Below are 56,421 nucleotides of genomic sequence, written 5' to 3' on the forward strand. Positions count from 1 at the left end.
AGTCACCAATACTTCTTTGCGCATCCAAGGAGAATCCCCAAATATGAGCATCGATATTATCCCATGTGAGGTAGTATTTGCTTGGATTGCTATTGCCCACATTGGAGCGATATGCATATATAAAATCATCAACATTGCTATAAAAGAGCTCCGCATTGATATGAGTCTGGTCAAAGGTCGCATCAATTCCTACATCAAACTCTTGATTTTTTGCCTCTTTGAGATCTGGATTGCCTCTGCGTGACCAGTTGCCGCGCATAAAACCTATAAAATAGAGTTCTTGTCCATCAGGTACACGCACACCTCTGCCATAACCAAAATATGTTGCGATATTCTCATCCCAGTGATAAGTCACTTTCATGTTGTATGATAGATCATTGAAGGTGCGTTTTTCGTGCCCTTTATAGTAGTTTTGAATAGCACCAATAGAAGCGATTGTTGGGTCTTTGAGATTTTTGGCTTTAATTGATGTATCATCGTAGCGAAGGCCTGCTTGGAGATCCCAATTATCAATATTCTTTCCAACTTTCAAAAAGAGAGCACTATTGAGAGTATGCACATCAGGAATACGTACCTGCTTTGGCTGCCATATAGGCTCTTTATAACATTTTCCATTCCATAGTCTCAAGGATGAGTCGATTCCTGCACTCCACACAGCACCCAAAGTATCAAAACTGTTGCGCAGTTTCAATCCTTTGACAACACTCTTGACATGGTGCGTTCTATACATCATAGGATTATTGGCGCTGTTACGAAATTCCGTTCCCATATTGTGCACAACAGAAGAGTAGTAACTACTCAGCTGCAGCTCTTTTGAGAATTGGCTTAAATTATTTATGGTGTATTTGCCATTGACCATGAGCGTCTTATCAAGCTGTGCATCCATTTGAAATGCTGGATAGAGAACATTGGTGGCTTTATCTGTATACATTGCCAAATCAAGGCGTTGATTGGATGTTGGTTTATAAAAACTCTTTATATGAACACTTGATCTTGTGTACGCGTCTATATCTTTATACTTCTCTTGGTATGCGTTTGGATCGTTTTTGCCAAGCTTCGCCCAGTTTTGTTCCACGAGTGTTTTGCCGCTCCCATCTTCATACTGCCCAGCATTCTCATAACTTACTCCAAAACTCACACCAGCCTTCTTATCAGCTGCACTTCCCTTAGCTTCAAATTTTTTATATGAAAAACTCCCTAACATTGCATCAAGCATTGTATGGAGACCAGGAGTCGGATCGGCACTCTGCACTACTACAGCACCACCCATACTTCCAAAATTTTCTACATCAAAAGGTCCTTTGACAACACTGATACTCTTTACATCAGTAATAGAAATATGCATAAGAGGTGGATCCATGCGATTGGGACATGCACCATATATTTTTGCACCATCTACTAAAATATTGATATCATCTCTTTTGAATCCGCGTAGCACGATATCGTTGCCAATAGCGCTAGCGCGCACCATATTGATAGAAGGAATGTAGTTTGCAAGTATTTGGGCAAGATCTTGTTGGCGCGAGAATTTTAACTCATCAGTATTGAGAGACTCAAGTGCTTGGGAAGTAATAGAGATCTTTTGGATAGTGAGTGAATCAGCAAGAAGGATACTACTAGCTAGAAAAAGGCCTAATGATACACGCATCGGACTTCCTTGTTATTTTTTGTAAATATAACAAGGAAGTGTTAAATGATTGTTAATCTTTATGAGAGCATTTGGCAAGCTCAATATTTTTAATTGATTCAAGTCTACCCAAAAGCTGATTGAGCTCTTGGATATTCTTTTGGCACTCTTCTTCAAGTTTTGCTTTTTTCTCTTTGACAACCTCTATCTGCTTATCGATATCTTCAATACTTAACTTGCAGTTTTTGGCCATTTCCTCCTCTTTTTGCAAAACCCATTCGGTCATCTTTTTCAAAAACTCTAGCATCTTTTCTCCTTATTTTGTAAGATTAAATCGCGAAACTCTTTGAAAATATAGCGACTATCGTGTGGACCTGGTGAGGCCTCGGGGTGATGCTGCACACTAAAGACCGGCCCATCTTTATAAAAAACACCCTCAATAGTTCCATCAAAAAGATTTTTGTGTGTGATGAGCGCCACTTTTTCTATACTATCTGGCACATTATAGTTGTGGTTTTGTGCCGTAATTTCTACTTTTTTACTCTCTTCGTTACGCACAGGGTGATTTCCACCGTGATGGCCAAATTTGAGCTTAAATGTCGGATAACCATGAGCAATAGAGAGGAGCTGGTGTCCAAGGCATATTCCAAACATCGGAATTTTTTCCTCTAAAAGTCTTTTGATATTTTCATGGACTTGCTTTAAAATCAATGGATCACCAGGGCCATTAGAGAGGAAAACACCATCTACTTTGCCCTCTTTATATTCTTGAATTATCTGCTCTACGCTAAAATCGTGAGGAATCACCTCAACTTCAAGTTCAGCTTCTACGAGGTTATTGAGAATATTGCGCTTGACACCAAAATCGTATACATAAATTTTGGCTTTTGGGGTCGGAGCATCTTTGTAACGAAAATTTTTGGCATCATATATGGCATAGGTATGTTTATACGGTTTTTTTGTAGAAACAGATTTAATATAATCTACCTCTTCTATTCTTGGAGCAGCAGCCAAAAGCTTTGCAAGCTCATCTTCATCACTAACTTCTGTTGAGGCAATCATCATACAAGCACCCTTGTCGCGGATGGTTTTTGTAAGATATCTTGTATCTATATCACATATACCCATTACATCAAATTCACGCAAGAGAGCCTCAAGCGACTTTTGTGCTCTAAAGTTAGAGTAGCGAGGCTGATACTGGCGCACTATGATACCCTTTGCCCAGGCACTACGGCTCTCAAAATCCTCATCATTTACGCCCACATTCCCTATTTCTGGCATCGTAAATGTGACAAACTGCCCTGCATAGCTTGGATCTGTAACAATCTCTTGATAGCCAGTCATTGAGGTGTTGAAGACTATTTCTCCTGTCTTTGTCCCTTCGGCTCCAAAGCTGTGCCCTTCAAGCATAATTCCATGCTCAAGATAGATCCAGACCTTTTTCATAGAAGCATTCCTCTCTTTTTGAGCTCATCTTCAAACATTCTTGTATAAACAAGTTCAAACTCTTCAGTACCTGGAATGAGCTTTTTTTTGTAGTGACTGATCTTTTCTAGTACAATATCTTCAACCTCATCATAGCTTTTTATATATTTTTCGATTGCATCATAGATGATATTTTTGATGCGGTTGTCTGCTACAGTATAGTTGATAAGATCCTCATCATAGAGTTTTTTGAAAATTTTATGGGCTATATCGTTATATTTTTCTTCATAATTAAGAATCACACCATACTCAGGCGCTAGTTTCTTTTTGATAAGCCAAAAGAGCTGCTTGGAATCAGCCATATTAAACTCGATCTCATCCTCATTCTCTTCCATAATCTCTTTGACTCTCTCATCCAAAGCCGCCTCTTTTTTGAGCTCTTGTTCAAGAACCTCTTGTGCTGCACGCACTACAGGCTCCACGCCTTGCGTAAACGTTACCATATTGCTATTGAGCAGATCGATTGCTATTTTGTTGGCCACATATGGCGCATGAGGAAGTCGCAAACGCATAAAAACTCCTTAATTTTTTACTATAGTATCTTCTCTATCTGGACTTGTAGAAATGATGGCTATCTTTGTCTGGGTAAGCTCTTCGAGAGCCTCAATATACTGTTTTGCTTCGACTGGGAGATCATCCCATTTTCTAACCCCCTTCACACTCTCCCAACCATCAAACTCTATATAGATAGGTGTTACATTCTCCAAATCACTAGGAACATAATCGATGCGATCACCTTCATACTCATATGCAGATGCTACTTTTATCTTCTCAAATCCATCGAGTACATCGAGTTTCATAATTGCCATCTCATCACAGCCATTGATGCGGCTCGCATACTTTGCAGCTACCGCATCGAACCATCCACACCTGCGTGGACGCCCTGTAGTAGTGCCAAACTCATGGCCCTGCTGGCGCAGTTTATCTCCCTCTAGTCCAAACTCTTCAGTAGGAAAAGGACCATTTCCAACACGGGTACAGTAAGCTTTGGCTATACCAATCACTTTACCGATATCTTTGGGTGACAAACCTAGACCGGTGCAAGCCCCTGCTGCAATTGTATTAGAACTTGTTACATACGGATATGTGCCGTGATCGATATCGAGCATTGTCCCTTGTGCACCTTCGAGCAAAATTTTGTGCTCACCAAGCTCCAAAATATCCCACAAGTAGTTTGTGGCATCTATCACATAAGGCATGAGTGCATCACGATAAAACTCTAGTTCTTTACGTAGCTGCTCACTATCTGGCTTTTCGACGCCCAATGCTTTAAAGTATGGCTCATTGATAGCAAAATACTCCTCTATTTTTGCTTGAAGCTTTTTGGTATCTTTGAGCTCACCCACACGGTGCCCTTGGCGTGAGACTTTATCTGCATAGGCTGGTCCAATGCCTCTACCTGTAGTGCCTATCGCTTTTTTGCCACGCATGCGCTCTTTTGCCTGGTCGATTTGCGCATGGTATGAAAAGATGAGATGGGCTTTGTCGCTAATAAGAAGCCTTCCATCAAGATCATCAAACTGCTTCATCTCCTCTATCAAAGCCTCAGGACTCACTACTACACCATTTCCGATTATATTAACCGCTTTAGGATTGAGAATACCAGAAGGAATAAGATGTAATGCTATCTTTTTACCACCTACGACGATAGTATGACCGGCATTGTGTCCACCCTGATAGCGACATACAATATTATACTCTTGGGCAAGAAGATCAACGATTTTTCCTTTTCCCTCATCACCCCACTGAATTCCTACTATCAAATCTGCTGCCATTATTCACCTTTTTCCATCAAAGCTATTAACTGGTCTGTATAGATTGCAAAACCGCTCGCCATTATCTCTTGGGTCTCATAATCGCCACCGGTTGCGATTGTATTGTTATGAATAAAAAATCGAAAAAAGAGATCTTTGTAGTAGCGCATATTAGCATAATAGAGTGGCGCTATTATTGTGTTATCGTAGTTAATAAACTGTGCCAACTCTTTAATTTTCATAAGTTCTACTTCTATCTCTTGTGGCAAAATACCCACTAAATCATCAATCTCTTCCACACTTTGAAGCTCAAGAAGCGGCTCCATCCAGCTATGCTCACATGCTAAGAGTCTATCTAGATCGAGCTCTTTAAAGATCTCAATATCGATCCCATATTTTTGTGACAAAATTTTAGGGATCTTTATGTTTGAGAGTTGCAAAATTGGAGTAATACCAAGTTGAGCGAGAATCTCTAGGACGATTTTGAGATTTTCACCGCTTCTTTTACCTTCCAGCACTTCAGCACCTATCTGGTAAAACTCTTGTGTAGGGTAGCGAAACACAGGCTGTATATAGAACCAACGCTTATGCTTGGTACTACGCCCCAGCCTATTTGTGATGAGGCGCACTACATCAACAGTGCTATCAGCTCTTATTGTGAGTTTTCTATTCTTCTCATCCCCAAGACGAATAAGTTCTGTCTCATCTTCGAGAATTTTATGCTGATGGTATGAAAAGTAGGGAGTGACAATCTCTTCAAACCCATACTTATAGAGTACTTCACTCGCTCTTTGCTCTATTGCTCTTTTAAGACGCGCACTTCCATTGAAATAGAGCCGTGCACCTTTTGGAATTTCGTGTTGATAAATCATGCTATTCCTCGAAAAAATAGATCTCATTGAATATTTTGTTGGCTTCGCCTGTATATGTGCGTCTGCCAATATCATCCAGCGCTTTTTCTATGGCATTGACCACCCATGCAGCCTCATTTGGCTCGATTATTCCCATATGGTTGATGCGAAAGAGCTTCTCTTTGAGATGCTCTTGTCCACCTGCGATATTGACGCCATAGCGGTTTTTGAGAATTTGACGAATCTTGGGCGCATCATCATCGATGATAGCTGTCATGGCATTTGCTGGCTTTTTGGGATAGATTTTAAGACCCAAAGCCTCTAAAGCTACGCGTGTTGCAGTAGCACGCCTGTCTGTTTGATCATATATTTCATCAATCCCTATCTCTTGAAGGAGGATTGTTAGGATCTCTTTAAGACCGATGACAAGTGTTGTCGCTGCAGTATATGCAGTAGTACCTTCACGCTGCTTTTTGAGCTCACTCGCTAAATTGAAATAAAATCCTTCGCCATCGCCAATTTTGCGGATTGCATGGCTGCTAAGACCTACCATCGCAAGACCTGGAGGAAGCATGAGAGCCTTTTGACTACCCGTAATCAACGCATCGATGTTTGTCACTTCAATCGGCTCTACCCCAACTGCTGTTATACCATCTGCTACTACACTGATCTCTGGATTGATCGCCTTTATTGCAGCTGCTATATCTTCAACAGGATGGCGTAGTCCACCGCTACTTTCACAAATCTGTATAAAAAATGCATCGATATCTTTATGCTCTTCTAGAGCCTTTTGCACATCTGCAACAATTGCTGGAGTATCCCACTCATAGCGCAGTTCTACAACCTCTTTGCCAAATGCTTGTGCAATCTTGACAAAACGTTCACCAAATTTTCCAGCATTGACAATGAGCGCTTTTTTCTCACACAGATTTGTCACACACGCTTCCATAGCTCCTGTTCCAGTGGAAGCGAGCACTACCGCATCTTCCATCTTCAAGAGTTCTATGAGAAGCTTGCGTGCTTGCAAAAAAATCTTTGTAAATTCTGGAGTTCTGTGATGAATTGTTGGAGTTGCCATAACTTGGCGAATACGCTCAGGTACGGGAGTTGGTCCAGGAGTAAAAAGGAGCATCGATAAATCCTTCTTTTAGAGGTTTTAATTAGTATAACAAAAGAAGGATTAAAAGGAGATTATAGGATGGCAAGCCAAAGCTTGCCAAGGATGGGGCAGGAAATGGAGTGTTATTTTATTGCAATTTTCTTAACGTTTTCTTTTTGCTCAACTTTTGGAATAGTGATTTTCAAAACACCATCTTCTACAGTCGCTTCAATCTTTTCTGTATCAGCATCTGCGGGGAGAGTGAATCTTCTCTCAAATTTTCCAAAGAAGCTCTCCACTCTTTTGTAGCCTTTATCCTCTTCCTCTTTTTTGAATTTACGCTCACCACTCACGATGAGCATGTTGTCTTTTACTTCGAGGTTGATATCCTCTTTTTTTACACCTGGCAAGTCAACTTCAACATAGTAGGCTTTCTCATCCTCTTTTTCGTTGACCGCAGGCATCCAAATACTTTCAGACTGTGCTGAAGATGGTACCATTTTATTTTCAAATTCAAGCATAGATGATATTTTTCTTTCAATATCGCGAAGCTCTTTGAAAGGATCGATAACTACTGGAATCATCTCTCACCTCCTTAACTTTATTTTGTGTAATTATATCATTTTAGTCTGTTATTGTCAAGTTTAGTAATGGTAAGGCAATAAACTAAGTATTATTGAGCGATTTATACTCAATAATACTTATAGGTAAAGACTATTCTATGTTTACTACTTTGATCCCATCACCGCCACATGCGATAAAACCAAATTTTCCATCTTGTGAAAATTGAAGATCTAAGGCTGGATAAGGTAGATAGATCGTTTTTACTAAACTTGGATTTTGTGGATCACTCACATCCCATACAGAGATTGTAGCAATAGTATTGAGCAGATAGAGTTTTTGCCCATCGGGAGAGAGCACTGGTTTGTACACCTCATAAAGCGTTGAAACATCTTGTATCTCTTGTGTTTGAAGATTTACGATAGAAAACTTGGATGCTCCCCAATATGAAATATACGCAAAATCCCCCTGCGAATCTATGCTAAAGCTTTTCATACCATGTGTTTGCACTCTTGTAAGAAGTTTTGGCTTTTGCGCATCTGCAAGATCATAAATACCAAGTCCCTTGCAGCTATCGCAAACATAGAGTCTTCCTTGCAATACTTGCACTTGATATACGCACCCTTTGATGTGGCGTAGTAGTTTGATTCTATTTTTATCCACTACATCTATGATATAAAGCCCCTTTTCTCCTGCTGCTAGATAGAGGGTTTTCTCATCAGGTGCAAGAGCAATATCTATAATCTCTGCATGATCGAGTCCAAGGTTGCATGCAATATCACCACTACTTAGGTCATAAAGAGTTACACCCTTTTTTCCATCTGCAATATATAAGAAATTGCTGCTTGCATCAAAAGCTACATCATACACATGTCCATATGTATGGAGAGTATAGAGAAACTCTGGAAAGTATGGATTTGCAATACTGAAAACTTGCACACCTTTTGCACCATCAGCTACATAGAGATAGTTTCCATCTCTCATCACATTCCAGCTAAAACCTGGAGTGTCATACCCACCAACAATATCACTAAACGCCTTTACTGTCTTATAAACAATAAAAGCTTGTCCATTTTCTATATTAAAGGTAAGATTTGGCAAAGCCCAACTGTTACCGACTTGTAAATAATCAAACTCATGTGTAATAGGATCTGCTCCCATGAGTTTATAAATGGTTCCTGCATTTTTGGATAAATATATCCATGAGAATCGTTTATCGCTATCTCTTGGAAAATCGATAAAAATAAAATAGCCCGATGGATCGCAATCACACAAATCTATATCATCAATTTCCTTAAAACCAAAAGCATTCTGCGGTGTAGGTTCAGTTCCTAGGAGACGATAATATTTATGCTCTTTAACGCTCTCATATACCCACTCATTATAGGATATATAGCCATCATTATTAAAATCATATGGATAAAAGAGTCCTTTTATGGCAAAAGATTTTGATGTTAGATAAGCTTTTAGATCATTAATATAATCACTTGAAGCAGTTGCGCCAAATAAAGAGAACCAAATACCCATAAAAACCAATATAACAATTTTTTTCATACTATCTCCTTTTCAATCTCTGTTCCTATCTGTTTGTAGAGATTATAATAATAAAGAACAAAAGCTTCTACCTCTATCTCTTTTGGGAGGAATCTCTTTCCCTCTTTTTTAATAAATCTATCTAAATATTTCTTTGAATTTTCTTTATTCAGATAAATTAAGATAAGATTTTTATACTCTCTTATATACCAACTCTTTAATTTTATATACTTCTCATAGCTAAAATCTACAGCAATATCTTGTTTAAGGAGAAAACTCCACAAGCAAAGAGACCCTGCAGATGCAAGAGCCCCTCAACATAGTATGGTTGCACCTCATCTACTTCCATCCAGCCAATGAGTGAGACTGCACGGGCTGCAATATCGTGTAAAAGATACTCCCATAATGTATCATCTTCAAATAAAAAATGCGCTATTAGTCCACCCGTTGTGGCCTTAAACTCTTCTGCATTTTTAAACATTCCCGATCTATTCATGAGCATCTCGCTGCTCTCATCCATCCATAGAATATGTCCATACTCATGCCCGATAGTAGAGATATCATAGATTTTGTACCAGATTTGTGGCTCATCTAGAACTCTGCGTATCTTTTTTACTAGCTCTTTGCCAAAAATTTTTGTAGTGATTTTCATAGGTGGCTTTGCTTTGAGTGAGGAGAGAATCATATCGGGATAGGCGAAGATCTTTTTTCCATGCTCTTTGCTCACTACCTCATCGTTTGGTACTACCTGAGCACTAAAGAGTCCATTAAACTCACTTCCATAGAAGCTAAAAGGTCTTCCCACATAGAGCTGCGTTTTTTGGAGATTTTGCAATGTACTCTCATAAACAGATGGAGCTTTCACACCAAGCTCATCGTAGAGCTTGCGAAACATCAGCTCCATCTTTTTGCTGTGATCTTTTTTGGGATATTTTGGATTTTCTATACGTACATCCCACTCTAGTGCCACAGCTTTGCGGTAGCGATCCTCATAGTATTCAAGGGGATGACCAATTTGCACAGGTGAAGTAATTTGCATCCAAGCTCTATCCACATCTGCCCATTTTGCTATAAGCCTATCTGGATCCTCTTCTTTTAATGCCTCTTTAATTTTTTTAAAATAGTATCTCCACTCGTTTTCTAGATGAAATACTTCATCTTCTAAATCTCCAAGCTCTTGGATAACCTCATCGATTTTTTGAAGAGCCAAATCTACCTCTTCTTTGAAGGCTTGGGCATAAGAGAGCCTATGAAAATTCCCCTCCTCATCAATTTTTAGCACACTATAACTGCGATCTGCAGGCTCTCCACTATGCCCTCTATCAAAGAGTTGTTTCTCATTCAACATATAAAAAATCTTCTCTTCATCCCCATTGAAAAATTCAAAGAGCTCTCGATTGATTCCATATATAATTTGCGCCATCCAGCTTGTATGCCAAGAGCTAAAAACCTCTCCAATGCTATGTGCATGGCGCAAAATTGCTCTATAAAAGGGAGTGAGAAGCTGTGCTTTTTCTATTTTTTCTATTCTTTTTTGAAAAAGAGAAAGATAGTAATTACTCACCCATACATACGCTTTTTCGCGAACTTTTATCTGTTCATCCTCACTCAAATCTCTTATGACTTGCAAGAGCGCATCTTCTCTTAAATTTACCAAACGGGTAATTGCTGCAAGCATTGTCTCTTCGTTTACTTCTAAGCTAAGATATTCCAAAAACTCCTCTATAATATAGTAGCGCTCCTCCATTTTTGGATCAAAGAGTGAGCGGCACGAGTGCAAAAGATCATAGAATTTTTGCAACTCTTCTTGCTCATCTTGAAGCATCTGATACACGTGATGAAGATCTTTACAAAATTTTTCTCTCATTGCAATCTTTCCAACACTATTTTAGCTAGCTTTAAAGCCTTTGCACGATGGCTTATCTGCCTTTTAATTTCACTATCAAGCTCACCAAGAGTCTTCTCATATCCTTGGGGAATAAACATTGGATCATACCCAAAACCTTTATCTCCTCTTGCTTCATCTATCACATCTCCCCACATCCAACCATGCACTGTAAAGATGCCATCTTTTGAAGCTATAGCAATTGCTGCTGTGTAGTATGCAGGTGTGCGTTTGATCTCTTTTTCTTTGAGCTTGTTTATCAGTTTTTGGAGATTATCTTTATCACTCGCACCCTCTTTGGCATAGCGAGCACTATAGATACCAGGCTCTCCTCCTAAAGCTGGTACACTGATACCACTATCATCAGCTATGACTATTGCACTAGGGTTTTGCAAAGCATCATAGATGGTTTTTGCTTTGATAATGGCATTCTCTTTAAAACTCTTACCATTTTCAATGATATCCAAATCCCCTAAAAGCTCTTGATAAGGCACAACATCTGTACCTAGAAGCTCTCGAATCTCTTTGATTTTGCCCCGATTACTAGAAGCAAGCACTACTTGCATAATAGACCTTTATTTAAAAATTTGGAGTATAATTGGCCTAAATTTTACCACAAAGGAGGGGTATTGAAAGCCATTGTCAAAAAGGTTTTACCACTTAGTCTCATAGTAGCGCTAAGATTTTTTGGTCTCTTTATAGTTCTAGCAGTTCTTTCGCAATATGCATTGCAACTGCCAGGATCAAATGCATTTTTGGCTGGTGTAGCTGTAGGTGGATACGCACTGACACAAGCCCTGTTGCAAGTACCTTACGGAGTTTTAAGTGATAAGATAGGAAGAAAAAAGACTATCCTTATAGGGCTTCTCATTTTTGCAGCAGGATCGGTGCTCTGTGCTGTAGCTGATAATATCTGGGTGCTGCTCCTTGGTCGTTTCTTGCAAGGTGCTGGGGCTATCGGAAGTGTTGTTACTGCAATGATTGCTGACTTTGTCCGCGAAGATGAGCGCGCTCACGCTATGGCTGTTATGGGGATGGTGATAGCTCTTAGTTTTGCAGCTGCTATGATTATCGGCCCAATCATTGGAGGTCTCTACAGTGTCAAAGCACTCTTTTGGCTCACTGCAATTTTGGCTATTATGGCTTTAGCCATTCTTTTTACAGCAGTACCAGAACCTCCAAAAATTGTACACCACTACAGCGAAGAGGAAGCAAAAATCAAGCATGTTTTCAAAGATAAAGACCTTGTGCGCATGTATATAACATTCCTCTTCCACTCGTCTACCATGGCAATTGCCTTCTTCCTCATTCCAATTCTTATGAAGCAAAAGTTTGGTATGGGTCCAGAACATTACTGGAAGGTCTATTTACCGGCAGTAATCTTTGGAATTATCTCTATGGGGCCGGCTGCAGTCTTTGGTGAGAAGTACCACAAAGGTAAAGAGGTTTTTATTGTCTCAATTCTGTTCATTGCCGCTGCTTTTGCTCTCATGGGCTTTAGCTACTCATTTATACTCTTTACCATCGGTGCAGTCTTCTTCTTTATCGGTTTTAATATGTTTGAGCCTCTTTTGCAAAGCTTTGTGAGCAAATTTGCAAAAGTACACCAAAAAGGAGCTGCACTTGGTGTCGCCAATACATTTGCTTATATTGGGATCTTTCTAGGTGGTGCAATTGGGGGTCTACTCTATCAATATGGACACGAAAAAGCCGTGGCAATTTTTGTGCTTTTAGTTTGTATTGTCTGGATATATTGGATAGCAGGAATGCGTAATCCTGGAGTAAGAGCAAATCTCTTTTTGGATTTTGATAACTACGATAAAGAGAAACTCCCGGGGCTCAAAGTCATGGATGGTGTGACTGATTTTTACATCAATGAATCAGAGAAGATTATCGTTGTCAAGTATGACAGTGAAAAACTTGATGAAAAGACGATCAAAGATTTTTTGAAAAAAGAGTAGCCTAGAGGCTGCTCTTTTTTTGTGCTCTTTTTTGTTTTGTATCTTGCAAATCATAGAGCATCTCTACGCTATTATAGAGATCTTCATAGCGCTCCAATCCCACATGCGCAGTAGCAAATCGCCCTTTGCGATCAAAAAGAAGCATATAAGGAATGGATCCACTCCAATTTGTAAGCATGGAGATATACTCAACAAACGCTCTATTCTCTTTTGATGAGAGATAGTCAGCTACCGGATAGGTCACACCAATTTTTTGCAGCCTTTGCATATCATACAGATCCAATGGCTCTTGTACATGGATTCCTATGATTTGCACCTTCTTCGCTTGTGCTTTTTGCAGTTTCACAAGCCTTGGTATCATAATCTGACACGGAGGACAGCGTTTGCCAAAAAAGTCGAGGATAATCACTTTATTTGGATACTCCTTGACCTTTATTCCCTCATCGTTGACGGTTATATGAATTGTTTTATTTGTAATAGTTGTAAGTGTAAAACTCTTTACATCTGTCTGTGCTGCAAAGAGTGAAACAAGAAAAAAGGTTAAAAGCAAGATTTTCTTCATACATTCTCCTTCTATTGATTAATGAGCCAAACTGCTACGCGCTCTCCCGGCTCTTTGTCTTTTTCTTGGGGCTTTGTAACCACAAGTCCTCTATCATCTCCTAGCATATTAGTCAAAATTGCACTGCTTCCCTCTTTATTCCCTGCAAAATCGACAAAATACTCCCCTCCTTCAATTGTGACACGGCAAGGAGTGAACTCGGTTTTTTTGCTCTTTTTGCGAAATCGCTCTTTAAGCGTAGCCATAACGATTTTTGGTTTGTACTCGGTACCTTGGAGGCGATAAAGAAGTGGCAGAGCATAGAGCATGAACGTCACTGTGCTCGAATATGCAAATCCAGGCAGTCCTACGATAAACTTCTCACCCTTTTTCGCTACCATCACATGCTGCCCAGGCTTGATCACCACACCTTTAAAAGCCACATCCGCCCCAAGAGTGTCGCGGATAACATCTTTGACATAATCGTAGTCTCCTACGCTCACTCCTCCTGTTGTTACTACCATATCAGCACTTTCAAGAGCCTCTATGAGACCTTTGGTGATAGATTCTCTATCATCCTTGATAGCACCAAGTTGAATAGGCTTAGCATGGTGGAGTTTTACCAAAGATTCTATGGTGTAGTTGTTGGAGCTGCGAATCTGTGCACTGTTTGTCTGGGCTTGTCCAATCTCAAGCACTTCGCTTCCCGTTGCTACAATCGCAACTTTTGGCTTTTGATACACTTTTGGCATCACGACATTGAGGCTCGCCATTACTCCCACTTCTGCAAAACCTATCTTGCTCCCCTTTTGAATTAAAACTTCACCTTTTTTGTAATTTTCACCAATAGGTCTGACGCTAAACCCTCTCTTCACAGGCTCTTTAATAATGATATCATCACCCTCTACTTCCACATTTTCGATAGGAATGAGCGTATCGGCTCCTGGAGGCATAAGTGAACCAGTAAAGGTCTTGATAGCCTCTCCTTTTGCTACTGCACTTTTTACTTCACTCCCTGCTGGAGTAGCACCAACTACTTTGAGCCTACCCAGCTCCTGATCTACATAGCGCACAGCATAGCCATCCATTGCTGCAGTAGGTGCTGTAGGATTATCGCTATCGGCTATAATATCTTGAGCTAAATAGTAGCCGAGGGCATCTGTGACAAAGAGCTTTTGTACTCCTACCGGTTTGACCTCTAATGAATTGAGAATCTGCATAGAATCTTCGAAACTTATCATCTACACATCCTTATCTTTTGTGTGCTATTATACAATACAAGCATACGTAAAAAGGGTAAATGATGGAACTCAATTGCGCCGATGCAGTTACAAGCGAAGATCGACAGATTGCTTCAAATATAGAGAGTGTTGATCTTGCCATCCAATTTGCACCCACTACAACTCTTACACTCTATTCCAAAGAAGATTTCAATCTCTCAGACATCATTTTGCTCCTTCACAATTTTGATATCGCAGTCAAAGACAATATCACCGCTCAAATAGGTGATATTTATATTAATAAAATGGTCATACTTGCTCCTTCTAAAGAGCTTGAAAAAAATCAAAAGATTTTCAAAGAGATATTTTTGCAAGCAATATCTGGCAAAATCTTACACAAATGCTCCCTCTATGCCCTTGCTATCAGTGAAGGGATAGGACTTGAGCAGATCATATTTTTGCGTGCTATGGTTAAATATATGGGTCAGCTTGTTGGCGGCAAAAAAGAGGAGAGTATCGTCAAACTTCTCAAAATCCATCACCCTTTTGCAAAACTTTTGTGTGAAAACTTTTTTAGCAAAAAAAGTAGCGAATCAATGACGCAGTATCTTGAGGGAGTCGAAAATTTTGAAGAGTATAAACTTTTGCATCTACTCAGCGAAGTGGTTCGCAATATCACTCGATCAAACTTTTCTATGCAAAAAGAGACAAAATCGTTCAAATTTGCGGTTGATCGCTTCAAACATCTCCTCGATGATCTCAATCCAAATATCGAAATCTTTGTATACCACAAGGATTTTTTAGGAGTGCATCTGCGTATAGATAAAGTAAGTAGAGGTGGTATTCGCTGGAGCGATAGGGAGGATTTTCGCCAAGAGATCAAATCTTTGATGGTAACACAAGAGATGAAAAATGCCATCATTGTACCTGCTGGCGGAAAAGGAGGCATCTATATCGAAAAGAGTGTCGATAAGGCTACTTTTACCCACTACTACTCCCTCTATATTGATGCAATGCTCGATCTCATCAACAAAAAGCCAACCAAAAAAGGAGACTTTTACTTTGTCGTAGCTGCTGATAAAGGTACTTCAGATATGAGCGATGTTGCCAACACCATTGCTATCAAAAAAGGCTACTGGCTGCGCGATGCATTTGCTAGCGGAGGAAGTACAGGCTATAACCATAAAAAACTCGGTGTCACAGCCCATGGTGCATGGATCAGCGCAGCCCACCACTTTATAAACCGCGGTATTGATATCTTCAAAGATCCACTTACAATAGTTGGTACAGGAAGCATGCGAGGAGATGTTTTTGGCAATGGCTTGCTCATCAATCCAAACGCCAAACTCCTTGGAGCAATAAGCTCCAAAGAGATCTTCATAGACCCAAATCCCGATCCTAAAATTGCATACGAAGAGCGCAAAAGACTCTTTGAAGAGCAAAAAAGCTGGGATGCATATGATCCCAAAAAAATTAGCAAAGGAGGAGGAGTTTTTAGTCGCAGCGCCAAAAAGATCACTCTCTCACCCCAAATCAAAAAACTCCTCGGTATAAAAAAAGAGTATCTCAGTGGCGAAGAGCTTGCAAAGAAGCTCCTTTGTGCAAAAGTGGATTTACTCTATATCGGAGGGATTGGAACATACGTCAAAGCAAGTGACGAGCTCAATATCTATATAGCAGACAAAGCCAATGAAAATGTGCGAGTAGATGCCAAAGATCTCAAAGCCTACGCCGTTTGTGAAGGCGGCAATCTAGGATTTACACAAAAAGCGAGAATCGAATATGCAAAAAAAGGCAAACATATTAATCTCGATAGCATCGATAATAGCGCAGGTGTAAATACAAGCGACTATGAGGTCAATACAAAAATCGTGCTCAACCAGGCTTTGGATGAGGGAAAAATCGATGAGGAGAGAAGAGTAGCAACGCTCAAGTCCCTCACCCAAGAGGTGCTTGCAAAAGTATTTGATACCAACTATCTCCAGCCTCTTGCAATCACACTCGATGCAAAACGCTCAGTGCTTTTGCAAGAAGAATTTCTCAAAACTATCGATATTGTGGAGAGAGAGGTGGAGTTTTTCAAACGCAAAGATTTTGCAATTCCAAGACCCAAAGAGATGTACCAAGTCATTGGGGCTGATGGTGCTATTGTACGACCCGTTCTTGGTATCTTACTCTCATTTTCAAAGATTTTTCTAAAAAACTTCATCCTCCATTCTCCACTTGGAGATGAGCCATTTTTTGAGCACTATCTCTATAAATATTTCCCCAAAAAGCTCTACCCATTCTTTGAAAAAGAGATACTCTCTCACCCACTACGCAAGCAGATAATTGCCACAATAGCTGCAAATATTATCATCAATAATGCTGGAGCTACGTTTGTCAGCGATTACGATGAGCTTGGAGACCAGCGCTTTACCATCAAAATCAAGGCATACCTCCTCCTCTACACTCTTCTTGGTATTACAAAAGTCAAAAAGGAGCTATATGAACAATCGTTCATGCTCAAAGAGAAGCTCTTTGATGCTCTTTTACAGATAGAAGACTCGGTGGCTTTTGCAGTACAGTGGGCGGTGCGCAATCATGAAGAGTTTAATCTCGAGCCTTTTCATATTCTTAATTACAAGCAAGAAATAGCAGCGTTTCTCAATTTGGAAAAAGATCACAGTGATAACTTCATGCAATTTATTGATCTCATAAAATTTATCTATATAGCAATCTTTATCAAAGAGCTCAAGGAGTTTAAACTCCAAGAAGTTCTCGCACTCATCGATGCAATCATCAAACGTTTTAAAATCGATGCAATTTTGGCACTCATTTATGCTATTACACCAAACAACTCCATCCAAAGAGATCTCAAAAAGCAGCTTGTCAATTTGGTAGAATATTTTGTAACAGTAAGCGCTAGAGGAGTGGTGGAGTTCACAAGATCTAGGGAAACACTACTTGAAGGGCTAGATAACTACATCAAAGAAAAAAATATCGATACAGCTGCAATTGAAGAGGCTTTAGAACAAGCCAAAGTGAGCAAAGATCTGCTCGCTCTTACAAATCTTATCCACAGACTCTTGCTAAAATCTATCTAAAAGACCACTTTGAGGGAGTTTTTGGCTCCTATCTCTTGCATAGATCCGCTCACCATTTTTAACATCATATTTCCAAATTGGTGCATGGGCTTTGAAATCTTCCACAAACTCATCAATAAGCTCAAGGGCTACGCGTCTTTTGGGACTAAAGACAGCAGCCATGTAGCTTGATGTGTGCACAGGCACATTGCCGATTGAGTGTGCCATTTTCAAAACTGCACCTCTTTGCTTTGCCTTTTCTTGCCACTCATCAAACCATGTGCGCAATATCGGCTCATATACATCAAAACTGAGAGCCTCTATTCCATTTTCAGCGCGCACAGTTCCTACAAAAGTAATAAAGGCTCCAAAATTTTTATCCTCCCCCCATGCCCTCCAGCGACTAAAGATTTTATCAACATCGAGTTGTCCCCTATAGAGTTCAAGCATCTTATCCTCCACATACCGGTGGCAAGAGAGAGATTTTGTCTCCATCTTTGAGTGCGATATCGAGACTATCTACAAGCTTATCATTGACTGCAACGGCTGATTCTGCAAGCCACTTTTTCAGCTCTTGGTCTTGCTGCAAAACTTTTGCAACATCTTTGAGGGTTTTTGCTTCAATCTGCATAGGTTTTTTGCCAATTGGACCGAGAAATTCTACTGTTACCATTGCTATCCTTTTTTAGGAATTTTACCATATAATTAGACCCATGATAATTGGAAAAATTGACTTTATCAACCTGTTACCATTCTATGTTTTTTTAAAAAGAGAGCTTACATTCCAGGAAAAATCAGCCCTCGAATTTTATAAAGGGGTGCCAAGTCATGTCAATAGGCTCTACAAAAAAAGACGTGTCGAAGCGGCTGTAATTTCAAGTATCTTCTCTCGCAATCAAAAGTGCAGCAGACTTGGTATAGTTGCCAATAAAAAGGTTCTAAGCGTTTTGATCTGTCCAGGCGAGGATATGCCAGATAGCGACTCCAATACATCCAATATTCTCGCTCACATTTTAGGAGTCCAAGGACGTGTGCTCATAGGAGATAAAGCACTGTTGCATCAAGGTGATTGTCAAGATCTCGCAACATTATGGTATAAGCGCTACAAACTCCCTTTTGTTTTTGCACGCTTTTGCTACAGATGCAAAGATTATCGTTACAAAAGGCTCAGCAACAAATTTCTACACTCGCATATAAAAATCCCACACTACATCCTCAAACGCTATGCAAAGCGAAGCGGCCTTAGCATCAAGCAGATTCGCACCTACTTGGAATTTATCCACTATACTATCGGAAAAAAAGAGGAGCTCGCACTCAAAAAATTTCTCTCTTTAGCGATAATAGAGCAAAAAAAATCCCGAGGCAACGATGCAAAGAATATTCGCTCTACTCATTCTCACAACAGCTCTCTTCGCACATGAACCTATCAAGCCGATACCAAAGAGCGTATCGTATAACCGTGATCTTGCAAAACTTGGGAAACTCCTTTTTTTTGATCCAATTCTCTCACGCAACAATTCCGTTTCGTGTGCTAGCTGCCACAATTTTTCACATGGAGGAGCTGACAATTCCCCGGTCTCTATAGGAGTATATGGGCGCAAAGGCCACATGAACTCTCCAACTGTATTGAATGCGGTTTTTAACTTTGCCCAATTTTGGAATGGTAGAGCAAAAGATCTCAAAGAACAAGCACTTGGACCCTTGCACAATAGCGTAGAGATGGATATGGAGGATTCTCTCATAATGCAAAGGTTGCAAAATTCTACCCTCTATCAGCCGCTTTTTCAAAAACTTTTTCACACTTCTGCTATTACAATCGATCAAGTCGCTATTGCAATCGCAGAATATGAAAAAAGCCTCATTACACCAGATTGCAAATTTGATAGATTTTTGCGAGGCGAGACAAAACTTACCGAAAAAGAGTATAATGGGTATATTCTCTTTAAAAAACTTGGCTGTGCTACATGTCACAATGGTGTGAATATTGGCGGAAACTCCTATCAAAAGATCGGAATTTTTTACCCCTATAAAGGCAAAGCACTCGATGATAGATATAAAATCACAAAAGACCCAAAAGATCGCTATGTCTATAAAGTTCCAACACTGCGTAATATTGCCCTAACGGCACCATATTTTCACGATGGAAGCGTCAAAGATCTACGTAATGCAATCAAGCTTATGGCAATATACAACCTTGGAGTAAAATTGAACGACAAACAAGTGGATCTTTTAGAGAGCTTTTTACTTACTCTCACCGGAAAGGTACCTACACAATAATGCCTAAAAGACTCCGATCAATTGCCCTAACTCTCGTACTTGCTTTTATCACTTTGGGATTACTATTTTATTATGAGCACTTTGCAAAAGCATTCTTTACCAATAAACATGGACTCTACACTACAATATACAGCATCTATGAATTAGAAACTGATCTTAACTATCAGCTTCTCAAAACCTCTTTTTATCTCTATGATAACTATGATGAGCTTGCCAATACACAAAAAGAACTAATAAAAAAGATAGATACTCTCATCAATCAGCTTCTTGCAAACAACTATATTGACCTTGCAGATGAAGTAAAAAAATATAAAAAAGCTGTTGAGCAAAGAATAGAAGCAATTTCACACTACCTCATCCTCAATTCAACTATGAAAAACTCCCTTATTTTCTTAGCAAATCTCACTGATAATCTTCCAAAAACTCTCAATAGTGAAGAGAAACAAAAACTTTTAGAACTTATATTAGAAACAGTCATTTACAAAAATACATTTGACAAGACCTACTTGGCTGAGAGTAAAGCAACACTTCAAAATCTTGAAAAATCTCTCAAAAAGAGTGAAGATGGACGCCATCTCCTTCACCACCTTCAACTCATAGTAAAAAGTTTTCCCATCTATTCGCAGCAACTCAATGGCATTATTAACACCTCTACTCTTACTACGCTCAAAGAAATTGAGAAGAGGCTTCACAAAAGAATAGAAGATGATGCCAAAAAGGTCAATCTCCTCTTTTTCATCACTATACTTTTTTTCCTTCTAGCTATATTCTTGATCATCTACTTCATCTGGCGCCTTGATAGAGAAAACAGAGCGCTGCGAGCTCTTGAGCAAAAACTACGCCAAAGTGCAATTACTGATGATCTGACAAATCTTTATAACAGACGTGCGTTCAAAGTAGATGTGCGCAAAATTAAAACACCTTTCTTTGCCCTTGTGAACATCAATGGTTTCAAGCACTATAACGATTTTTATGGAAATAGAGTGGGTGATCATATTCTGCGAGAAGTCGCTAAAGCTCTTCAAACAATCATCCCACCTAAATACAATGCAAAGCTCTATAGAGTGGGAGGAGACGATTTTGGTATCTTAATAGAAGAAGAGACTCCGATAGATGATGCTACATTTGCAAAGAGGATTATAGAGTACTTCAATAACAATAAAATTGTCTTCAAAAGTGCCCAAATGTATATAACAGTAAGTATCGGTATAACGCGCAAGCGCCCTCTCCTTGAGACCGCAGATATGGCACTCAAATTTGTCAAACAAAATATCAATTTGCTCTACTTTACATATGATGAGAGAATCGGCTTTTTTGATCAGATCAAAAAAAATATCCAACGTAGCAAAATATTAAAAGAGGCTATTGACCAAAATAATATAATCCCCTACTATCAACCAATCATCGATAATACAAATGGGAAAATTATTAAATATGAAGTTCTCGCTCGTCTCAAACACAATAATACCATAGAGTCGATTCATCCCTATCTTGAGATAGCAAAAGAGATCCGCCTCTATCGTGATATCACTCTCAAAATTACCCAGAAGAGTTTTATATATGCATATGAATACAAAAAGCCGATTGCTATCAATATCTCTATGCGCGATATCGAAGACCCTCAAGTTATCTCTTTCTTTGGCAAGATTTTTGAGCAGTATCCAGGTATAGAAAAACTTGTCACTTTTGAGATATTGGAGAGTGAGACCCTCTCGGACTATAACGCTGTTAAAGATTTTATCTCCATTGTAAGAGGCTATGGATGCGAAGTGGCACTTGATGATTTTGGAAGTGGCTATTCCAATTTTGCTCACGTCTTCAACCTCGATATCGATTATCTCAAAATCGATGGCTCTTTGATCCAGACACTTCCACACGATGAAAATGCAAAACTCATCGTCTCAGCAATTATCTACCTGGCAAAAAAATCGGGTATCAAAACTGTAGCTGAATTTGTCAGTTCCAAAGAGATCCTTGAGGAGGTCAAAACACTAGGTATTGACTACTCGCAAGGCTACTTCTTGGCTAAACCACAGCCGAAGTTTTAAGAAGCTGGCTAAGATGTTTTCTATATGTATCCCAATTAAGCTCTTTTCTTGCAACACCACTTTGCACTGCAGCTTGAGCAACAGCTATTGATATCTCTACTATGAGGCGTGGATCAAAAGGTGTTGGGATGATATACTCTGTGCCAAATTGCAACTTTTTGCCATAGATCTTTTCGATCTCTTCCGGTACTTCAAGGTGCGCAATCTTTGCCAAAGCTTTGGCTGCAGCTATCATCATCTCATAGTTGATTGCTCTGCTTCTTGTATCTAAAGCTCCACGAAAGAGATAAGGAAACCCTAGCACATTGTTGACTTGATTAGGAAAATCGCTGCGCCCTGTGGCAATAATAGCTTGGGGCCTTACGGCTCTCACCTCATCAGGCATAATTTCTGGTACAGGATTGGAACAGACAAAGACAAAAGGTGCCTCTTTCATCAATGCAATATCCTCTTGTGAAATTGTTCCAGGCTGTGAGAGTCCCAAGACCATATCAGCTTCAGCGAATGCCTCTTGGCGCGAGAGGGTCTGTGGATAGGCAAACTGATGTTTATAGCTATTAAGATCGGTACGGCTTTTGTGCACAACCCCTTTTGAGTCGATGAGAATAATATTTTCAATCCCAAAGTAGCGATACATCTTCGCACTTGCAATTGCAGCAGCTCCACTACCAACAATGACCACTTTGAGATCTTTTGGGTTGCGTCCTGTAATCTCACAGGCATTGAGAAGCCCAGCAGTTGTGACGATTGCGGTACCGTGCTGATCATCATGCATGACTGGAATATCTGTAATCTCTTTGAGTCTCTCTTCCATCTCAAAACACTCTGGTGCTTTGATATCTTCAAGATTGATACCACCAAATGTTGGTGATATTGCTCGCACCACCTCAATAAACTTCTCAGGATCCTTTTCATCCACCTCAATTCCCACTGCATCTATGCCTGCAAACTTTTTGAAAAGAATTGCTTTCCCTTCCATCACAGGCTTTGCTGCTAGTGGTCCGATATCTCCTAGACCCAATACTGCTGTGCCATTTGTTACGACTGCAACGAAGTTTCCCTTGGTGGTATACTCATATGCTAGGTCTGGATTTTGAGCGATCTCTTGACTTACATACCCAACCCCTGGTGTATATGCAGTAGCAAGATCTCGCTGACTTGCAAAAGGTTTGGTAATTGCGATCTCTTTTTTGCCAGGTTTATGAAGCTTGTGATATGCTAGAGCTTCGGCTTTAGTTATTTTCATTTTTTGCCTCTAAAAGTTTTTCTACACGTCTGATTGTCTCATCTTTTCCAATGATCGCCATAATATCAGCTAGATCTGGGCCCCCGAGCTTGCCTGTAAGAGCCACACGCAGAGGCTGCCCGATCTTGCCAAATCCGATCTCTTTTTCGTTGACAACCTCCTCAATAATTGCATGAAAATCTGTTGGTAGGTGTGCTTGCAAAGAGCGAAGCTTGTCTAAGAATGCTTGTAAAATCTCTCTCCATTCACCCTTACACGCTTTCTTGCACGCCTTCGCATCATATTCACTTGGCTCTTCGAGGATATCTTTTGCCATTTCTGCAAGCTCTTTGATAGTTTTTGCTCGCTCTTTGAGCGCATCAAGCAAGATCTCCTTTTTGTCATGATCGGCTAGAAAAATGCCAAAATCTTCTAAAAGTTCTACGAGTCTTGCATTGGGAGAGTTTTTGATATAGTGAGCGTTGAGCCATTGAAGCTTGGAGAGGTTATAGGCTGAAGCAGATTTATTGATATCCTTTGGATCAAAAAGCTCTATCATCTCCTGCAGACTAAATATCTCTTGATCCCCATGACTCCATCCAAGACGCACGAGGAAATTGAGAAGTGCTTCAGGCAGATACCCCATGCGTTTATACTCCATCACATCCATTGCGCCATCACGCTTGCTGAGTTTCTTTCCTTGTTCATTGAGAATCATCGGCACATGGTAAAATCTTGGGATTTTCAGCCCCAACGCTTCATAAACAATGATCTGCTTGGGAGTATTGTAGAGATGATCATCTCCACGGATCACATCAGTCACACCCATCAAAGCATCATCTATCGCCACGACAAAGTTGTAAGTAGGAGTCCCATCACTGCGCGCAATGATAAAGTCATCAAGTTCATCAGCTTTGATAGTAATTGTCCCTTTTATGCCATCTTCAAAAACGATATCACCTTCTAGCGGCGCTTTGATGCGCACCACCGGCTGTACGCCTTCTGGCGGTGTACCAGTAAAATCACGATAGCGTCTATCGTAGCGAGGGCGTTCACCCCTTCGCATCTGCTCTTCTCTAAGCCTATCAAGCTCCTCTTTTGTCATGTAGCAATAATAAGCCTTGCCTTCATCAAGGAGCTTTTGGATATAGCGCTTGTAAATTTCAAAACGTTGAGACTGGTATGCTACATCTCCATCATAATCGAGTCCCACCCAATCAAATGCTTCAAGGATCGCTTTGGTAGCCTCCTCGCTGTTTCGTGCAAGGTCTGTATCTTCAATACGCAAGATAAATTTACCATTATTGTGGCGTGCCCAAAGCCAGTTAAAAAGTGCAGTACGCAGTCCTCCTATATGAAGGTATCCCGTAGGACTTGGAGCAAATCTCGTAACAACCATCGAATCCCTTTTTTTTATATCTATTTTACTTCAATATTAGTTAAAAGCTGGTAAAATCTTACAACAGTTCGCAATAAAGGAAAAGAATGAGAAAGCTTCTTTTGATGCTGCTTTTTGTCTCCCTCACCTTTGCTAAAGTTTTGGATGCCATTGCAGTCACTGTCAATAATGAACCAATTACAACCTACGAGATTTTACGCACAGCAAAAGCATTGCATATTCCTATCAAACAAGCACTCGATCTGCTTATTCGCCAAAAACTCGAAGATGAGCAGATCAAGAAACTCGGAATTACACTCAGCGACGCAGAGCTTGATAGCGCAATAGAAAACTTTGCAAGAAGCAAAGGGATGGATAGCTATACACTGCGTCAAACCCTTGAGAGTAAAGGGATAGACTGGGAAGCTTATCGCAAAACCTTCAAGCGTCAACTATTGCGTAAAAAACTCTACCAAAAGATTGCAAAGCTGAGCAATCCTATGCCAAAAGAGAGTGATCTCAAAGAGTACTATGATACACATCCAAATGAGTTCACAATAGCAAAAGAGGCAGATATTACAAAATTTATATCCCCATCCAAAGAGATTTTGGAGCGTATTCGCCAAAACCCACTCTACGCTCCAAACGATCCTCTTATCCTCCAAAAGGGACAAGAGCAGCTCGATCTTAGCAAAGTAGATCCACAGTTTGCTGCTCTTATCAATAGCTCACCTGAGGGCTCATTTACGCCGATTATACCTCTGCAGGATAAGTATCTTCTCATACTTGTCAATAAAAAAAGAGGATTAGAGAAGATCCCATTTGAAGAGGCAAAAGGCTACATTATGAAAAAATTATCCAATCAAAACTCACCAAAAAATATTAATGAATATTTCGATAAACTAAAAGCCGCAGCAGATATCAAAGTATACAGATTACCAAAGGAGTAGTATGACAAAAGAGGATTTTTACGCACTGGTTAAGGAGATTCAAACAAGTAGCTACTACCGCGAGCCTCTCGCGTTTGGCATAGCGCGGATTGATAGAGGGCAAAAAAACCCAGATAAAATTTTACAAGCAGTCTTTCCGTTTATCAATTGGCAAGAAAATTTCGGAAGTGCAGCGATTTTGCAAAAAGCACTCCATGAAACTGGCTCACTCATACCCCTTGATGGAAGTGAAGCGGTCTTTGATGTGACACAAAATTTCGTGGCTGAAGCTCTTAGCTACTGCGCACCATGGATAGATGAAGCGGTAGGTGATGCACACAAAAACGTGCAGGCAATCAAGTATCTGAATACCCTTGATGCAGAAGAGCTACAAAATTTTCGCATCGTCTTTTTATTTGCAGATGAAGCACCACAGAGCATAGAGGCAGTCTATCTCAAACTCTATGCACTCTCTACTGGCAAAGCAGCTCTTCGCAGCCTCAATCTCAATGGAGCCTTTGGAGTACTCCATAACGTAGCGTGGAGTGGCAATACGCCAATCGAGCTTGATTGGCTCAGAGAACATGAGCTTGAACTCAAAATGAGTGGACAATATCCAATCATCGATGCAGTAGATAAGTTCCCAAGATTCTTGCAGCACATCATCCCAGCAGACAATACCCGTATCCTCGATGCTAGTAAAGTACGCATGGGTGCTCAACTTGCAGCTGGAACTACGGTAATGCCAGGGGCGAGCTACATCAACTTCAATGCTGGAACTTTAGGACCTGTCATGGTAGAGGGGCGTATTAGCTCTAGCGCAGTCGTTGGAAAAGGAAGCGATGTTGGTGGCGGTGCAAGTATTCTTGGAGTGCTTAGCGGAACAAGCGGCAATCCAATTAGTATAGGTGAAAACTGCTTGCTTGGAGCAAACTCTGTCACAGGTATTCCGCTAGGAGATGGCTGTATCGTCGATGCTGGAATAGCTGTGTTAGAAGGAACTAAATTCTTCATGGCTCCAGCTGAGTTTGAAAAAATAAAAGAGGCAAACCCATCTTGGGATGCGGAATATAAAGAGATCTTCAAAGGAAGAGAACTCGCTGGTCTTAGTGGACTCCATTTCCGTCAAGACTCTACAAGCGGACAGATGAAGGTCTTTCGCTCCAACAAAGAGGTCAAGCTCAATGAAGAGCTCCACTGATTCTCTCCCTCTGCGGGGAGCCATAGCAGCATTATGAAACGTGTAGCACTTCTAGTTGATTGGGAAAATTTTCGCAAAGAGATCAACTATTTGCAGCAAAAAGACCCCTACTACAAGCAGTTTGACTACAACGACCCAGATAAGATATATGATCTCTTTTTGAGTTGCTTTAGTCCCTATGAAGAGATCTTCAAGATATTTTTCTATACCGCAAAACCTCTCAAGCCCCAAGAGATAGAAGAGACCTTTGCTAAAAGACCTGGCTGCAATGCAAAAAAGTATCTTCAAATATACAAAAAAGAGCAGCAAAAGATCGATCGCATCATAGAAGTCTCTGAAAATATGCTCGAAGAGTTAGTAAAGAAAGATTACATCTCTTTGCGTTTGGGAGAGCTGCAAGTACTTGGACAGATGCCTGATGGCAATCCGGTTATCGCACAAAAAAAGGTAGATATGCTCATAGGCCTCGATATCGCACATCTTGCTTTCAATAAGCAAGTAGAACAGATAAAAGTACTTTGCAAAGACAAAGATATTTCACCAGCACTCAAAGTGGCTCGCATCAGCGGTATCATTACTACACTTATCGATATTGGAGGCTTCCATATTAGCAAAGACCTCTACAAACACCTCGACAAAGTAGAAAAAGTGCAGATTCTTTGATTAAAACCTTTGAGCAAAATTTGGTCTAAGCTTCACAGTGAGACGAAAATAGTTTCCATCAGCATAAAACTCTACTGTTGTAGCCACTACTGAATCGATTGGTAATACTACAGTATCACGATTTGTATCTATATCACCTTCTATCACATAGCGCTTCATCCACGATTTTCCTCTGGCTGGATCAATATTAATATAGAGATTGCCTTCATACAGAGCTATCCAGAAGCAGTGTTTATCACTAAAGCGCCTACGAGCAGTCTGCAAGCAAACCCTCTTCGCTTCCCCCTCTACAATGCGGATAACTTTTGGGTAGAGGGGCTTAAATTTTTTCTTGCTATATCCAGCAGCTCCTTTGAAAGAGACAAGGAGCTTTACTGGTGCAAAGCCATCATAGCGATCACAATTATAGGCTTTTGCATAGAGAGCTTTGAGCTTGATGCTCTCATTTTCTAGCATCTTTTTGTGGTTTTGCTCCTCTAAGAGTGCTCTTTTGGCATTATATTCTTCGATTCTCTTTTGGTGCTCTACATACTTTTTGCATATAACTGCCTGCTGTACTTTATTGAAATTTTTAAAAATCTCTTCATCAACACCACAAACCTTCGATGCGCATCCTCCAAAGAGAAAAAGCAGCAAACTAGCGAAGATACTTTTCATCAATATATTTCGTATCATATGTATTGTTGATAAAATCTGGATTTTCCATCATTTTTCTATGAAAATCTATAGTGGTCTTTATACCACTCACCTCAAACTCATTCAACGCTCTCTTCATTTTTGCTATAGCTCTTGAGCGATCTTCTCCCCAGACTATAAGTTTTGCAATCATGGAGTCGTAGTATGGCGGAACGATGTAGCTACAATAGACATGTGTATCTAATCGTACATCTTTGCCACCTGGGGCTATCCAACTTTTGATTTTTCCTGGACTTGGAATAAATTTAACAGGGTCTTCAGCATTGATACGGCACTCAATCGCATGCCCTTTGAAATCTATATCCTCTTGCGCAAAGAGTTGCTCTCCCTCTGCTATACGTATCATCCACTCCACTATATCAATCCCTGTTACCATTTCACTTACAGGATGTTCCACCTGCAATCTTGTATTCATTTCCATAAAGTAGAAATTCTTATCTGCATCGACCAAGAATTCTATCGTTCCAGCATTCTCATACCCTATGGCTTTGGCAGCTTTGACTGCTGTCTCATGGAGTTTTGCTCTTGTCTCATCATCCAAAAATACTGCTGGCGACTCTTCTAGCATTTTTTGGTGGCGTCTTTGCAAAGAGCAGTCTCTCTCGCCAAGATGTACCACATTACCATGGCTATCTCCAAGAAGCTGCACTTCTATATGGCGCGGCTGGCGAATGAATTTTTCCATATAGATCGTACCATCACCAAAAGCGCTAATCGCCTCGCTCTCAGCCGCAAGGTATGCATTTTCTATATAGCTCTCATCCTCAACCACACGCATCCCTTTACCGCCACCGCCACTTGCAGCTTTCAAAATTACAGGGTAGCCGATCTCTTTTGCTATTTTTTTCGCTTCATCAATATTCTTGATCGCTCCGTCACTACCAGGGACTACAGGTACGCCTGCTTTTTTCATAACCTCTTTGGCTTTACTCTTGTCACTCATAAGCTGCATCACTTCCAAAGAGGGACCGATAAATTTGATACCATGAAGATTGCAGATCTCTACAAACTGCTGATTTTCACTCAAAAAACCGTAACCAGGAAATATTGCATCAGCCTCAGCAATCTCTGCTGCACTGATAATTGCGGGAATATTGAGGTAGCTCTCACTGCTCTTCTCTCCGCCTATACAAATGGCTGCATCGGCAAGCTTGAGATAGTGGGCGTCTTTATCAGCGGTAGAGTAGACAGCTATCGCTTTTTTACCCATCTCTTTGATGGTGCGAATGGCTCGCAGGGCAATTTCACCTCTATTTGCTATGAGTATGCGCTCAAGCTTTGCCATTTAGAGCCTTTCAACCAAAAAGAGTGGCATATCATATTCTACTGGCTGCCCATCCTCGACTAAAATCTCCAAAATTTTACAATCAAACTCTGCTTCTATCTCATTAAAAATTTTCATCGCCTCTATAATGCCGATAGTCTGTCCTTTTTTCACTGTATCACCTACTTGTACAAAGGGAGGGCTATCCGGACTTGGAGCGCGATAGAATGTCCCAACCATCGGAGAAGTGATATACTCACCCTTCTTTACAGCACTCTCATGATCAGGAGTCGTAGGAGTCGAGGCTGAGACTGATGCTTGTGGTTGTACTTGAGGTTGTGGTGCTGAGACTGAAGCTGCTGCAGCAACTTCACTACCTTTTTGCAGTGAAATTTCCATATCACCTTTTTTGAGTTTAAATCGTGATAGACCGCTTTTGTCAAACAATCTCATAAGCTCTTTGATCTCTTTGAAGTCCATAAAAAGTCCTTATGCAGGGTATTTGGAAAATATAATATTTAGTATTTGCTATAATATCATAAAAATTGTAAAAACAACTTTGCAAAGGGAATTTATGGGACTTAAAGCCGACTGCTGGATCCGCCAAAAAGCACTCCAAGAGAGGATGATAGAGCCATTTTGCGAAAATCAAGTAGGCAGAGGTGTTGTAAGCTATGGTCTCAGTAGCTATGGATATGATATACGTGTGAGTGATGAGTTTAAAATATTTACAAATGTTAATGCTGAAGTTGTGGATCCTAAGCACTTTGATGAGCGTAATGTGGTAGATTTCAAAGGTGATGTCTGCATTGTCCCTCCCAACTCTTTTGCGCTGGCTCGCACGGTTGAATATTTTCGTATTCCTCGCAATGTCCTAGCAATTTGTGTGGGCAAAAGCACATACGCTCGCTGTGGAATCATTGTCAATGTAACACCATTTGAGCCTGAATTTGAAGGACACATTACAATCGAAATCTCCAATACCACTCCACTCCCGGCCAAAATCTATGCCAATGAAGGTATAGCCCAAGTACTCTTTTTTGAAGGTGATGAGGAGTGTGAAGTAAGTTACAAAGATAAAAGTGGAAAATATCAAAGGCAACAAGGAATAACCCTTCCACGGATTTTATAAGAATCTTCTCTTCCACCAATATAAAAATGCAAAGACCAACCAGTAGTGACGTGTAAAGCGGTTTCTCTTTGCATTCTCTATTAGAAACTGTAGCTGCTCTGGTTTGAAAAATCCAGCTTCCCTATTGATTTTCACAAGCTCTACATCAATATTTTTGCGCCTGCACCACTCTAACCATGGGTAGGAAAACCCTCTCTTCTTCCTCTCTATAATACTCCTTGTTATAAAATTTTGTGCAATCTGCTTGAGAAGATATTTTGGTGCTTTACTTCTTTGGGAATTGGTAAGAGCAGCTGCAAGAATATCTTTATCAAGTAGCGGTGTGCGTGCTTCTATACTATGTGCCATACTTGCCATATCAAGCTTATGCAAGTAAAGTGCTTCAAGACGGGTGCGCAGATCCACTGAAGTAAAGAATGTAAACAGATCTTCTTCACTGACAAGTGCTAATATATCTTGCAAAAATTCCAGTGAATCACCATCTTTGACATTTTGTCGCAAAAAGAGATTTTTTTGCAAATCAGTGAAGACCTCATTCGTTCCACGAAAAACTATCTCCCCGCTAAATACTCTTTTGTACCACTCCCACTCTTTATTGGGGCTAAAGTGGGAGCGAAAATAGTTCTTGAGCCAGTTTTTGTATTTGAGATCGCGCCCTTTGTAAAGATCTGCAAATTCAAAGTACTGCCTATATCCCAAAAATATCTCATCTCCGCCCTCTCCACTTAATACGACCCGCCAATCATCCTCATTAATCCGTTCAAACAAAAACCAAAGAGGTATCGTTGCGCTATCTCCCACAGGCTCATCAAAATGTGCAAAAACTCTCTCAAGAGTCTGCCAGAAGTTATCTTCACTCATAATGATCTCATGATGTTCACTTCCTATAAACTCTGCTACCTCTTTTGCATAGGGTAGTTCACTATAGCGACCCTCATGATATCCTATACTATATGTATGTAGTCTCCCCTGGGCTCTTTTGGCAAGAGCACTCACAAGTGAACTATCTACACCTCCACTCAATAGAGCTGCAACTTCAAAATCCCCCTGTAATCTCTGTGCTACACTCTTTTCAATAAGAGTCTGCAAAGAGTCCTGTGAAGTAGATGGGAGAGAAAAACTCCTTTTGAGAGTATATTGTAAAGAATGTATATCTAAGACTAGAACTTGTCCACCTACAAGTTTGTAGATATTCGAATAAAAAGTTGTTTTGTCTGGAAGTGCACCAAAAGAGAGGTAGCCACTCAGGGCTTTTGGATTGTACTCATATTTCCCTAGATATGTAATAATTGCTTTGATTTCAGATGCGAAAATAAAAGATTTCCCATCACAGTAATAGTAGAGTGGTTTTTTGCCAAAAAAATCCTTAGCAAGATAGAGATGATTGCCAGCAAGCTTGGCAACAGCATACATTCCCTGCAGCTTTTCAATTGGAGCAAGAAGGAGTACTTCTGTATCATTTTTGGCACCAAAACTGGCATAATTATATATCTCACCATTAAAAAGAGCTACACTTTTTGCATCTTTAACAGGTTGCTTCGCACCCCGATCAAAAATATAAAGTCTATTATGCCCAAGATAGACACGCTCATCAATATACTCTCCCCTTCCATCAGGACCTCGATGTACCAAACTATCCAAGGCCTTACGAGCATGCTGGAGATTATATTCTCCTATAACGCCAAAAATTGCACACATTATTTTTTGGGAAAAAACTTTGTGATAGAGTAGTCTTGACGTTTAAGCTTGTCTTTTTGATTGTATTCATACTCATCAAGATACTCATTGAGTATTGAAGCCATTACTTTAAGACGCTCTTCTATATCAAGCTCGGGTAGAGTCTTTTCTAAATAGCTGTAAAGGTCATGCTCTTGCTCTTGACAACTATTATGCAGTTTTTTAATCTTTTCTAAATCCATTTTTTCTTCCTTAAATAGATAAATAGTATAATAGCTATCAAAATATTTACTGCCCACACAGCAAAATAGCCATACTTCCACTCAAGCTCTGGCATATATTTGAAGTTCATACCATAATTTCCAACTATAAATGTGAGTGGCAAAAATATGAGCGTAATACCGGTAAGACGCTGCATAGTCTGGTTCATCTTGTTGGACATAAATCCCATAAGCAAGTTTTGCAAATAGCCTGTACGTTCTAGATAAGCCTTTGATTCGTTAATGAGAAATGAAAGGTGTTCTTTAAGATCAATAAACTCATATTTGAGCTTTTTCCTTACAGCTGTCGGATAATGGTTGTAGAGTTTATTTATCACATCAAACTCTTGGACACTTACTTTTGAGATCCTATTGAGAGAGCGTCTGGCAAAATAAAGGCTTTTTTGGATATCATGCTCATCAACCTGCTCGGCAAATATTTCATCTTCAATAACCTCTAATCTACTATCAATAAGATCAATAATATGCATAGTCGCATCGATCAAAATATCTATGAGAGTGTACGTCACATAGGGGATACTATCACCCCTTCTGTAGCGCTTGCGAAATCGTGCAACCACACGCTGGATAATATCTCTATTTTTGCTGAGGAAAAAGAGTTTGTTTTCAGTGATGATAAAGATGATATTGAACTCTTCATAAAAGAGAGGATGCTCTTCACTGCGCCTAAAATATTTAAAAACCATAAATTTAAAATTTTCACTCTCTTCGTAGACGATACTTTGCTCTTCGCTCTTGATATCTTCTATAAAACTCTCATGAAAACCGTGTTGCAATAGCCAATTGATAATATTTTCATTTTCGGGCGAACTAAAAATTATCTCTTTTGTGTCCTCTGATATAGCAATATTCTCATCTCTTTGAATCTCATCACTGACTATATACATTTTCACTCCTAAAAACTACATCCTCTATAGCGGTATTTCTCCAAAACCTCCCACAAAGGCTCTACAATATTTTTATCTAGCGGCAAAAGCATGATAGCTTTGTAGAGTTCTTCGCTCACAGGCATCGAGGCAGAGTGAAAGAACGTGAGTTTATAAAGCGGCTTAAAACGCACTTCCACAGCTATCCCATTTTCTCGTAATTCTTGATAAATATCCTCTTTAGGGCAATAAAGAGCCGGTTTGAGGAGTATGGGATAGTACGTTTTATATGTTGCTTTACCAATACAAAGAGTATCAAAGTAGGGATTTTTAGCAAACCTCTCATCAAAAAACTCCACTATTTCATTGCTGCGTGCAATCTTTTCTTCAAGACCAGCCACTTCACACTCTTTTGCCTTCTCTTTGATGCCTACACTTACCACATCATAGTTCCAAAGCCTTCCTCTTTTGACACCACCATCTAAAAAAAGCTTCGTTTTTTGATACAGCTCCTCATCCTCAAACTCTGCTACCAAACATCCTTCACTTTTTTTGACAAAAACTTTTGCATCTCCTACACTCTTGCCATGATTTTGAAAAACAATCAAAGAGCTTGGAGTATAACTTTCAAAAAAATTGTGCACAATATCTGCTTCGCTTCCAAAATCCAATCTTGTATCTACATACTCCGACTCAATCCCTAAAATCTTTGCAATATTGGCAAAAAAGGTAGGAGAAATGGGATTGAGACGGAGCTTTTTTACTCCCAATGCATGGAGCAAAGCCATATATAAAAGTTGAGAATTAGTTGCCCACAGCCGCATCTGCACTTCTTTTTTTATGTTAGAATAGCGAAAAAAAGATTCTGGGTAAAGTATGGGCAAAAATCTAATTATCGTCGAATCACCGGCAAAAGCGAGAACAATTAAGAATTTTTTGGGCAAAGAGTATGAGGTAATTGCTTCAAAAGGACATATTCGCGACCTTCCAAAGCACAGCTTTGGTATCAAAATAGAAGAGGACCGATTTATCCCTCAATACCGTATCGATAAAGATCACACCGATATTACAAAAAAACTCAAAGAGCTTGCAAAAAAGGCTGAGAGAGTTTATATAGCAACTGATGAAGATAGAGAGGGTGAAGCAATTGGCTACCATATAGCACAAGCTATTGGGAAAAAACCTGAAGAACTCCCCCGCATAGTATTTCATGAAATAACCCGCTCAGCCATTCAAAAAGCCTTAGAAAACCCTCGCACCCTTGATATGAATCGTGTCAATGCCCAACAGGCAAGACGACTCCTTGATAGAATTGTAGGATACAAGCTCAGTCCCCTTCTTGCTTCAAAAATCCAGCGTGGGCTCAGTGCTGGACGTGTACAGAGTGCCGCACTTAAACTAATCGTAGATCGTGAGCGTGAAATCAAAGCTTTCGTTCCACAAGAATACTGGACAATAGATGCACTATTTAATAAAACTATCGATGCATCCCTCTATAAATATCAAGATAAAAAGCTCAATAAACTCGATATAAAAAACAGGGAGCAGGCTGAAGAGATTGTCGAGAGGGTAAAAAATGAAGAGTTTATCGTAGCAAAAATAGAGAAGAAAAAGCGCGTTACCAAATCTCCTGCCCCATTTATGACCTCAACACTCCAGCAAGCTGCATCAGGACAGCTTGGATTTAGTCCTAAAAAAACGATGATGATAGCACAAAAGCTCTATGAAGGAGTCCAGACTCCAAAAGGTATCACCGGAGTCATTACATACATGAGGACCGATAGCCTCAATATCGCAAAAGAGGCACAAGAAGCTGCAAGAGAGCTCATAGCCAAGAAGTTTGGAGAAGAATATCTGCCTCAAAAACCAAAAAACTATGCTACTAAGAGCAAAGGAGCCCAGGAAGCTCATGAAGCAATACGACCGACAATGCTTGATTTCACACCAGAAGTAGCAAAAGAGTATCTCACCAGTGATGAACTCAAGCTCTACACCCTCATCTATAACCGCTTTCTTGCATCTCAGATGCAAGATGCAATCTTTGAAACCCAAACTATCTACTTCAAAAGTCCAAGCACAACTTTCAAAGCAACGGGGAGGAAACTTCTCTTTGATGGTTTTTATAAAGTTTTGGGCAATGAAGACAAAGATAAGCTTTTGCCAGAACTTACTGAAGGTGAGAAAGCCGAGCTTACAAAGATTGAAGCACACCAACACTTCACAGAACCCCCTGCACGTTATAGCGAAGCCAGCCTTATCAAAACTCTCGAATCACTTGGTATTGGAAGACCTTCAACATATGCCCCAACCATATCTCTTTTGCAGGCAAGAAATTATGTTGAATTAGAAAAAAAACAACTCAAGCCAACAGATATTGCATTTACTGTGATAGAGACACTTGAAAAACATTTTCCAGACATTGTCGATAGTAATTTCACAGCTAAAATGGAAGAGGAGCTAGATGAGATAGCAGCCGCTAAAAAAGATTGGCAAAAGGTACTCAAGGAGTTTTACGACCCATTTATAGAGCTTATCGAAAAGGGTAAAAAAGAGATAAAAAGCCAAAAGGTAGCTGAGCCGATTGGCAGAGCCTGTCCAGAGTGTGGAGCTGAGCTTGTAAAGCGCAAAGGGAGATTTGGTGAATTTATCGCTTGTAGCGCCTTTCCAAAGTGCAAATATACTGAGCAACTTGAGGAGAATAAAACAGAGCAGCAACCAAGTGAAGAGGTATGCGAAAAGTGTGGCAGCCCAATGATTGTGAAGCAAGGGCCTCGCGGAGCTTTTTTGGCTTGTAGTGCATATCCAAAATGTAAAAATACCAAACCACTTGCAAAACAAGAGCCAAAAAAGCTCGATGTCAAATGCCCTGAGTGCGGTGGCGAGATAGTTGAAAGATTTAGCCGTAGAGGCAAATTCTACGGATGCGCCAACTATCCTAAGTGTACATTCATCTCAAAATTTGAACCAACAGAGCACAAATGTCCTGAGTGTGGATATATCATGGCTGCACGCACTTATCGCAACAAAGATGTGTATGAGTGTATCAAGTGCAAAACGAGGCAGGAAAGATGAAGATCGGTGTAATCTCCGATACACACAATAAGCTCGAAAATACCCAAGAGATAGTAGCCCAGATGCAACAAGAAAATATTGCTTATCTCATCCATGCTGGAGATATTGGACAAAATGTACTCGATTTCCTTGCAACCCTGCCTCTTAAAACTATAGCGGTCTATGGCAACACTGATACTTCTCTATACAACTCCAATCCCCAAAAAGTGATATTGCAAAAACAACCCTACTACTTCAAGATTGGCAATACTACTTTTAAGCTCATGCATCAGCCCTACTTTCTCACTCCAGATAGCGATGTGGTCATCTATGGGCATTTGCACAAATTTAGCTGTGAGAGGGCAAAATCGCTTTTTATTAATCCTGGGGAAGTATGCGCTAGAGAAAAACCTCGTATAGAGGGTGCTCTTTTGGATTTGTCCACAAAAGAGGTAACATATATTTACAAAGAAAAAGAGTGGCACAAACAAAAGGTGTGCGCATGAAAGTCTATCTATGTGCAATAAGTAATATTAGCAGTGGCGTATGTGCTGAAGATTGTGCATTTTGTACCCAAAGTACCAAATACAAAGCAGACATTCCTCGCTATAAATATAAAGATATCGACCTCATTGTCCAAGAAGCCAAAAAAGCGAAGGCCTCTAAAGCGATCGGTTTTTGTCTTGTTACGGCTGGTAAAGGAATAGATGATAAGATTTTAGAGTTTGTCTGTGAAGCGGCGCATGCAGTTAAAAAAACGGTTCCCGATATATCCCTCATCGGCTGTAACGGTACAGCTACTGTTGAGCAGCTGCGAGAGCTCAAAAGTGCGGGAATAGACAATTACAATCACAATCTTGAAAGTGCAAAAAGCTATTATGATAAGATATGCTCCACCCACAGCTGGGATGAGCGCTATCAAACATGTCTCAATGCCAAAGAAGCAGGTCTCAATCTTTGCACCGGTGGAATTTTTGGTATGGGTGAATCCCAAGCACAAATTGATGAGCTCATGGAGCAAATTGTATCTTTGCAGCCTATGAGTGTACCGGTCAATTTCTTTCATCCAAACCCTGCATTGCCATTGCCACAGAAGATAATAGAGAAACAAAAGGCTCTTGAAATTATCAAAAAAGTACGAGCAAAACTACCTGAAGCCATGGTGATGGTAGCAGGTGGACGAGAGCTTGTTTTTCAAGATAGCTGGCCTACAATTTTTGAAGCTGGAGCAAATGCTATCGTAATCGGAGACTATCTCACTACCAAAGGTGAGCGCCCAGATAAAGATTTGCAGGTTTTGCAAAGTCTTGGATATGATATAGCGACGAGCTGCCATGCATGAGATAGCAATTATTGTCACAATTTCTCTTATAATCTTTTCATCCCCTTTTATTGCCAAATTTACCAAGCTTCCTACCTCAGTCATAGAGATAATGCTTGGGATGATTTTTGGAGCATTTGGGGTGCTCGAGCATGTTGCGCTCTTTGAGCTTGTAGCAGAGTTTGGCTTTTTGTATCTCATGTTTTTAGCAGGTCTTGAAGTAGATATGAAGAAGATCTTTGCTACCAAAAAGAGTATCCTCAAATCTGGCATTCTCTACATCGCTTTATTATATGTTTTTTCACTTCTTATCGTGCAAAATTTGGGACTTCCTCTTGTCTATACCCTCATCTTCCCTCTTATTTCAGTAGGTCTCATTGCAGCACTCAAAAAGGAGTATGGCAATAAGTTCGAATGGCTCAATCTCTCTATGGCAATTGGAAGCCTAGGTGAGGTTGTCTCTATCGCAATTTTGACAATAGTAAGTGCTGGACTGAAATTTGGATTTGGAACAAAGTTTTATCAAAATCTCTTAATTCTTGTTCTCTTTTTGCTTCTTATCTCGATAGTTTTTAAACTTTTGCAGATTCTTTTTTGGTGGTATCCAGAGCTCAAAACAACTCTCATGCCCCGCATAGACAATGAGGAGCAAGATATCCGCCTCTCAATGGCACTCTTTTTCCTTTTCATTTCTATGATGCTCTATCTCAAACTAGAAGTTGCATTTGGTGCCTTTATCGCTGGGGTTATTATCGCTACATTTTTTGAGCACAAGAGGAGCCTGCCCCACAAACTCTCATCCTTTGGATTTGGCTTTTTAGTCCCGATATTTTTCATTTTTACAGGAAGTAGCTTTAAGATCTCATCGCTTTTAATGGAAGGAATGGTAGCAAGTGCTTTGCTTATAACTTCTATTATGTTTGGTGTGCGTATTTTAGCAGCGAATGCATTTTATAAGATCTTTTCACTCAAAGAGAGATTTCTCTTTGGTCTTTCACACTCTATGCCGCTCACACTCCTTGTAGCGATCTCAACAATCGCCTACCATACACACTTCATAGATGAAGCAGAGTATATGGCTTTTATTTTGGCTTCAATTTTAGAAGTTCTTATCGCAATGGTCTCAATTCGCTTCTTTGTTTCTCTCTTCACAATAAAATAGATAACCTTTGTCAAGCTTTTTGAAGCCATTTTTTTGACAATCTTGCAGCTCAACTGCTACGCGATAATATCCTCTATGTGCACCAATTGCCACATTGCGAAAATGTGGCATCGCAAGATCGACTCTCTTGGTAGGAAAACTTCTTTTGGCATAGAAATCAAGAACTATTTTGTGAGGATTTTGCGTAAAAAAACGCCGTTTTACTCTATCTTTGCTCACTATGAGCAGAGCGTTGTTTTCAAAGTGGAGGAGTACTTTTGGTAATGTTACCTCTTTGATGGTTGATGGTTTTATCGCTTTTGGAGGTTGAGATGAGTGTTGTTGTGGCAAAAATACATCTTCTAGCTTTTTGTTTGATGAAGAGGTAGCCTTTTGCGTAGAGAGACTGCTATAAGAAAATTCTGAACTCTTTTGCTCAGCCTCTTGTGACTTATCTTGGCTCTTTTGTACTGCTATAATCTTCTCTTGAGGCGCTTGAACAGGTGAAATCTTTTTGGTTGGTAAGAAGAAAGGATTATCCCTTGCTAGTAGCAGTATTGGTAGAAGTAAAATAAAGAGTCTCATTGTTTTGGCTCCAATTCTTTAAGTTCAAAATACTCTTTTTGTAGTCTAGCATTCTCTTTTTTGAGATACTCGATATTGCGCTGGAGATTTTTCTCTTGGACATTGAGCTGATAGAGAACCTCTACAGAATTGACTCCAAAGAGGAGCAATCCAATATAGACTGCCAAAACTACAAGTATTACAAATCCTACAAAATAGCGGAAAAATCGAGCCAGCAACCCCTTCCATACAAGGGAATCTGCCAACTCTTGCGGGCGTTTTTCCATCGACTAGAAAAGCTCTTTGCCTATAAATTCTCCATAGATGAGATCTCGCTCGATTTCAAGAAGTCTGTTATATTTTGCTGTTCTCTCGCCTCTTGCTGGAGCTCCTGTTTTGATCTGTCCAGTATTGAGTGCAACTGCAAAATCAGCAATAAATGCATCTTCACTCTCGCCACTTCTATGACTCATAACACAGTTGTAGCTATGTCTTTGGGCTAGGCGGACTGTCTGCATTGTCTCACTCACAGTTCCTATCTGGTTAGGTTTGATAAGAATAGCATTTGCGATGCCTTTCTCAATTCCTTCAGCCAAAATCTTTTTGTTTGTTACAAAAAGGTCATCTCCCACAAGCTGGATCTTATCTCCAAGTTTTTCAGTCAAAATTTTCCATCCATCCCAATCATCTTCTGCCATACCATCTTCAAGTGAAACGATTGGATATTTTGCTACTAAGTTCGCATAAAACTCTGCGAGCTCTTCACTAGTATAGACTTTGCCATCCCCTTTGAGCTCATATTTGCCATCTTTATAAAACTCACTGCTTGCTGCATCAAGAGCTATGCACACCTCATCACCTGGTTTATATCCCGCTTTTTCAATAGCTTTCAAAATATACTCAATCGGCTCTTCATTATTTTTAAAGTTTGGTGCAAATCCCCCCTCATCTCCTAAAGCTGTTGGATGCCCTTCACTAGCAAGAAGCTTTTTGAGAGTATGATAGATTTCAGCACTCGCACGAAGCGCCTCTTTGAAATCATCAAAACCTGTCGGCATGATCATGTACTCTTGCAAATCTACATCATTGTCTGCGTGCGCACCACCATTGATGATATTGAGCATTGGAGTTGGAAGGATGATACCATTTGCGCCACCAAGATAGCGATAAAGAGGCAGATGCAAACTCTTTGCAGCAGCTCTAGCCACAGCCATAGAGACCCCAAGCACTGCATTAGCACCAAGATGGGAGTAGTTTTCAGTTCCATCAAGCTCTTTCATTATCGCATCAATTTCTGCTTGATTGTATGGGCTAAGACCTACAAGTTCATCTGCAATAGCAACTTCTACATTTTCACATGCTTTCAAAACACCTTTACCACCAAACCGCTCATCTCCGTCTCTGAGCTCCAAAGCTTCTCTTTTCCCAGTACTTGCTCCACTTGGCACTATTGCGCTAGCTACGGTACCATCACTTAAAATTACAGTCGCTTTGACAGTGGGATTCCCGCGACTATCCAAAACTTCCTGGGCTACAATATTGTCAATATAAACCATCTCTTCTCCTTTTTTATTCTTCGCTCATCTCATTTTGTGGTACAAGCATAATACTATCATCCATACCCATAGCCTGCCTTATTTCGCTCTCAATTTGCGCTGCTACTTCTGGATGCTCTTTAAGGTATGCTTTTGCGTTTTCTCTACCTTGGCCAAGCTTGATATCTTTATAGCTAAACCAGCTACCACTCTTATCAACAATATCGAGTTTCACACCATAATCGATAAGCTCTCCCTCTTTACTAATGCCTTCTCCAAACATAATATCAAATTCGGCCTGACGAAATGGAGGTGCTACTTTGTTTTTGACCACTTTTGCTCGCACCCGGTTTCCGATATTGTTGTCTCCTTGCTTCAAAGTTGCAATACGTCGCACATCGATACGCACCGATGCATAGAATTTGAGTGCATTTCCCCCTGTCGTTGTCTCTGGCGTACCATATCCCATAGCACCAATTTTCATACGAATCTGATTAATAAAGATGACAGTTGTGTTCATCTTATGCACAACACCTGTGAGTTTGCGTAGCGCCTGACTCATGAGTCTTGCTTGCAACCCCACATGCGCATCACCCATCTCACCCTCAATCTCAGCTTTAGGTGTAAGAGCTGCAACTGAATCTACCACAATCACATCAACTGCCCCACTCCTTGCAATTGTTTCTACAATATCAAGAGCCTGCTCACCAAAATCTGGCTGAGAGACGAGGAGATTTTCCACATCTACTCCCAAATTTTTTGCATAAAATACATCTAACGCATGCTCAGCATCTATAAATGCAGCGATGCCACCTTGCTTTTGTGCTTCTGCGATGATTTGAAGCGCAAGTGTAGTTTTTCCAGAACTTTCTGGCCCATAAATTTCAATGATACGTCCCTTTGGCACACCACCGATACCGAGTGCCATATCAAGCCCCAAAGATCCGGTAGGAATAGCGGCAATTGGCTCGATCTCTTTCTCGCCAAGTTTGACAATAGCCCCTTTTCCAAAAGCTTTATCTATCTGTTTGATTGCTAATTCTAACGCTTTTTCCTTATTTGCATCCATGTAAAACCTCGCTTTTTTATTAGTGTATATTTTATCTTTTATTGATAAATAGATAATTAAAATTATTTGAATATATAAAAATCTTGAAATTCCGTCAATAGTTTACGTTCATTTTTGAGTTTTTGTATCAAATTTAAATAATAATTTCTTTTTTTGCGATCAATTCTATGCAAATCAATAATAATAAAATCGGCTTTATCTATCCCTCGAGGCAAAATATATACCACTCTCTTATGCCCCAAATAGGAGTAGTAAAAACCGTTGGGAAATGCGACACTCATATCATAGCGGGCGGGAATCTCTCGATGGATCGCTTCTTTTATCGCATATGTGCGAGCGGTTGGAATATATCTGTCATATCCATAGTCGTTGATCTTTGTCCAATAAAAATAGCGGCCATTGGGAGTAGGAGCATATGCCCACGATACGATTAGAGTCAAGAAAAAGAGAAATGCCATGATTATCTTTTCTTGATTGGCCAACCGTTTTAGTATCTGTTTTAAACCAACGATACCCGCGGCAAAGGTTACGGGGAGAATTGCTGCATGATAGTGATGATATATCATCACCTTTTCTGGCTGAGCGGATAGAAGTGTCATGGCAAAACCAGGAGTTGCAACAATCAGTAAAGATGGAGCAAAAAGTGATATGATAAGAAATGGTGCAAAAGCTACAAAGATAAAGATGTCTTTATAGATATTAGTAAAGATGGAGGTAAAAACTTTTAATGGATGAGATAGGATAAAAAGCACCATTTGAGTATAAGAATCTCCCCACTGACGATAGAAAGAGGGAAAAGGAGAGGCTTGAGTCTGTGGCCATTTTTCCAAAAGTGTATTACTATACCTATAAAAATCCGGACCTATGAAGTGCGTAACGAGATACCATACGACAATACTGGCTAAAGCTCCAAAAATTGCTACTTTGTATCTCTTGGAAAAAAGAAGATAGAGACTAAAAAACAGAGCTATCAAAACAGCACTCTCCTTTATCGTCCACAAAATCGCTATAATGGCAAAAAGTATTATTGTATTGCTCTTTTTTTGCAAGGAAAAATAGAAACCCGCCAAAAGCACAGGCAACAAGAGATGGTCCGTATGAAAATCCCAAAAAGCTTGATAAAGAACCATAGGATGGAGGAAAAAGCACCAGACCAAAAAGAGTGCCCAAAGCTTTGAGCCAAGCTGCTGTATCGTCAACAGATAGACAAAATATCCACTTACCGCGACAGCCAAGGATTGTAAAAAAAGAAGTAAGTAGGGAGATGGTAAAATTTTATAACCCAATCCATACAAAAATAGAATTGGGCGAAAATGGTTTTTCAAAAACCAGTAAAAATTGTTCTCTTTTGCAAAAATATATAAAAAATGGTCAAAAACACCAAAATCCCAATAATGAGAATGGAGTGTATAGACTTTGAGCATAGGCATAAAAAAGATAAAGAGAAGCTGTAAAATGATCCAAAATTTCAAAAAATTTATAAATTTCGTTTTCATAGATTCTCCACATCCAAATTTTAATGATATTTTAATATAATCTACCTCAAAAAGGAGTCTTTTTGTCCATCTATACCGTCGCTCATTCGCCCGATGCGGACGATATCTTTATGTTCTATGCCATCAAATTTGGCTGGGTAAGCTCAAAAGAACTTCGTTTTACTAATATGGCTCTTGATATTGAAACTCTCAATGAAAAAGCTCTGGAAAATTTTTACGATATTACAGCTATTAGTTTTGCACTCTATCCAAAAATTCGCAATGAGTATGCACTTTTGCGCACAGCTGTAAGCTTCGGAGAAGGGTATGGTCCAAAACTCATTAAAAAAAGAGGAAAAAAACTCAAAAAAAACTTCAAAGTAGGTCTGAGTGGGCGCTATACCACAAACGCCCTCTTTTTTCGCATCGCCTATCCTGACGCAAGACCAGTCTATATGAACTTTTTAGATATTGAAAAGGCAGTACTTGATGGCAAGGTCGATGCAGGTGTACTGATCCATGAATCGATTCTCGATTTCGATGAAAATTTAGAAGTAGAGCGAGAACTGTGGGATATCTGGGTGGATCTTGCTGGAGATGAACTACCACTGCCGCTTGGTGGGATGGCGCTTCGCAGATCAATTCCTCTCAATAAAGCGATTGAGGCTGAGCAGATGCTCACAAAAGCTGTAGCAGTGGCTCACAGGCATAAAACACTACTTTCAAAGATGCTCCTAGAGCGCAATCTTGTACGCATAGATGATGAGCAATTGCAAAGATATCTCGATCTCTATGCAAATGAACACTCGATCACCATGAATGAATTACAATATGAAGCTCTCGATAAACTCTTTGCAATTGGCTTTGAGCATGGATACTATGACTGTCCTATAAGAGCACAAGAGTATCTCATCCCAACTGAATATACCACACTGCGAGAGTTGCATTGAAAAAACTCATAGATTTTAGCCGCTATAGCTCTATTAACATCGGTCCAAAGATTGAAGTAGAAGTGATAGAGAGGATTGATCCTATAAATGAAGAGTTTTTCCTCATAGGCGGAGCAAACAACCTTCTCGTAAGCCCCACTCCACCACCTCTGGCAGTTTTGGGTAAAACCTTTGACTTTATACGCATAGAAGGCGATGAGCTCATCATTGGTGCAAAAACTTCAACAGGTAAAGTAGTTTCATTTTGCAAAAAACATAATATCGCAGGGTTTGAATTTTTGAGCAAACTCCCTGGAACTATTGGTGGTGCCATAAAGATGAATGCGGGCGTCAAAGAGTATGAGATCAAAGATCGGCTTTTGTGGATTCGCACTCACATGGGTAAAATCCCAGCTCATAAACTTGGTCTTAAGTATCGCAAAAGCGATATTAAAAACATAATCTATGAAGCTGGCTTCAAAATAGAACCTGGATACAGCGAAGAGCTTCGTCAAAAACTCCTGCAACTACGCTCCAATCAACCAAAAGAACCAAGTGCTGGAAGCATTTTTAAAAATCCTCCTGGAAATTATGCTGGTAGACTCATCGAAGCAGTAGGACTCAAAGGTAAACGCATCGGTAATATGGCATGGAGTAGTGTGCATGCCAATTTTTTAGTCAATCTTGGTGGTGGAAGTTTTGATGAAGCAATGGTATTAATCAATGAAGCAAAAAAACGTGTTTTTGAAAAGTTTGGAATAGCGTTGCAAGAAGAGGTGATTATACTCTAGAGGCCCCTCCCCCTCTAGAGCAGCGGGGCAAGCCCCAAGAGACTGCTTATGCAGCTGCCGCTTTTTTCGCAGCTTCAAGAGCTTCTTCGTAGTTTGGCTCTTCTGTGATTTCAGGAACGAGTTGCTTATAGACAACGTTTCCATTTTTATCAATGATGAAAATTGCTCTAGCAAGGATTCCTTTGAGAGGTCCTTCAGCAATTACAACACCATACTTCTCACCAAAATCTCTGTTTCTATAGTCACTTGCAACAGTGAGATTCTCTACACCCTCAGTTGAACAAAATCTCTTACTTGCGAACGGAAGGTCCATAGAAACAACAGTAACATCTACACCTTCAATATTTGAAGCTTCTTCGTTGAACTTTCTTGTTTCAGTTGCACACACTGGTGTGTCAAGTGAAGGAACAACAACAATCATTTGTACTTTGTCTTGTGCACCACCTACTTGCTTTTCTGCCAAGTCAGTTGTTACTACAGTCGCCTCAGGAGCTTTATCTCCTACGTTTACTTCATTACCTTCCAAATTTACTGGATTTCCTTTTAGTGTAACAGTTGCCATTGCAACCTCCTTTTTCTCTTTTTTATTTTGGAGCAGATGCTCATACGGAAATTATAGCTTAAATAAGACTATTTTTATCTCATTTAGTTTTGGCAGGGTAATTATAGCACAATATGTTACTTTTTTACACAAAGCAGCTGCGAGGCAAAACTTTGAGATCCTCCATAGCAATAAAATCGCGCCTCCTGTATGCCTCTATTGCTGCACGCCCTATCATTGCTGCATTATCACTACAAAATTCTAACTTTGCAAATTCTATTGGGATACGCCGCTTTGCACACTCTTTTTCAAAAGCTTCTCGCAAGGCAAGATTCGCACTCGCCCCACCAACTATTGCAAAGTCACTAGGTGTATAGATTTCACACGCTTTTTTTGTCTTTTGTAAAAGATGCGCAATGGCTGCTTTTTGAAAAGATGCTGCAATATCTTCCATATCCTGGCGGCTAAGGTTTTCCAACTCCCCCAAAGCTAAACGTACTGCATTTTTGAGCCCAGAGTAGCTAAAAGCCAATTTAGAGCTATTTTTAAGCGGAATCGGGAAAGAGAAACGATCAGGATTTCCTTTTCTTGCTAATTTTTCGATAATTGGCCCACCAGGATAGCCAAGACCCATCATCTTTGCAACTTTGTCAAAGCTCTCACCAAAACTATCATCAAGGGTAGTTGCCAAGACTTTGAGGTCATTGTAGCCCTTCACATCCAAAATCATCGTATGCCCACCACTCACAAGCAGCACCATCTTCGGTAGTCTCGCCTCTTGCTCGATGAAGAGCGAGTAGATATGTCCTACAAGATGATTGACCCCAATGAGGGGAACACCTAGAGCTAGATGGAGAGCCTTCGCCATCATAACACCTTCCATGAGTGTTACAGAGAGTCCTGGCTCATTTGTCACTGCTACTGCTTTGATATGTGGTAAAAACTCCTTCGCCTCTTCCAAAATCTTTGGCAAAGCCTCAGCATGGAGACGGCTCGCAAGCTCTGGCACAACCCCTCCATATACGCTATGTGCTAGCTCTTGGGAGATCTTTTTGTGAAAGAGGAGTTTATAGTCATTGATACGTGTTACAGCGATAGAGCTATCATCGCAACTACTCTCTATACTCAAAATCATAACGGCTCCGATAGTAGACTTTGATCTCTCTTTGCCCACGCAAGCACCCATGGCCATGCACCATAGCCACTTTTATCATTGATGTGTCCAGCATTTTCTAGTATCAGCATCTCACAATCAAAATGGCGCTGCAAATCGTGCGCTTCTTCAAGCTTCAAATAGGGATCATTTGTAGAAACTACGAACTGTACCTCTTTGGCAAAGAGTGTTTGAGGAAGGATATGAGGAAAAAATTGCTTCAAAAGCTCAATATCTGTATTTTTACTCGGAGGTGCTACGAGCATGAGTCGTTCCACCTCATCAATCTCTCCCTCTTCACATAGTGCCATCCAAACGGTACAAGCAAGTGAATGGCATATAACTGTTGTAGGTTTAAAAGTTTGAAGATGTTTCTTAAATTGTCTCATCCATTTCCCCTTATTTGGATGATGAGGGTGATGGATGAGTGGAAAACTCACCGTCCCATACTCTTTGGCAAGTTCTCCTGCAAGCCAACTTTGCCAGTGAGGATAGTCACTCCCTCCCCATCCGTGCAAAAGCAAAAACCTATCCATCTCCATCCTTTTTCTCCTCTACTTCCGCCTCAATTAGCTCATCTTTATGCTCAATCTCTTTTGGCAGTTCTTTCCTCTCACCTTTTAATACACCAAGAAGTCTTTGCTCCTGCTCAGGAGTGAGTTTGCCTTCAGCGATAGTATCGATAATCTTATTAGCAATGGCAACTTTTGCTTCATTCTCTTTGAGACGAAAGTATTTTTCTAAATTGTCATGATAGGCAATAAGTTTGTCTTTTCGTTTTTTGTAAAAATATAAAATAATTAATATGACTATTACAAGAAGTAACAGAGCAGCCAAAGAGAGATAGAGAAACTGCTTTTTAAGCTCTATCTCTTTTTGTGCAAGTATTTTTTGATTTTCTAGCTCTATAAGTTCTTTTTGCCTTTTAAGTTCTAACTCCTTGAGTTTATACTCTTGTTCTATTTTTTGTAACTCTAATGCCTGCTTGGCTTTTATTTTGGCTAATTCTATCTCTTTTTCCGCCTCGCTTTTGCTCCGTTCTAATGCTAACTGCTCGATCTGCTTTTGCATCTTTGTCAATGCTAGCTCCTTTTGCCTATTGGCCTCCTCTTTAGCCCTTTGGAGTCGTGCTTCTATACGTGCTTTGCGAGCAGCAAGTTCATCAATATTTTTATTACTTTTTTTTTGGTCTATATTACATCCAACAAATGCAAACAACACCAAGAGGTATATGAAAAAATTATAAAGTCTTAACATATGCTCTCACCTCAGCATCTATTTTAAAAATATCATCCACAATCTCCACTGTAACATCAAACTTCTCAAAAGCATTTATAATAGCCCGAGCAATATCTCCAAAAGCAAAACTTCCTTCCAAAAACCGCTTAATGGCTGCTTCATTGGCAGCATTGACCACTACACCTCGCTCAGGATTTGATAATAGCGCATCCTTTATATGCCATATCGGATAGCGATCGTTGTCAATTGATCGAAAAGCTATCTGCATCGTAAGTGGATCGATAGGCTGAACAATTGGTTTATCAACTCTTCCAAGCAGTGCATATGCAATAGGCAGTCGCATATCGGGCTTGCTTGCATGTAGCATGGTACTTCCATCTACAAACTCCACAAGAGCATGTATTACTGAGCTTGGCTCTATTATTGCATCTATTGCTTTAGTACCAAAGAGCCAATAAGCTTCCAAGACTTCAAAGAGTTTGTTAACCATCGTGGCACTATCGATTGTGATCTTTTGTCCCATGCTCCAGTTAGGATGCTTGAGTACATCTTCAAGCTTTGCTTGGGCAATTTTTTCAAGCGGCCAGTCACGCAGTGCGCCACCACTAGCGGTGATATAAAGTTTTTGCAAAGCAAAGCTATTTTGCAAAAGATACCACAATCCAAAGTGCTCACTATCTATAGGAGTAATCTTTGCAATATCGATAAACTTTCCAGCCACTACAAGGCTCTCTTTGTTCGCTAATGCAACACGTTTGCCAAGCTCAATGGCTTTGAGAGTTGGCCTTAGACCAGTAAAGCCAACAAGTGCATTGACTACAAGAGGGCTCTTTGCCATCTCAAGGGCTTGGAGGATACCATCTTCGCCGTGGAGTACTACTGGCGCATCAAAATTAGCCCTTTTAGCACTCACTACAATGCGGGGACGAAAGACAGCAACCTGTTTGGCAAGAAGCTCAACATTGTTCCCAGCTACGAGCACCTCTACTTCTATACCAAACTCTTTGGCCACATGTAAAGTATTGACTCCAATAGACCCTGTAGAGCCAAGGAGAATCATAACAATCCTCGTAGCAAGATCACCATAGCTGGAGCCGCAAAAAGATACCCATCTACCCTATCAAGTATTCCGCCATGTCCTGGTAAGATATTACCACTGTCTTTTACTCCTGCACTACGCTTGAGATAACTCTCAAAAAGATCCCCAAAGACTGCTGCAATGGCAGTAAGGAGTGAAATAACGATTCCAAATGGAAGATCTACCAAAATAAGAGCGTAGTAACTTCCCGCAACTGTTGCTATGAGCACTCCGCCAATGACACCTTCCCACGTCTTTTTAGGTGAAGTCTTACAAAAGGAATGTTTGCCAATTGCACGCCCTGTGAAGTAAGCCCCAATATCAGTAAGAGCAACTACAATCACTAGCCATATGAGTGCATCCATCCCAAAATCGTGATAGAGCGCCAACAAAAACAAAAATGAAGCAGTTGGATAGAGAAACGGCAAAAACTTTTGCCAATCACGCTCTTGCGTATAAGCTTCATAAGCAGCAAAAATAAGAGCAATGAGGAAAAAAAGATCATCTGGATTTGGATAAAATGCTGCCACAATCCATATCACTAAAGCCCAAAAATAGAGAGTGTTTCTCTCACTCATTCCATAAAGCTTCAATGCTTCATAAAATGCAAAGAGATAGATGACACCAAAAAAGAACCAAGTTAATCCAAAACTATCAATCCAAGCTACCAATGCAACAATACCGATGAGAACTGCACCTGTTAGGAGGCGTTTTGTAAGCTCACCCATATAAACTCCTTTTTTATATTCTAACACTTAATGTCTTATACTTCACATACTCTACATTTGCCCCCTCTTTTGGTTTGACATTGCGACGTTGGGTATAGTCGACTTTGTATGACCCAGGATGCTCTACACTAAAGCTAGCACACAGCTTTGCTGCCTGCTCAAGCACATCTTGTGGAACATTTTGCTTGTTTGTTGTAATAATCACATGGGCTGAAGGGAGATCTTTGAGATGAAGCCATATATCGCTCGCTTTTGCTTTTTTAAGAAGCTCCACATTTCCTCTTTTGTTTTTACCAATATACACATCATATCCAGCAATATTGTAGCGCTCATAGTTTTTATCTCTTCTTGCTTCCTTTTTCGCACCTTTACTAAAGAGTAGTTCAATATCCTCTACCCTCTTGGCGCTACGTACAAGATTTGCCTTTTTATCCAAAAACGCAATCTTTTCTTGCAAATTTTCGCGCTGTATATGGATATTGGCTGCTTTTTGGCGCAATTTCTTTGCACGCTTAAAAAAAATATCACTCATCATCGCTGGCGTTTTTGCCTCTGTTGGGAGTGAAAAGTTTATGAAATTTCCTTCAAAATCCTCCCCTTTAAACTCCTTTTGATAGGGCTTGATGCGGTGCAGATTTGCCAAAATAAGCTGTCCCTTTTTCTCCTCTTCATCCGCTTGGCCCAAAAGATCTTCTTCCTTTTCTAAAGATGCAAGAAGCTTTTGCAGTTTTGCTTTTTGCTTATTGATCTGCAATAGTTTTGCACTTTTTAAGACACTCAGCCGCTTTGCAAGTTCTTTTTTATAAATATTATGGAGATACTCTTCCATATCATCGATCTCTATCTCACTCTTATCAAGCTTCTTGGGAGGTGTGAGAGGGTAAAGAGGTTTTCCTGGGCGGATATCTCTATGAAAATCGTGATGGAGGGCTTCTAAAACATATCCCTTCTCATCCAAAATAATCGCATTTGCATGACGACCAGTAAATTCAAGCTGTAAAATAGCCGATTCTTCTTTGTAAGAGCCACGCTTTTTGCAATAGATGCGTATAATCTTATCATTACTATCTAGCTCAATTTTTTCAATGAAGCTCTTTTTACATTTTTTAGCTAATACCTTATCGAAAGGGGCGTTGTAAAATTTTGTTTTGACAAAATCATCCCGCATATAGATGAGATTTTTACTACGGTTCAAATCAAAAAAAATATCTTTTTTATCAAAGACAGCCCGTAACACATTATCATCAACTCTTGCTATATCGTTAAGATGGCGAAATTGCTGTAAATACTTTACAAATGCTCTTAGCTCTTTATATCTCATAAGTACCTCTCTTTTTTGATAAAATAGCAAAAACTCTTTTAAAGGCGCATAATGGGTCAGACAATTACAGAAAAAATATTTAGTGAACATGTGGGGCGTGAAGTAAAAGCGGGAGAAATAGTAGAGTGCGAACTTGATATGATTATCGGTAACGATATTACAACGCCTATTTCTATCAAAGCTTTTCGCGAAAGCGGAGCAAAAAGATTAGCAAAACCAGATAATTTTGCAATTGTACTTGATCACTTCATCCCGGCAAAAGATATCGCCAGTGCAAACCAGGCAAAAATCAGCCGTGAATTTGCTTATGAGCATAATCTCAAGCACTTCTTTGATGAAAAGGATATGGGAATTGAGCATGCTTTGCTTCCAGAAAAGGGGCTTGTGGTTCCAGGAGACGTGATCATTGGCGCAGATTCACATACATGTACGCATGGTGCACTTGGAGCATTTGCTACGGGGATGGGAAGCACAGATCTCGCATACGGAATGATTACAGGCAAAAACTGGTTTAAAGTGCCACCTTCAATCAAAGTAGTTTACAGCGGAAAACTTGGCGAGTATGTGTATGGAAAAGACCTCATCTTAGAGCTTATTCGTCGCATCGGCGTAGATGGAGCACTCTATAAAGCACTCGAATTTACAGGCGATACGATAGAAAATCTCGATATGGATGGGCGGTTCAGTCTTTGCAACATGGCAATTGAAGCGGGAGCAAAAAATGGAATCATTGCCGTCGATGAGGTAACAAAAGCCTTTTTGGCTGACAAAGATCTCGCACGTGAACCAAAAATCCACTACAGCGATGAAGATGCCCAGTATGAGCAAGTGATTGAAATAGATGTAAATAGTCTCGAGCCTGTCATCGCCTTCCCACACCTTCCAAGCAATGGCCGCCCTATCAGTGAAGCAGCAAAAATGGACTTAAAAGTAGATCAAGTCTTTATTGGAAGTTGTACCAATGGACGCCTTAGCGATATTGCAATCGCAGCTGAGATATTAAAGGGACGCAAAGTAGCACGTCATACCCGGATGATCGTCACTCCTGCAACGCAAAAGATCTTAAAAGAAGCAGAAAAACGAGGCTATATCGATATTCTCATCGATGCTGGAGCGGTAGTCAGCAATCCAACATGTGGAGCATGCCTTGGAGGCTACATGGGAATTTTGGGTGATAATGAACGATGTGTAAGCACAACAAACAGAAACTTTGTAGGACGTATGGGAGCACGTACAAGTGAAATTTATCTCGCAAACTCTGCAGTTGCAGCTGCAAGTGCAGTAGCGGGAAAAATCACAGATCCTCGAGAGCTGTGATTCTCTTTGATCTCAAAACTTTAGGCGAGCTCGTAACCGGCTCGCTTATAAAACGAGAGAACCGCTTCTTAGCTACCGCTTTAGTTCATAATAAAATCAAAAAAGTTCATATAGCAGATACAGGAAGACTAGAAGAGATCCTCACGCCAAACAGAGAACTCCTTCTTCTTAAAAACCGCCCAGGTCTCAAAACAGACTACACTTTGATAGCTGCCAAAATGGAAGAGGGATGGGTACTAATCAATACAAAACTCCACCGCCCTATTGCCCAAAAAGCAATTGAACAAGGGGTGTTAGGATTTATTCCCAAAAGTATCCAAGCAGAAGTGCCTTTTGAAAAGAGCAGACTTGATTTTAAAGCAGACAACACCTATATTGAGCTCAAAGGGTGTAGTCTCGTGCAAGATAGTATCTGCCTCTTTCCCAATGCTCCCACATCAAGAGGCATTAAGCATATCCAAGACCTCATCCAAGCAAAAGAACAAGGATTTGATGCCTATATCCTCATCATGGCAGTTAGAAAATGCAGATGTTTCAAACCCCATCCTACAAGAGACCCTGTATTTCAAAAAGTCTTCTACCAAGCGCTCCAAAAGGGAGTAAAGTTTCGTGGATTTTTTATCAAAATTGATGCAAATCTTTATGTAGTTTTTGATGGGGAGCTTGATTTATGTACGTAAACTATCACGGCTTGATAGTTATACGCCCCTCCTCATCATAAATATAGATCTTATCCTCTTCTTCATCTTTTACTCTTTTATGATTACCATCGCAAAAGGGTTTATTTTTTGAAAGCCCGCACTGACAGATGAAATATGTCTTCTCTGCAGTTTCTAGCTTCAATGGTGCTTCCTCATCCATCTTCACAAGTCGCGCCATCTCAACTCCTTTGTAATTTTTCTTTTTCTATAAACTTTACCATAATAGTTCTTGACTAGTTGACAGAATCGATTTATAATTCACATAAAATTTCGGGGTGTGGCGCAGCCTGGTTAGCGTGCTACCTTGGGGTGGTAGAGGTCGCGGGTTCAAATCCCGCCACTCCGACCAGTTTTTCCTTCTGCTTACGTTATAATTCTCCTATGAAAAAATTCTCTATTCCTTGTGTTATCTTTGCTGGTGGGAAAAGCTCCCGTATGGGAAAGGATAAAGCCCTCCTTCTCTTTGGCGAGAAACCACTCATCCAGTATCAATATGAGCGACTGCTCTCTTTTTTTGATAAGGTCTACATCTCAAGTAAAACCAATAAGTTTAACTTTGATGCCCCACTTATTCTCGATAGTAGCGATATTTTTGCTCCTACTCCGGCATTTTTGGATATTTTCAAAGAGTTTGATGAATTTTTTGCATTGAGTGTCGATACACCATTTATTGACTATAGCATTATTGAAAGACTCATAACTTCCGCATTACAAAATCATCACAAAGATGCCATCATCGCAAAAACCGATTTTCCTCATCCACTCATTGGGATTTACCGCAAATCTATTGCTCCAAAGATTAAAGAGGCTATAAAGCGCCAAAACTATAAGCTCAATGCCATTTTGAAAGAGGCTGATACTCTTTTTGTAGAATTTGAAGAAGATGAGCGATTTTTAAATCTCAATTACCCACAAGATTTTGCCAAAGCTTTGCAACGCAAAAAAGATTTGCTATAATTGCATCGCTTGACCCGTTAGCTCAGTTGGTAGAGCAACTCCCTTTTAAGGAGTGGGCCGTTGGTTCGAATCCAACACGGGTCACCACTATTTCATGGCTGCACTCCTTCAATAATATTGAGTTCATCCAAATCTCTATCGTATATTGCAACATATGGACTATACCCTCTCGCAACAGCTTTTTTCCTGTAATCTTCAATTCTTGCTTTATTCTTGCCACAATAGCCAGACCCATCATCAACATAATCTATACTCAAAATAGGTTTATCTGCTTTTTGTACAAGATCTAGATATACAAATCGCTTTTGCTCTATCTCTTGCTGTTCTTTTTTATTCCAAGGCTCAGTACCATTATAAAAAAGATCCTCTGCTGCCCAGCCTGAAACTATTTTGGCCAAATTTCTCTCATACTGCAATATTTTTTCACCATTTTGAGGAATTATTAAAAACTCTTTCTTTTTACTTCTCGTATAGTGAGCTATTTCATCGATAAAATCTGCCATCTTTATTGCTGCATCTTGTTCACTCAACAATCCTTTTTGGCTCCAATACTCAAACTCATCAACTTTATCTAAATAGACACCATCAAACCCTTGTGCGATAATCTTATCGAGATAATCTTTTATGAGAGATTTCCAATCTTTATGCCAATACTTTACTGCATAATTTCCTGGCCACTCACTGTTTTCTTCCCCAAGCCATGGTGGGGGATGCCTGATCCATTCATCTTGCCAATAATATCTATAATTTTCAGCTTCTGCGATACTAAGATATGCTATGAGTTTTATCCCGTTGGATTTGATCAAATTTATCTCATCAGCACTATATTTTCCTTCTTCTGTTCCATCTTTTGCATAATCTATCACCACAAGATCAAATCCAGAGTGTGCTATCTCATCCAGATCACTATTTTGCAACTGCATAGCCCATTTTTTGGTACTTGCACTCTGTGGGACTCCATTTGAGGCATTACAACCGATAAAGAAAAGTATCATCAAAAACAAATATACTTTTCTCATATTTGTCTTCTCTACTCCAACATATTTTTTGCTTTTTCAATATCAAAATTTTTATAGAGTCTCTTTAAGATTTTAAAATTTTGGTTTGTGAAAAATTTTGTATTACCAATTTTTTTCCTAAATATTTGATAATTTCTCTTAGCTTTCTTTTCATCGCCCAAAATCAAATAGGCATCTCCCAAATACTCATATGCAAAAAATTCTCCCATTTTTACTGCTTTTTTTGCAGCATCTATCGCTTTTTTTGGCTTTAATGCCAAAAGATAGTACCAGCTGGCCTTCCCATACACTTTCGTTTTGTCAAGATAATCTGCATAAAAAGCACACTCTTTTGCTCTGCTTGTATCCCTTTTTTGTACTAGGTAATACTCACATTTCATCTGTGCTTTATTGAGATTGCATTTAGTACACGACTTATCGGCACCAAAGAGCAAAAGTGGTAGAATAAATAGAAGCTTTTTCATAATATCTCCTAAAGGATTACAATGGTTCGACATATTGTCTTTATGAAGTTTCCTGATTTTAGTTTAGCACAAATTGCCAAAGAGAAACTGCTTAGTATGAAAGATAATATCGAAGTATTACAAGATATAGAGGTTGGAATTGACTTTAGTAGAAGCGAAAGAAGTTATGATTTGGCTCTTGTAACCACTTTTGCATCCAAAGAGGATCTTGAAGCTTATCGTATCCATCCCTACCATCAAAATGAGATCGTAGCATGGCTTAAAAAACAGGGTACTGAAACAAAGGTAGTCGATTATGAAATCTGATCTTACACATCTTGATGAAAAAAAACGTCCTAAAATGGTAGATGTGGGAGCCAAAGATGAGACGGAGCGCATAGCGGTTGCCAGCGGTATCATCGAAGTGACTCCAGAAGCATTTGATGCGGTAAAAAATGAAACGACCAAAAAAGGCGCAGTGCTCCACACTGCAGTCATAGCTGCCATTATGGGAGCCAAAAAAACTCCAGACCTCATACCCATGTGTCATCCCCTGCTTCTCACATCTATCAACTGTAATGTGGAAGATCTCCCAGAATTACCAGGTTTTAAGCTCACTGTCACTTGCAAGCTCAAAGGCCGCACAGGAGTAGAGATGGAAGCTTTGACGGGAGTAAGCATTGGGCTTTTGACGATCTATGATATGCTCAAAGCCATCGATAAAGGAATGGTTATCAAAAATATCCAGTTAGAACGCAAAAGTGGTGGTAAAAGTGGAGATTTTATCAGAGAGGAGCACTCTTAAAGTGCTCCTCCCATGAATGATTGC

Annotated in this window: 61 protein-coding genes and 2 tRNA genes (2 of these 63 running past the window's edge); 22 read left to right on the forward strand and 41 right to left on the reverse strand. The window is 40.0% G+C overall.

All coding sequences use genetic code 11. The features are described 5' to 3' along the window. From JG734_RS08310 to rdgB, 12 genes are all read right to left on the reverse strand, one after another. Positions 1-1,648, reverse strand: the 5' portion of a protein-coding gene (locus JG734_RS08310) for a TonB-dependent receptor (RefSeq protein ID WP_201332827.1). Its footprint begins 413 nt before the window's first position; 1,648 of the gene's 2,061 nt are visible here — the first part of the coding sequence; the start codon lies at positions 1,646-1,648; the stop codon falls past the left edge of the window. A gap of 52 nt (positions 1,649-1,700) precedes the next feature. After that, positions 1,701-1,934 carry a hypothetical protein gene (locus JG734_RS08315; protein WP_201332828.1) on the reverse strand — a complete coding sequence of 78 codons (234 nt, stop codon included), beginning with the start codon at positions 1,932-1,934 and terminating at the stop codon, positions 1,701-1,703. After that, positions 1,928-3,073: a glutamine-hydrolyzing carbamoyl-phosphate synthase small subunit gene (gene carA, locus JG734_RS08320; protein ID WP_201332829.1), complete on the reverse strand. Its 1,146-nt coding sequence runs from the start codon at positions 3,071-3,073 to the stop codon at positions 1,928-1,930. The genes JG734_RS08315 and carA overlap by 7 nt, the downstream gene beginning before the upstream one ends. Next, positions 3,070-3,624, reverse strand: a complete 555-nt coding sequence (locus JG734_RS08325; RefSeq protein ID WP_201332830.1) for a DUF507 family protein — start codon at positions 3,622-3,624, stop codon at positions 3,070-3,072. Before JG734_RS08325 ends, carA begins: the two co-directional genes overlap by 4 nt. 9 nt (positions 3,625-3,633) lie before the next feature. Next, positions 3,634-4,890 (reverse strand): adenylosuccinate synthase, encoded by a 1,257-nt coding sequence (locus tag JG734_RS08330; protein WP_370583642.1) that lies wholly within the window; start codon positions 4,888-4,890, stop codon positions 3,634-3,636. After that, entirely contained in the window at positions 4,887-5,738 is an 852-nt protein-coding gene (locus JG734_RS08335) for an ATP phosphoribosyltransferase regulatory subunit (RefSeq protein ID WP_201332832.1), read from the reverse strand. The genes JG734_RS08330 and JG734_RS08335 overlap by 4 nt, the downstream gene beginning before the upstream one ends. A 1-nt stretch (position 5,739) precedes the next feature. Next, on the reverse strand, positions 5,740-6,849 hold the full coding sequence (locus JG734_RS08340; RefSeq protein WP_201332833.1) for an alanine--glyoxylate aminotransferase family protein: 1,110 nt from the start codon (positions 6,847-6,849) through the stop codon (positions 5,740-5,742). A gap of 110 nt (positions 6,850-6,959) precedes the next feature. Then, on the reverse strand, positions 6,960-7,400 hold the full coding sequence (locus JG734_RS08345; protein WP_201332834.1) for an Hsp20/alpha crystallin family protein: 441 nt from the start codon (positions 7,398-7,400) through the stop codon (positions 6,960-6,962). Positions 7,401-7,530: 130 nt separating this feature from the next. Next, complete coding sequence (locus JG734_RS08350) at positions 7,531-8,931, reverse strand: LVIVD repeat-containing protein (RefSeq protein WP_201332835.1); 1,401 nt, start codon at positions 8,929-8,931, stop codon at positions 7,531-7,533. Beyond that, complete coding sequence (locus JG734_RS08355) at positions 8,928-9,194, reverse strand: hypothetical protein (protein WP_201332836.1); 267 nt, start codon at positions 9,192-9,194, stop codon at positions 8,928-8,930. Before JG734_RS08355 ends, JG734_RS08350 begins: the two co-directional genes overlap by 4 nt. After that, positions 9,158-10,777, reverse strand: a complete 1,620-nt coding sequence (ciaB, locus tag JG734_RS08360; protein ID WP_201332837.1) for an invasion protein CiaB — start codon at positions 10,775-10,777, stop codon at positions 9,158-9,160. The genes JG734_RS08355 and ciaB overlap by 37 nt, the downstream gene beginning before the upstream one ends. Continuing rightward, entirely contained in the window at positions 10,774-11,361 is a 588-nt protein-coding gene (gene rdgB / locus JG734_RS08365) for an RdgB/HAM1 family non-canonical purine NTP pyrophosphatase (RefSeq protein ID WP_201332838.1), read from the reverse strand. Before rdgB ends, ciaB begins: the two co-directional genes overlap by 4 nt. A gap of 63 nt (positions 11,362-11,424) precedes the next feature. Between rdgB and JG734_RS08370 the strand changes: the two genes are divergently transcribed. After that, positions 11,425-12,756 carry an MFS transporter gene (locus JG734_RS08370; RefSeq protein WP_201332839.1) on the forward strand — a complete coding sequence of 444 codons (1,332 nt, stop codon included), beginning with the start codon at positions 11,425-11,427 and terminating at the stop codon, positions 12,754-12,756. Between the two features lies 1 nt (position 12,757). Here the strand turns inward: JG734_RS08370 and JG734_RS08375 are convergent, their stop codons facing one another. After that, positions 12,758-13,318 (reverse strand): TlpA disulfide reductase family protein, encoded by a 561-nt coding sequence (locus tag JG734_RS08375; RefSeq protein WP_201332840.1) that lies wholly within the window; start codon positions 13,316-13,318, stop codon positions 12,758-12,760. A gap of 11 nt (positions 13,319-13,329) precedes the next feature. Next, positions 13,330-14,538 carry a molybdopterin molybdotransferase MoeA gene (locus tag JG734_RS08380; protein ID WP_201332841.1) on the reverse strand — a complete coding sequence of 403 codons (1,209 nt, stop codon included), beginning with the start codon at positions 14,536-14,538 and terminating at the stop codon, positions 13,330-13,332. A gap of 62 nt (positions 14,539-14,600) precedes the next feature. Here JG734_RS08380 and JG734_RS08385 point away from each other — a divergent pair, with 62 nt between their 5' ends. Continuing rightward, entirely contained in the window at positions 14,601-17,603 is a 3,003-nt protein-coding gene (locus JG734_RS08385; RefSeq protein ID WP_201332842.1) for an NAD-glutamate dehydrogenase domain-containing protein, read from the forward strand. Here JG734_RS08385 and JG734_RS08390 read toward each other — a convergent pair. Continuing rightward, positions 17,589-18,032, reverse strand: coding sequence for a molybdenum cofactor biosynthesis protein MoaE (locus tag JG734_RS08390; protein ID WP_201332843.1), 444 nt, complete (start codon positions 18,030-18,032; stop codon positions 17,589-17,591). The genes JG734_RS08385 and JG734_RS08390 overlap by 15 nt on opposite strands. A gap of 1 nt (position 18,033) precedes the next feature. Then, on the reverse strand, positions 18,034-18,255 hold the full coding sequence (locus JG734_RS08395; protein WP_201332844.1) for a MoaD/ThiS family protein: 222 nt from the start codon (positions 18,253-18,255) through the stop codon (positions 18,034-18,036). Between the two features lie 40 nt (positions 18,256-18,295). Between JG734_RS08395 and JG734_RS08400 the strand changes: the two genes are divergently transcribed. Genes JG734_RS08400 through JG734_RS08410 form a run of 3 tightly spaced genes read left to right on the forward strand, consistent with a single transcriptional unit; the run spans position 18,296 to position 21,907 of the window. Further along, on the forward strand, positions 18,296-19,003 hold the full coding sequence (locus tag JG734_RS08400) for an MqnA/MqnD/SBP family protein (RefSeq protein ID WP_201332845.1): 708 nt from the start codon (positions 18,296-18,298) through the stop codon (positions 19,001-19,003). After that, entirely contained in the window at positions 18,951-19,859 is a 909-nt protein-coding gene (locus JG734_RS08405) for a cytochrome-c peroxidase (RefSeq protein WP_201332846.1), read from the forward strand. Before JG734_RS08400 ends, JG734_RS08405 begins: the two co-directional genes overlap by 53 nt. Then, positions 19,859-21,907: an EAL domain-containing protein gene (locus tag JG734_RS08410; RefSeq protein ID WP_201332847.1), complete on the forward strand. Its 2,049-nt coding sequence runs from the start codon at positions 19,859-19,861 to the stop codon at positions 21,905-21,907. Before JG734_RS08405 ends, JG734_RS08410 begins: the two co-directional genes overlap by 1 nt. On the opposite strand, the gene JG734_RS08415 is transcribed toward JG734_RS08410, so the two are convergent. Together JG734_RS08415 and gltX are read right to left on the reverse strand one after the other, a co-directional pair. Next, a complete protein-coding gene (locus JG734_RS08415) occupies positions 21,885-23,153 on the reverse strand; it encodes a malic enzyme-like NAD(P)-binding protein (protein WP_201332848.1) in 1,269 nt (422 codons plus the stop codon). The two genes, JG734_RS08410 and JG734_RS08415, sit on opposite strands and share 23 nt — an antisense overlap. Beyond that, positions 23,140-24,531, reverse strand: a complete 1,392-nt coding sequence (gene gltX, locus JG734_RS08420; protein WP_201332849.1) for a glutamate--tRNA ligase — start codon at positions 24,529-24,531, stop codon at positions 23,140-23,142. Before gltX ends, JG734_RS08415 begins: the two co-directional genes overlap by 14 nt. A gap of 86 nt (positions 24,532-24,617) precedes the next feature. Between gltX and JG734_RS08425 the strand changes: the two genes are divergently transcribed. The 3 genes from JG734_RS08425 to JG734_RS08435 are packed head-to-tail and all read left to right on the forward strand — an operon-like array spanning position 24,618 to position 27,303. Next, entirely contained in the window at positions 24,618-25,460 is an 843-nt protein-coding gene (locus JG734_RS08425; protein WP_201332850.1) for a SurA N-terminal domain-containing protein, read from the forward strand. A 1-nt stretch (position 25,461) separates the two neighbouring features. After that, the gene (locus JG734_RS08430; protein WP_201332851.1) at positions 25,462-26,640 is read left to right on the forward strand and encodes a tetrahydrodipicolinate N-succinyltransferase N-terminal domain-containing protein; all 1,179 of its coding nucleotides are present in this window, start codon (positions 25,462-25,464) and stop codon (positions 26,638-26,640) included. A 33-nt stretch (positions 26,641-26,673) separates the two neighbouring features. Then, on the forward strand, positions 26,674-27,303 hold the full coding sequence (locus JG734_RS08435; protein ID WP_201332852.1) for a hypothetical protein: 630 nt from the start codon (positions 26,674-26,676) through the stop codon (positions 27,301-27,303). On the opposite strand, the gene JG734_RS08440 is transcribed toward JG734_RS08435, so the two are convergent. The 3 genes from JG734_RS08440 to accB are packed head-to-tail and all read right to left on the reverse strand — an operon-like array spanning position 27,304 to position 29,743. Then, positions 27,304-27,960 carry a hypothetical protein gene (locus JG734_RS08440; protein WP_201332853.1) on the reverse strand — a complete coding sequence of 219 codons (657 nt, stop codon included), beginning with the start codon at positions 27,958-27,960 and terminating at the stop codon, positions 27,304-27,306. Next, positions 27,941-29,284: an acetyl-CoA carboxylase biotin carboxylase subunit gene (locus JG734_RS08445; protein ID WP_201332854.1), complete on the reverse strand. Its 1,344-nt coding sequence runs from the start codon at positions 29,282-29,284 to the stop codon at positions 27,941-27,943. Before JG734_RS08445 ends, JG734_RS08440 begins: the two co-directional genes overlap by 20 nt. After that, on the reverse strand, positions 29,285-29,743 hold the full coding sequence (gene accB, locus JG734_RS08450; RefSeq protein ID WP_201332855.1) for an acetyl-CoA carboxylase biotin carboxyl carrier protein: 459 nt from the start codon (positions 29,741-29,743) through the stop codon (positions 29,285-29,287). A 94-nt stretch (positions 29,744-29,837) separates the two neighbouring features. Here accB and dcd point away from each other — a divergent pair, with 94 nt between their 5' ends. Next, positions 29,838-30,395 carry a dCTP deaminase gene (dcd, locus tag JG734_RS08455; protein WP_201332856.1) on the forward strand — a complete coding sequence of 186 codons (558 nt, stop codon included), beginning with the start codon at positions 29,838-29,840 and terminating at the stop codon, positions 30,393-30,395. Here the strand turns inward: dcd and asnB are convergent. The 4 genes from asnB to JG734_RS08475 are packed head-to-tail and all read right to left on the reverse strand — an operon-like array spanning position 30,390 to position 34,043. Then, complete coding sequence (gene asnB / locus JG734_RS08460) at positions 30,390-32,093, reverse strand: asparagine synthase (glutamine-hydrolyzing) (protein ID WP_201332857.1); 1,704 nt, start codon at positions 32,091-32,093, stop codon at positions 30,390-30,392. The genes dcd and asnB overlap by 6 nt on opposite strands. Further along, entirely contained in the window at positions 32,093-32,314 is a 222-nt protein-coding gene (locus tag JG734_RS08465) for a hypothetical protein (protein ID WP_201332858.1), read from the reverse strand. Before JG734_RS08465 ends, asnB begins: the two co-directional genes overlap by 1 nt. Beyond that, complete coding sequence (locus JG734_RS08470) at positions 32,305-33,240, reverse strand: magnesium transporter CorA family protein (protein ID WP_201332859.1); 936 nt, start codon at positions 33,238-33,240, stop codon at positions 32,305-32,307. Before JG734_RS08470 ends, JG734_RS08465 begins: the two co-directional genes overlap by 10 nt. An 8-nt stretch (positions 33,241-33,248) precedes the next feature. Next, positions 33,249-34,043, reverse strand: a complete 795-nt coding sequence (locus JG734_RS08475; protein ID WP_201332860.1) for a DegT/DnrJ/EryC1/StrS family aminotransferase — start codon at positions 34,041-34,043, stop codon at positions 33,249-33,251. Between the two features lie 52 nt (positions 34,044-34,095). Between JG734_RS08475 and topA the strand changes: the two genes are divergently transcribed. From topA to JG734_RS08495, 4 genes are read left to right on the forward strand one after another with little or no spacing between them, the layout of a single operon-like run. Next, a complete protein-coding gene (gene topA / locus JG734_RS08480) occupies positions 34,096-36,291 on the forward strand; it encodes a type I DNA topoisomerase (protein WP_201332861.1) in 2,196 nt (731 codons plus the stop codon). Beyond that, positions 36,288-36,776: a metallophosphoesterase family protein gene (locus tag JG734_RS08485; RefSeq protein ID WP_201332862.1), complete on the forward strand. Its 489-nt coding sequence runs from the start codon at positions 36,288-36,290 to the stop codon at positions 36,774-36,776. The genes topA and JG734_RS08485 overlap by 4 nt, the downstream gene beginning before the upstream one ends. Next, positions 36,773-37,612, forward strand: coding sequence for a biotin synthase (locus tag JG734_RS08490; protein WP_201332863.1), 840 nt, complete (start codon positions 36,773-36,775; stop codon positions 37,610-37,612). Before JG734_RS08485 ends, JG734_RS08490 begins: the two co-directional genes overlap by 4 nt. Then, positions 37,605-38,753: a cation:proton antiporter gene (locus JG734_RS08495; RefSeq protein ID WP_201332864.1), complete on the forward strand. Its 1,149-nt coding sequence runs from the start codon at positions 37,605-37,607 to the stop codon at positions 38,751-38,753. Before JG734_RS08490 ends, JG734_RS08495 begins: the two co-directional genes overlap by 8 nt. Here the strand turns inward: JG734_RS08495 and JG734_RS08500 are convergent. The 5 genes from JG734_RS08500 to JG734_RS08520 form a co-directional block, all read right to left on the reverse strand. Further along, positions 38,715-39,317 (reverse strand): AMIN domain-containing protein, encoded by a 603-nt coding sequence (locus tag JG734_RS08500; protein ID WP_201332865.1) that lies wholly within the window; start codon positions 39,315-39,317, stop codon positions 38,715-38,717. The two genes, JG734_RS08495 and JG734_RS08500, sit on opposite strands and share 39 nt — an antisense overlap. Then, complete coding sequence (locus tag JG734_RS08505; RefSeq protein ID WP_201332866.1) at positions 39,314-39,583, reverse strand: hypothetical protein; 270 nt, start codon at positions 39,581-39,583, stop codon at positions 39,314-39,316. The genes JG734_RS08500 and JG734_RS08505 overlap by 4 nt, the downstream gene beginning before the upstream one ends. Positions 39,584-39,586: 3 nt before the next feature. Then, positions 39,587-40,852 carry a phosphopyruvate hydratase gene (gene eno, locus JG734_RS08510; RefSeq protein WP_201332867.1) on the reverse strand — a complete coding sequence of 422 codons (1,266 nt, stop codon included), beginning with the start codon at positions 40,850-40,852 and terminating at the stop codon, positions 39,587-39,589. A 13-nt stretch (positions 40,853-40,865) separates the two neighbouring features. Continuing rightward, positions 40,866-41,900 carry a recombinase RecA gene (gene recA, locus JG734_RS08515; RefSeq protein ID WP_201332868.1) on the reverse strand — a complete coding sequence of 345 codons (1,035 nt, stop codon included), beginning with the start codon at positions 41,898-41,900 and terminating at the stop codon, positions 40,866-40,868. A 62-nt stretch (positions 41,901-41,962) separates the two neighbouring features. Next, entirely contained in the window at positions 41,963-43,396 is a 1,434-nt protein-coding gene (locus JG734_RS08520; protein WP_201332869.1) for a DUF2079 domain-containing protein, read from the reverse strand. A 62-nt stretch (positions 43,397-43,458) separates the two neighbouring features. On the opposite strand from JG734_RS08520, the gene JG734_RS08525 reads away from it, so the two are divergent. Next, positions 43,459-44,325, forward strand: coding sequence for a menaquinone biosynthesis family protein (locus JG734_RS08525; protein WP_201332870.1), 867 nt, complete (start codon positions 43,459-43,461; stop codon positions 44,323-44,325). Then, on the forward strand, positions 44,322-45,095 hold the full coding sequence (locus tag JG734_RS08530) for a UDP-N-acetylmuramate dehydrogenase (protein ID WP_201332871.1): 774 nt from the start codon (positions 44,322-44,324) through the stop codon (positions 45,093-45,095). Before JG734_RS08525 ends, JG734_RS08530 begins: the two co-directional genes overlap by 4 nt. Before the next feature lie 46 nt (positions 45,096-45,141). Here JG734_RS08530 and tpx read toward each other — a convergent pair whose 3' ends face one another. The 7 genes from tpx to JG734_RS08565 form a co-directional block, all read right to left on the reverse strand. Further along, positions 45,142-45,657 (reverse strand): thiol peroxidase, encoded by a 516-nt coding sequence (gene tpx, locus JG734_RS08535; protein ID WP_201332872.1) that lies wholly within the window; start codon positions 45,655-45,657, stop codon positions 45,142-45,144. Positions 45,658-45,781: 124 nt separating this feature from the next. After that, entirely contained in the window at positions 45,782-46,771 is a 990-nt protein-coding gene (gene tsaD / locus JG734_RS08540; RefSeq protein WP_201332873.1) for a tRNA (adenosine(37)-N6)-threonylcarbamoyltransferase complex transferase subunit TsaD, read from the reverse strand. Beyond that, a complete protein-coding gene (locus JG734_RS08545) occupies positions 46,768-47,325 on the reverse strand; it encodes an alpha/beta hydrolase (RefSeq protein WP_201332874.1) in 558 nt (185 codons plus the stop codon). Before JG734_RS08545 ends, tsaD begins: the two co-directional genes overlap by 4 nt. Further along, on the reverse strand, positions 47,318-48,046 hold the full coding sequence (locus JG734_RS08550; RefSeq protein ID WP_201332875.1) for a hypothetical protein: 729 nt from the start codon (positions 48,044-48,046) through the stop codon (positions 47,318-47,320). The genes JG734_RS08545 and JG734_RS08550 overlap by 8 nt, the downstream gene beginning before the upstream one ends. Next, complete coding sequence (gene dxr / locus JG734_RS08555) at positions 48,030-49,088, reverse strand: 1-deoxy-D-xylulose-5-phosphate reductoisomerase (protein WP_201332876.1); 1,059 nt, start codon at positions 49,086-49,088, stop codon at positions 48,030-48,032. The genes JG734_RS08550 and dxr overlap by 17 nt, the downstream gene beginning before the upstream one ends. Then, positions 49,085-49,834, reverse strand: coding sequence for a phosphatidate cytidylyltransferase (locus tag JG734_RS08560; protein WP_201332877.1), 750 nt, complete (start codon positions 49,832-49,834; stop codon positions 49,085-49,087). The genes dxr and JG734_RS08560 overlap by 4 nt, the downstream gene beginning before the upstream one ends. Before the next feature lie 13 nt (positions 49,835-49,847). Beyond that, on the reverse strand, positions 49,848-51,155 hold the full coding sequence (locus JG734_RS08565) for an NFACT RNA binding domain-containing protein (RefSeq protein WP_201332878.1): 1,308 nt from the start codon (positions 51,153-51,155) through the stop codon (positions 49,848-49,850). Positions 51,156-51,206: 51 nt separating this feature from the next. Here JG734_RS08565 and leuC point away from each other — a divergent pair, with 51 nt between their 5' ends. Both leuC and sfsA read left to right on the forward strand, forming a co-directional pair. Next, positions 51,207-52,472: a 3-isopropylmalate dehydratase large subunit gene (leuC, locus tag JG734_RS08570; RefSeq protein ID WP_201332879.1), complete on the forward strand. Its 1,266-nt coding sequence runs from the start codon at positions 51,207-51,209 to the stop codon at positions 52,470-52,472. Further along, positions 52,469-53,152 (forward strand): DNA/RNA nuclease SfsA, encoded by a 684-nt coding sequence (gene sfsA / locus JG734_RS08575; RefSeq protein WP_201332880.1) that lies wholly within the window; start codon positions 52,469-52,471, stop codon positions 53,150-53,152. The genes leuC and sfsA overlap by 4 nt, the downstream gene beginning before the upstream one ends. A 4-nt stretch (positions 53,153-53,156) precedes the next feature. Here sfsA and JG734_RS08580 read toward each other — a convergent pair whose 3' ends face one another. After that, complete coding sequence (locus tag JG734_RS08580) at positions 53,157-53,351, reverse strand: CDGSH iron-sulfur domain-containing protein (protein WP_201332881.1); 195 nt, start codon at positions 53,349-53,351, stop codon at positions 53,157-53,159. 93 nt (positions 53,352-53,444) lie between these two features. Here JG734_RS08580 and JG734_RS08585 point away from each other — a divergent pair. The 3 genes from JG734_RS08585 to JG734_RS08595 all read left to right on the forward strand — a co-directional run bounded on the left by JG734_RS08585 (position 53,445) and on the right by JG734_RS08595 (position 54,217). Beyond that, positions 53,445-53,522 (forward strand) — tRNA-Pro (locus JG734_RS08585). Positions 53,523-53,554: 32 nt separating this feature from the next. Then, positions 53,555-54,130, forward strand: a complete 576-nt coding sequence (gene mobA, locus JG734_RS08590) for a molybdenum cofactor guanylyltransferase MobA (RefSeq protein ID WP_201332882.1) — start codon at positions 53,555-53,557, stop codon at positions 54,128-54,130. 11 nt (positions 54,131-54,141) lie between these two features. Continuing rightward, a tRNA-Lys gene (locus tag JG734_RS08595) sits at positions 54,142-54,217 on the forward strand. A 5-nt stretch (positions 54,218-54,222) separates the two neighbouring features. On the opposite strand, the gene JG734_RS08600 is transcribed toward JG734_RS08595, so the two are convergent. Then, on the reverse strand, positions 54,223-55,149 hold the full coding sequence (locus JG734_RS08600; RefSeq protein ID WP_201332883.1) for an MJ1477/TM1410 family putative glycoside hydrolase: 927 nt from the start codon (positions 55,147-55,149) through the stop codon (positions 54,223-54,225). A gap of 11 nt (positions 55,150-55,160) precedes the next feature. Next, positions 55,161-55,613, reverse strand: coding sequence for a hypothetical protein (locus JG734_RS08605; protein WP_201332884.1), 453 nt, complete (start codon positions 55,611-55,613; stop codon positions 55,161-55,163). Between the two features lie 21 nt (positions 55,614-55,634). Here JG734_RS08605 and JG734_RS08610 point away from each other — a divergent pair, with 21 nt between their 5' ends. Both JG734_RS08610 and moaC read left to right on the forward strand, forming a co-directional pair. After that, positions 55,635-55,919, forward strand: coding sequence for a Dabb family protein (locus tag JG734_RS08610; protein WP_201332885.1), 285 nt, complete (start codon positions 55,635-55,637; stop codon positions 55,917-55,919). Continuing rightward, entirely contained in the window at positions 55,909-56,397 is a 489-nt protein-coding gene (moaC, locus tag JG734_RS08615; RefSeq protein WP_201332886.1) for a cyclic pyranopterin monophosphate synthase MoaC, read from the forward strand. Before JG734_RS08610 ends, moaC begins: the two co-directional genes overlap by 11 nt. On the opposite strand, the gene JG734_RS08620 is transcribed toward moaC, so the two are convergent. Then, on the reverse strand, positions 56,394-56,421 hold the 3' portion of the coding sequence (locus tag JG734_RS08620; RefSeq protein WP_201332887.1) for a hypothetical protein. It continues 410 nt past the right edge of the window; the window shows 28 of its 438 coding nt (coding positions 411-438); its start codon lies off the right edge, out of view; its stop codon occupies positions 56,394-56,396. The two genes, moaC and JG734_RS08620, sit on opposite strands and share 4 nt — an antisense overlap.

The sequence above is a fragment of the Nitratiruptor sp. YY09-18 genome, assembly GCF_016593235.1.
In the GTDB taxonomy this organism is placed as follows: domain Bacteria; phylum Campylobacterota; class Campylobacteria; order Campylobacterales; family Nitratiruptoraceae; genus Nitratiruptor.

Excerpts from the sequence above, each read along its gene's own strand:
- topA (WP_201332861.1), top strand. The coding sequence starts at position 34,096 with ATGGGCAAAAATCTAATTATCGTCGAATCACCGGCAAAAGCGAGAACA.
- JG734_RS08390 (WP_201332843.1), bottom strand. The coding sequence starts at position 18,032 with ATGCTTGAACTCTATAGGGGACAACTCGATGTTGATAAAATCTTTAGT.
- JG734_RS08565 (WP_201332878.1), bottom strand. The coding sequence starts at position 51,155 with ATGAGATATAAAGAGCTAAGAGCATTTGTAAAGTATTTACAGCAATTT.
- JG734_RS08400 (WP_201332845.1), top strand. The coding sequence starts at position 18,296 with ATGATAATTGGAAAAATTGACTTTATCAACCTGTTACCATTCTATGTT.
- JG734_RS08415 (WP_201332848.1), bottom strand. The coding sequence starts at position 23,153 with ATGAAAATAACTAAAGCCGAAGCTCTAGCATATCACAAGCTTCATAAA.
- JG734_RS08485 (WP_201332862.1), top strand. The coding sequence starts at position 36,288 with ATGAAGATCGGTGTAATCTCCGATACACACAATAAGCTCGAAAATACC.
- accB (WP_201332855.1), bottom strand. The coding sequence starts at position 29,743 with ATGGACTTCAAAGAGATCAAAGAGCTTATGAGATTGTTTGACAAAAGC.
- JG734_RS08425 (WP_201332850.1), top strand. The coding sequence starts at position 24,618 with ATGAGAAAGCTTCTTTTGATGCTGCTTTTTGTCTCCCTCACCTTTGCT.
- JG734_RS08325 (WP_201332830.1), bottom strand. The coding sequence starts at position 3,624 with ATGCGTTTGCGACTTCCTCATGCGCCATATGTGGCCAACAAAATAGCA.
- JG734_RS08580 (WP_201332881.1), bottom strand. The coding sequence starts at position 53,351 with ATGGCGCGACTTGTGAAGATGGATGAGGAAGCACCATTGAAGCTAGAA.
- JG734_RS08430 (WP_201332851.1), top strand. The coding sequence starts at position 25,462 with ATGACAAAAGAGGATTTTTACGCACTGGTTAAGGAGATTCAAACAAGT.
- JG734_RS08335 (WP_201332832.1), bottom strand. The coding sequence starts at position 5,738 with ATGATTTATCAACACGAAATTCCAAAAGGTGCACGGCTCTATTTCAAT.
- JG734_RS08610 (WP_201332885.1), top strand. The coding sequence starts at position 55,635 with ATGGTTCGACATATTGTCTTTATGAAGTTTCCTGATTTTAGTTTAGCA.
- JG734_RS08440 (WP_201332853.1), bottom strand. The coding sequence starts at position 27,960 with ATGAAAAGTATCTTCGCTAGTTTGCTGCTTTTTCTCTTTGGAGGATGC.
- JG734_RS08600 (WP_201332883.1), bottom strand. The coding sequence starts at position 55,149 with ATGAGAAAAGTATATTTGTTTTTGATGATACTTTTCTTTATCGGTTGT.
- JG734_RS08490 (WP_201332863.1), top strand. The coding sequence starts at position 36,773 with ATGAAAGTCTATCTATGTGCAATAAGTAATATTAGCAGTGGCGTATGT.
- JG734_RS08380 (WP_201332841.1), bottom strand. The coding sequence starts at position 14,538 with ATGATAAGTTTCGAAGATTCTATGCAGATTCTCAATTCATTAGAGGTC.
- dcd (WP_201332856.1), top strand. The coding sequence starts at position 29,838 with ATGGGACTTAAAGCCGACTGCTGGATCCGCCAAAAAGCACTCCAAGAG.
- JG734_RS08495 (WP_201332864.1), top strand. The coding sequence starts at position 37,605 with ATGCATGAGATAGCAATTATTGTCACAATTTCTCTTATAATCTTTTCA.
- JG734_RS08435 (WP_201332852.1), top strand. The coding sequence starts at position 26,674 with ATGAAACGTGTAGCACTTCTAGTTGATTGGGAAAATTTTCGCAAAGAG.
- JG734_RS08340 (WP_201332833.1), bottom strand. The coding sequence starts at position 6,849 with ATGCTCCTTTTTACTCCTGGACCAACTCCCGTACCTGAGCGTATTCGC.
- dxr (WP_201332876.1), bottom strand. The coding sequence starts at position 49,088 with ATGATTCTCCTTGGCTCTACAGGGTCTATTGGAGTCAATACTTTACAT.
- JG734_RS08315 (WP_201332828.1), bottom strand. The coding sequence starts at position 1,934 with ATGCTAGAGTTTTTGAAAAAGATGACCGAATGGGTTTTGCAAAAAGAG.
- moaC (WP_201332886.1), top strand. The coding sequence starts at position 55,909 with ATGAAATCTGATCTTACACATCTTGATGAAAAAAAACGTCCTAAAATG.
- rdgB (WP_201332838.1), bottom strand. The coding sequence starts at position 11,361 with ATGCAAGTAGTGCTTGCTTCTAGTAATCGGGGCAAAATCAAAGAGATT.
- JG734_RS08560 (WP_201332877.1), bottom strand. The coding sequence starts at position 49,834 with ATGGGTGAGCTTACAAAACGCCTCCTAACAGGTGCAGTTCTCATCGGT.
- JG734_RS08470 (WP_201332859.1), bottom strand. The coding sequence starts at position 33,240 with ATGTATATAGTCAGTGATGAGATTCAAAGAGATGAGAATATTGCTATA.
- JG734_RS08375 (WP_201332840.1), bottom strand. The coding sequence starts at position 13,318 with ATGAAGAAAATCTTGCTTTTAACCTTTTTTCTTGTTTCACTCTTTGCA.
- JG734_RS08395 (WP_201332844.1), bottom strand. The coding sequence starts at position 18,255 with ATGGTAACAGTAGAATTTCTCGGTCCAATTGGCAAAAAACCTATGCAG.
- JG734_RS08465 (WP_201332858.1), bottom strand. The coding sequence starts at position 32,314 with ATGGATTTAGAAAAGATTAAAAAACTGCATAATAGTTGTCAAGAGCAA.
- JG734_RS08545 (WP_201332874.1), bottom strand. The coding sequence starts at position 47,325 with ATGGATAGGTTTTTGCTTTTGCACGGATGGGGAGGGAGTGACTATCCT.
- recA (WP_201332868.1), bottom strand. The coding sequence starts at position 41,900 with ATGGATGCAAATAAGGAAAAAGCGTTAGAATTAGCAATCAAACAGATA.
- asnB (WP_201332857.1), bottom strand. The coding sequence starts at position 32,093 with ATGTGTGCAATTTTTGGCGTTATAGGAGAATATAATCTCCAGCATGCT.
- gltX (WP_201332849.1), bottom strand. The coding sequence starts at position 24,531 with ATGGTTGTTACGAGATTTGCTCCAAGTCCTACGGGATACCTTCATATA.
- JG734_RS08350 (WP_201332835.1), bottom strand. The coding sequence starts at position 8,931 with ATGAAAAAAATTGTTATATTGGTTTTTATGGGTATTTGGTTCTCTTTA.
- mobA (WP_201332882.1), top strand. The coding sequence starts at position 53,555 with ATGAAAAAATTCTCTATTCCTTGTGTTATCTTTGCTGGTGGGAAAAGC.
- tpx (WP_201332872.1), bottom strand. The coding sequence starts at position 45,657 with ATGGCAACTGTTACACTAAAAGGAAATCCAGTAAATTTGGAAGGTAAT.
- carA (WP_201332829.1), bottom strand. The coding sequence starts at position 3,073 with ATGAAAAAGGTCTGGATCTATCTTGAGCATGGAATTATGCTTGAAGGG.
- JG734_RS08475 (WP_201332860.1), bottom strand. The coding sequence starts at position 34,043 with ATGCGGCTGTGGGCAACTAATTCTCAACTTTTATATATGGCTTTGCTC.
- ciaB (WP_201332837.1), bottom strand. The coding sequence starts at position 10,777 with ATGAGAGAAAAATTTTGTAAAGATCTTCATCACGTGTATCAGATGCTT.
- JG734_RS08505 (WP_201332866.1), bottom strand. The coding sequence starts at position 39,583 with ATGGAAAAACGCCCGCAAGAGTTGGCAGATTCCCTTGTATGGAAGGGG.
- JG734_RS08410 (WP_201332847.1), top strand. The coding sequence starts at position 19,859 with ATGCCTAAAAGACTCCGATCAATTGCCCTAACTCTCGTACTTGCTTTT.
- JG734_RS08445 (WP_201332854.1), bottom strand. The coding sequence starts at position 29,284 with ATGGCAAAGCTTGAGCGCATACTCATAGCAAATAGAGGTGAAATTGCC.
- JG734_RS08605 (WP_201332884.1), bottom strand. The coding sequence starts at position 55,613 with ATGAAAAAGCTTCTATTTATTCTACCACTTTTGCTCTTTGGTGCCGAT.
- JG734_RS08385 (WP_201332842.1), top strand. The coding sequence starts at position 14,601 with ATGGAACTCAATTGCGCCGATGCAGTTACAAGCGAAGATCGACAGATT.
- JG734_RS08345 (WP_201332834.1), bottom strand. The coding sequence starts at position 7,400 with ATGATTCCAGTAGTTATCGATCCTTTCAAAGAGCTTCGCGATATTGAA.
- JG734_RS08520 (WP_201332869.1), bottom strand. The coding sequence starts at position 43,396 with ATGAAAACGAAATTTATAAATTTTTTGAAATTTTGGATCATTTTACAG.
- JG734_RS08405 (WP_201332846.1), top strand. The coding sequence starts at position 18,951 with ATGCAAAGAATATTCGCTCTACTCATTCTCACAACAGCTCTCTTCGCA.
- leuC (WP_201332879.1), top strand. The coding sequence starts at position 51,207 with ATGGGTCAGACAATTACAGAAAAAATATTTAGTGAACATGTGGGGCGT.
- tsaD (WP_201332873.1), bottom strand. The coding sequence starts at position 46,771 with ATGATTTTGAGTATAGAGAGTAGTTGCGATGATAGCTCTATCGCTGTA.
- JG734_RS08550 (WP_201332875.1), bottom strand. The coding sequence starts at position 48,046 with ATGTTAAGACTTTATAATTTTTTCATATACCTCTTGGTGTTGTTTGCA.
- JG734_RS08500 (WP_201332865.1), bottom strand. The coding sequence starts at position 39,317 with ATGAGACTCTTTATTTTACTTCTACCAATACTGCTACTAGCAAGGGAT.
- eno (WP_201332867.1), bottom strand. The coding sequence starts at position 40,852 with ATGGTTTATATTGACAATATTGTAGCCCAGGAAGTTTTGGATAGTCGC.